Below are 57,671 nucleotides of genomic sequence, written 5' to 3'. Positions count from 1 at the left end.
AAAGCCAAATTATTGACTATCCTAGTTTTATTTTTAAGTATAACTAGTTTTGCACAAGAGCATAATCACGACCATGAACATGAGCATCAGCACGATGACGCGAAAACAGAGGAATCACATTCAGGTCATATACGAGTAAAGCCTACTCAAAAACAATTAGATTCGGTGTTGAAGTCTTTTACCGTTACCAAAGAACATGCAGCAAAATTTGGAAGATTGATTATCCAGGATGCTGGCGGTAGAATGAAACCTATTAATACTTTTTCATCAGAATTGTTGCGAAAAGTTAGTCATTCAGATACTTACAATGGAATGAATTCTGATCAGGTATTTTTGTCAATGACACAAAGTGCCCAATTATGGATTGAGATTCCTTTGATTTATATCAAATCAGGAAATGATAGTATTCGTAAAATAATTGGAATTGATGCTAAAGATAAATTTGCTCCTTTTATTGCTTTTTTTGATGAAAAAGGAAATTATAAATTATCGCCATATTTGGATGCCGCTTACAAAGCTGCCAACCCAAATCAGTTTGAAAAGGATTTTGTCGAAACTGATAAAAAAGTAAACTTGATGGAATCAGCCTTAAGCGGAAGCATTTTGAGGATTTTTCCAATACCAAATGATCCAGGCAATAAATGGATATCCTATTTAGAATTGGAACATGCAGGTTTAAAAGGAATGGATTCTACTTATACTAAAAGTATTCTGCCACTTTATTTTGGAACTTTAGGAAATGCTATTCAAACTAAAAATTATAAAACTGCCGATCAATTACTAGAAAGCATCAATGGTTTTCAAAAGAAATTTGGCAGCAAAGTAAGGCCAACTGAAGATAAAATTGATTTGGAAATCACTTATAACAAATATGATTTGCTACAGAAATTGCCTTATTGGTATCTTTTTGCTGCAATTTTGATGTTTGTTTTTACGATTATTCAAATTTTTAAAGATTCTAAATTTATACGTATTTCGGTAAACACAATGCATGTGATAATTGCGGTTCTTTTTCTATTGCATACAGTTACGTTAATTGCTCGTTGGTATATTTCCGGACATGCACCTTGGAGTAATGCTTATGAAGCGATTGTTTACGTAGCTTGGGCGACAATGTTTTTTGGTTTGGCATTTGATGTAAAATCAAAGTTAACGGTAGCTTCAGCAGCTTTTGTAACTTCAATGATCCTTTCGGCTGCATATATGAATTGGATTGATCCTGAGATTGCCAACCTACAGCCGGTTCTTAATTCGTATTGGCTTATGATTCACGTAGCGGTTATTGTTGCAAGTTATGGGCCAACTGCATTGGGAATGATGTTAGGTTTTGTTTCATTGCTTTTAATCTTTTGTACTAACGAAAAAAACAAAGCCAAAATGGAATTGAATATAAAGGAGCTTACAATTATAAACGAGATGTCATTAACCATTGGTTTGATAATGTTGACCATCGGAAACTTCCTTGGAGGGCAGTGGGCCAATGAAAGCTGGGGTCGTTACTGGGGATGGGATCCAAAAGAAACTTGGGCATTAATTAGTATAATGGTGTATGCGTTTGTGATTCATGCTCGTTTTGTACCAGCTTTGCGAGGAAAATGGATTTTTAACCTAATGAGCATGTTTGCCTTTATATCTATTTTATTTACTTATTATGGAGTAAATTTCCACTTAGTTGGATTACATTCTTACGCAAGTGGTGAGGCACATTCTTTAAGCTGGATATGGTATTCATTTGGAACAATTTCTTTTATTGGCGCTGTAACTTATCCAAAATATAAAAAGTTTTATAAGAAGATTAAATAAATCAAATTTGCAATGCAAAAAGGGCAATTTTAATATTGGCCTTTTTTTTGTCACAAATTAATTTTTTTTATTTTTTTGGAAATAAATAACAGTACATAACTTATAATATATTGAATAACTGCGTTTTAATCCATTTTTTGTGTCATTTGGACGTTTGTGGCACGGTATTTGAAAATCATATTATAGATAATGATGGTTGTGATCTTGAGTTAGTAAGTTATTTTCATAGTTTAGTTTACAATTAGTTAGTTAAAAATAAAGATTACACCAAAATTATCGGTTTTTATTTGGTTCAAAAGATGCTCTTTTTAAAGGGCATCTTTTTTTTATCTTCCCCAATTTCTTCTAGCTTTCAATATATAATAACAATCCAAAAAGATATAATACTCTTATATATTTTATATTTTTATGTATTTTGTCGAAAAAATATGCATTTTGTGGATAAAGTATAAAATATTTTTTTTATCTTTGGCATATCTATTCAAATAAAGATAGTTATTTAGATTTGTAATTTATTAAATTTTTTAAATTAGTAGGTTAGGTTTAGGAAAAAAATTACATGGGGGAATCTGATGGACTTATCAAATTATTGACAATAAAAATGCTCTATTTTGGAGCATTTTTTTTTTGCTTAATTTTCTCTGAACAATCTCACTTTTATTTTTGCTAGCAAATGATTTAATTTATTGAAAGTTCTTTAAACCAATCTAAATTTTAAATAGAGAGGCTTTTTTTAAAAAATTAAGTCATTAATTTTATTAAATAATAATTCTTATTAAAAAAAGAAAACTATGCATTTAATCGATTTTATTTACTTTTAATAGATTTTTATTAAAAAATAGTATTACATTTGCGATATCTATTCAACAAGATAATTATTTGGATTTGTAGTTTTATTAAAAATTTTAAATTTAGTAGGTTAGGTTTAGGAAAAAAATTGCATGGGGGAATCCGATGAAATTATCAAATTATGATTAAAAAATGCTTCTAATTGGGAGCATTTTTTTTTGCTTTATTATTTCTAGGTTATCCAGTTTCATTTAAAATTATTTAGCAAAAATGTAATTTGATTAATGTTAAATTTGTAAAATTATGTATTTCATCGATTTTATTTACTTTTAATAGAATTTATTAAAAAATAAAATTACATTTGTCATATCTATTCAATAAGATAATTATTTGGATTTGTAATTTTATTAAAATTTTAAATTTAGTAGGTTAGGTTTAGGAGAAAATTGCATGGGGGAATCCGATGAAATTATCAAATTATAACTAAAAAATGCTTCTAATTGGGAGCATTTTTTTTTGGATAGTCATATGTCAAAATCTTCTTTTAGGATCCTTCATTAACTTTATTTTTATTCTAGTTTTGCTAGATTACAGATAATTGTTCTAATTTTATATAAAAATTATATCATGAAAAAATTAGTAATCGCTATCTGCGCAATGTTCTTGTTTAATATTCAAATTCAAGCACAAGTGAAACAAACCATCTATCAATTTAAAGTACAAGATTTATACGGAGAAACTTTTGATTTTGCTTCGCTAAAGGGCAAAAAAGTAATGATTGTTAATACTGCTTCAAAATGTGGATTAACACCTCAGTATAAAGATTTAGAAGCTTTGTACAAAGAGTATGCTTCAAAAGGATTTGTAATCGTTGGTTTTCCGGCAAATAATTTTGCATCACAGGAACCAGGAACTAATGAAGAAATAGCTACTTTTTGCAAATTAAATTATGGGGTTACTTTTCCTATGATGGATAAAGTTTCTGTAAAAGGAGATGATATGTCTCCAGTTTATCAATTTTTGACTCAAAAATCAAAAAATGGTTTGCAAGATTCTGAAGTACAATGGAATTTCCAAAAATATTTAATCAATAAAAAAGGAGAACTAGAAAAAGTAATTGCTCCTAAAACGTTGCCAACAGATCCGGAAGTGGTAAATTGGATTAAAGCGTAGTAATAAAATATTTAGAAAAGTCAATTAAGAGATAATATACAATTTATTCTTAATTGACTTTTTTAAAAATATAAAAATCATTTTTTACGATTCATCTTTTGTTGTACGTACCAAACTGATACCAGAAGTAAAAAACACAATTCCTAGAATTCCGTAAATAATTAAGGATTTGATGTCTCTTGTTTGGCCTGATGTATCTGCAAAAATAACTGCCGCATAAATAAGTCCTGCTATTCCTAAAATGGTAAGCACAGCTCCGAATAATCTTTTTAGGTTCATGATATTTGTTTTTAAGTTGAAACAAATTTATTTGCATTTATGTTTTTTGCTATTACATATTTGCGTTTAAAACTTATAAGATTATGATCTTGAATAGATTACTTTTCCTGTGCAATAACTTCCTTAACAGTTGCCTCGTAATTTCGAATGCTTTTGGATTTTTTAATGTTCTTATGAACTTTGTGTGGATTCGAAAAAATCACCGAAAAATATTCCCATAAGTGATGCATTTTCAATAAAATATGAGTTTGTCCCGACAATGATTCACTATAACCTTCGTATAAAGTATCGTGAAAAGCACTGAATAACTCCATTTTGTTTTTAGGATATTCAACGCTATTATTTTTTATCATGCTTGGCAAAAAAGGATCAGCAATCAAACCTCTTCCAATCATCCAGTGATCTATGGATGGAAAACGTTGTTGCATTTCGTGGAATTTGGCTACTGTTGTGATATCGCCATTATAATATAATTTATGTTTAGTGTTATCAATACATTGCTGAAAAGCATCCAAATGCACACCTCCTTTATATAATTGTTTTCCGATTCTGGCATGAATCGCAATATTTTTGATTGGATATTTATCTAAAATTGGTAAAACATCCAGAATTTCTTCGGTAGTATCGTAGCCCAAACGCATTTTCATAGAAACAATAATATCAGTTTCCGAATGTACTCTGTCCAGTATATGATTTATTTTTTCGGTATTACTAATCAAACCACTGCCCATTCCGGATTTCGTCACCATTGGATAAGGACAACCTAGATTCCAATTCAATTCTTTATAACCTAATTCTCTAACATATTTGGCGACAAATAAAAATTCTTCGGCATCGTTGGTAATTACTTGCGGAATTACTTCTAACGTATCATTGTTTTCGGGAAGTAAATCACGATGATACGAGTTTTTGATTTCCAATTTTCCGTTCAATCGAATGTATGGGGAATAAAAAGTATCAATTCCTCCGAAATATTTATTTTGAGCATTTCTAAAACGAAAATCGGTAAAACCTTGTAAAGGTGATGAGAGCAATGTAAAATCCATAATAATTGTAAAACCGCAAAGATACTATTCTTTATTGGGTTGTGTTTTGAGACTTACTTTTATTATAGATAAACATTTGTTAGGAATTCAGTTTTATTATTTTGCTTGCCAATAGCAACGTTTTGGCGAAAAAATAGATTCTTCCTTTTTTAGTTGATCCATTGCCTTATCTACGACTTTGCGTTCAAGACCTGTTAATTCTACAACTTTACCAGCATTTAAAGGAGTGCCGTCCTTTTTCATTGCATTTAGAACTTGTTCTTTAGCATCCATAATTATTTTTTTTAAATTTTAAATAGTATTATTTGATTTTTCTTTTCTTACGAATAGGTTTCAGAACAAACTCTTTCAAATACTATTCAAAAATCAATTGCATGAACACTGAATGCAACCAACGATCAAATTTATAACCTGATTCTTTAATAATTCCAACGGTTTTAAAACCAAATTTCTCATGAAAACCAACACTGCTTTGATTCTCGGCATCGATTACAGCAATCATCGTATGAAGGTTTTGTTTTTTGGCAAGTTGAATTAATTCGGCTAATAAAAGTTTTCCAATTCCTTTTCCATGGTAATCGTTGCTTACATAAACCGAATGTTCGACAGTAAATTTATAAGCTTCTTTAAATCTAAATTCGCCATACATACCAAAACCAACCACTTTTCCATCATATTCGGCGACAATTACAGGGAAGTTTTTGCTGATTTTGTCTTCCAATATAGTCTTTTGCTGTTCGTAGCTTCGAGTATTGTAATCGTATAAAGATGTTGAATTTAGAATATTGTAATTTATAATATCTAATATTCCTTGAGTATCTTTAGTTTGGTATGGTCTTTGAATGATTTTCATCGAATTAAAATTTGTTTTCAAAATTAAGAAAACTATTTTAGATTACTGAAAAACCCTTACAACTTAGTATATTTGTTACTTTGAAAATTATACAATGACGTATCCCAAAATACCTTTAGCACAAAGCATTCTTCAAATATTTTTAGCCAAAGAAATTACCAACATTATCATATCTCCGGGTTCTCGAAATGCGCCTCTAACGATAGGTTTTGCAAGCAATCCAGCTTTCAAATGTTACAGTATAGCAGATGAACGTGTTGCAGCATTTTTTGCGTTGGGAATTGCACAGCAAACCCGAAAACCAACTGTTATTGTCTGTACTTCAGGTTCGGCTTTGCTGAATTATTATCCGGCGCTTTCAGAAGCATTTTATAGCGAGATTCCGCTTATTGTGGTTTCGGCAGACAGGCCTCAGAGCAAGATTGATATTGGTGATGGACAAACTATTCGTCAGCAGAATGTTTTTGAAAATCATTCTCTATACAACGCTAATTTAACCGAAGAAGCTTCAGAGGAAAATGATATAAAAATCAACGAGGCAATAAATACTGCAATTGATAAAAAAGGACCTGTTCATATTAATGCACCTTTTGAAGAGCCTTTGTACGAAACCATCTCGGAGTTAAGTGTAAAAAGTAAAGTTTTCGCTTCCGCAAATGAGCTGCAGACCATTGATAGTGCAGCTTTATTAGAATCTGCAAATATTTGGAACACAGCAACTCGAAAATTGATTCTTACAGGTGTAAATGAACCAAATTCGATTGACCAAAAAACAATTGATGCTTTCGCAATTGATGAATCGGTGGTGGTAATGACCGAAACGACCTCAAATATTCATCACCCAAGTTTTATAAATAGTATTGATACTATCATCACACCATTTACAGCGGATGATTTTGAAGCATTTCGTCCTGAAATTCTGGTGACTTTTGGTGGAATGGTAGTTTCGAAACGTATAAAAGCATTTTTAAGAAAATACAAACCTAAACATCATTGGCACATAGATTCGTTGAGAGCTTATGATACTTTTGGTAGTTTGAGTAAGCATTTCGAAATAGATCCTAATACTTTCTTCAATGCTTTTTTACCATTAACAGCAAAAATTGAAAGTGATTATTTCAGCCGAATGGATTCGGTTAAAACTTTACGAAATGAAAAACATGAAATCTATCTTTCTAAAATTCCTTTTTCAGATTTAAAAGTTTTTGAGAAAGTGATAAAAGGTCTGCCAAAAAACAGTCAATTGCAAATAAGCAATAGCTCGGCGATTCGATACGCACAATTAATTTCAATCGATAACTCAATCGAAGTGTACTGCAATAGAGGAACCAGCGGAATTGATGGAAGCACTTCCACAGCAATTGGAGCAGCGGTTGGCAATCCAAAGCAAACGGTTTTTATAACTGGAGATATTGGATTTTTATACGACAGTAATGCACTTTGGAATAATTACATTCCGAAAAATTTCAAAATTATTTTGATTAATAATGGAGGAGGTGGAATTTTTAGAATCTTGCCAGGACATGAGGAAACACCTGTTTTTAATACTTTCTTTGAAACCACGCATAAATTAACAGCCGAGCATTTGGCTAAAATGTACAACTTAAATTATAATGTTGCCAATGATGAAACTAGCTTAATTCAAGGATTGGATACTTTATATGCACAAAATGATAAACCAGGAATTTTGGAAGTTTTCACACCAACATTGGAGAATAATGCTATTTTATTGCAATATTTTAAAGAGTTGGTTTAAAATTATATCATTATTATTATATAAAAAAAGCGTCTTAGTTGACGCTTTTTTTGTGTTTGATAATTTATCGAATTGGCTTAGGGAAAACCGCCAAGCTACAATGCCCCAATTCATCAACTGCTTGAACTGCAAAAAAGTAATTGTCTTTTGAGTAGGGGATTTGTACTTGAGTATCTTTGACAAAAATTGTTTTTTGCCATTGCGCTTCTGAGGTGCTTCTAATTAAAATTTGATATCCGAAAGGCGCTTTTTCTTTGGGAGCTTCCCATACCAGTTTTGAAAAATTAGTCAATTCTTTAACTTCAATCCCCACATTTTTAGGAGCTTTCGGTGACCAGGCTAAATTGGCTAAACTAGCTAAATTGGCAGCAGTTGTTTTACGCAAATAATCGAAATCCATAAATTCCGGTAAGTCACCATATTTTACACCATTTTCTGTTCTTAAATCTTGATGTTGGTGATCATAGTTTTCATTCATTTCGCATATACGGACTGCTGTAAAGCCATTTTGGCTAAACGGAGTATGGTCTCCACCGCGCAAAAACCGGTCATTTCTATAGACTAATTCTACTTCCAGTTGCGGGACATATTGCTCAGTTGCAGTTTTGATATATCGGGCTAATTGTCTCGAAGGGCTATCGTTGTCACTATTTATAGCTTTTCGCATTTTAGCTTCCTCTTCAGTTTCTAAATAAGGAATGGTTTCGCTAAACACGCGAACTTTTGTATTATCACTCAATCGTGTACCATTTGATAAACTATTGCCAATCATGTCATTATTAAGCATTGCCAAAATATTCCAATTTTCAGCTTTGGCTATTTCAGCAAGATGTCTTGCTCCATAGAGCCCTTGCTCTTCACCGGTTACAGCGACAAATATAATAGTACATGGAAATGAACGTTTACTCATAATTTTCGCAAGTTCCATCATTGCAGCTACACCAGACCCATCATCATTTGCTCCTGGGGCATCTGCAGTAATATTCATAACATCCGAAACACGTGAGTCCAAATGACCGCTGATGATCAGTATTCTGTCATCTTGTGGGTCGGTTCCTTTTAATGTTGCCATTACGTTTCCTAACTGACTATCAACGGGAATTCGCTTTCCATCTGCTTTTACAGTAAAATAATCAATTTTTGACGTAAGTCTTCCATTTGATTCTAAGGCATATTTATCAAATTCTGATTTTACCCACGCCTGAGCTGCGCCAATACCGCGAGTTTTACTTTTAGTGTCACTCAAGGTGTGTCTGGTACCAAAAGAAACCAGTTTTTTTATGGTGATTTCTAAATTTTCAGCTTTAACTTCAGTAACCATCTTGTTTATTTCAGGATCGTTTAAAACGGTTTGTGAAGATAAAATAGAAGTAAAAAAGACTAAAGGGATGGAATAAATGATGGATTTTAGGCTCATAATTCATTGTTTTGGTTCGAATCAAATTTACTGAAAATAATAAACGGAATTAGTTACTATACATTGAATCAAAAAAGAAAATACAAGTGTTACAATTCACGTTTTTGGCAAATCCAGAAAATGCAATGGAAGGTAAATAAAAATCTGCAATAGAACAGTTTTTTTGAAACTACAGTCGGATTATAAAATATCAGTTATTGTAAGTATAATTCTGGTTTTTATATAATGAAAAATCCACGCCTTTCAGTAAAATCTTTGATGATAAAGTAGTACTAAGGCTTAAATATATTGTAAGAGTAATTTTTAATATAAAATTTTATTTAAATTTTAAAAATGATATTTTCATGAAAAAATAATAACTAAAAATCGCACACATAAATAATAAATCATTAAATTTGAGCTAGTTATGAAAACGAAACAAACTTAATTTTATAGTTATGGGGGCAAAAGATAAATTAATTGTGAAGTATGCAACGGACTTGAAAGAAAAATGTGGAATTAATCCAGATATGGAATTATTGACAAAAGTGACTATAGGTTGTGGTCCGTCTATTTACAATCCTGATTCTTCAATTATTGCTGGCACACAACAATCAGAAATTGTAACTGTAAAGAAAAATTTTCTAATTAAGAAATTGGGTCTGCCCGATAGTCCGGAACTAAAAGCAGGAATCGATACTGTCCTAAAACAGTATGGTGAAACTAATAAAAACAAATATCGTGCAGTAGTTTATTATTTGTTGACACTGCATTTTGGAAAGGAAAGTGCTTATAATTAAAAATCAACATTCTATGAGAAGCGTCTATTAAGGCGCTTTTTTAGTTTATATACTTTAGAATTATTTATTAAAAAATATATTCAGGACAGAGCAGGATGATTTTGATTAATATGGATCTTAATTTTAGCATTCAGCAATAGAAAAAATTATGACGAATCTCCTCAAAAATTTCCTTACCCTTCTTTTATTTATTTTTCCAATAATAATAAGCGCTCAATTCAAAAATATTAAGAATGATATTTTTTGGGATACTCAAAACCGAACGCCAATCTACAGTCAGGGAGGTGGAATTTTCAGATTTCAAGATCCAACATCGGGAACTGAAAAATATTATTGGTATGGCGTGCAATATAAAGAAGCAGCTATTTACAGAAAAAATCCTTCTGTAACTTTAAAAAATGCCACTTTCGAATCAGTTACTTGTTACAGTTCTACAGATCTTGTGAATTGGACTTTTGAGCAAAATGTTTTAACCGAACAAACGGCATTTCCTGATGGAAAACCAACTTGGGTAGGACGTTTGGGTGTAGCTTTTATCTCAGAGTTAAAAAAATATGCAATGTTTGTACAACATGGATCAGAAGTATTAATTGCTTTGGCTGATTCTCCGACTGGAAATTTTTCGATGCATCAAAAAATTAATATGGAACCGTTAATTGGAACTACAAACACAGGCGATCAAACGGTATTTACCGATGACGATGGGAAATCCTATCTTGTTTATTCGTATGGAAAAGGACGTAATAAAATCTACGTCTCGGAAATTGGTATCAAAGAAGGAAAAGTAAACTTATTGGATTGTACAAAAGTATTTCAAGGACAAAGTCGCGAAGGAAATTGCATGTTCAAATACAAAAACAAGTATTATATGGTTGCTTCCAATATTTATGGCTGGGATTCTTCGTTTGCATATTATTTGGTTTCAGACAACATTAGAGGACCTTATTTGCCCACAAATGATATGCAAATTATGAAGGGAAGTGAAGAAGACTATGCGCATGTCACTCAAACTGGATTTTTTTATACAATAAAAGGAAGCAAACAAGAAACAGTATTGTATTGTGGTGACCGATGGGCAGATTTTGCTGGAAACGGGTTGGGCTACAATCAATGGTTTCCACTTTCGTTTGATGGCGATATACCTTATTTCAATTCGCTTAGTTCTTGGAATTTAAATGAAAAAACAGGAGAATGGACAGTGGGAGCTGATAATAATTTTGTAAAAAACGGTAGTTTTGAAGCTGATCGAAATAAAATTCCAAGTAATTTTAAACCAATACAAGAACAACTTTTAGGTTGGAAAACAGAGATTATAAAAGGAAATAAAATAAGTACTACCGACGAAAGTTCGCCTACTTTAAATTTTTTCAATACAGAAGAAGATAGAAAAGAAGTCATAGGAGAGAAAAGCTTGCAGATTAGTGATAAAGTTGATTTTAGCCGAAAAATTTCCCAAGTAATTTCATCAACGCCTTATGTTGCTTTAAGTGATGGCGTTTATACATTGACTGCCAAGATAAAAAATACCAAAAGTTTTGAAGAACTGACAATGTATGCCAAAAGCAATAACAAAACTTTTCGGTTGAATATAACTGATGTTAATCCTGCTTGGAAAACAATTTCAATTTCAAATGTTACTATAAAAAACAACAAAGTCGAAATTGGTTTTTTAGCCTCTGCCAAAGCAAATTCCTTTTGTGTAATTGATGATATTACTTTAGTAAAAAATAAATTCTGAGTTACCTAGCATGGATAATTTACTTGTAAGTTTTAAAGCCTTTTCAACTCAATAAAATTTAAGTTAGTTATAAATTTTACCTAACATTTCATAGTTTAATCTTTGTACCTTTGCGCTTTATAAAATAGTCGAAAAGGGCAAGAATCTCAAGAAAATGATTGAAATAGGAAAATATAATACGCTAACAATACTGCGTGATACCAAAGTGGGTTTGTTTTTAGGAAATCCAGAAAAAGATCCTAAAGGAAAACACGATATACTTTTACCAAATAAATATGTTCCAAAAGAATTTGAAATAGGTGAGGAGCTTATTGTTTTTGCTTATTTGGACCATGAGCAACGTCCAGTTGCCACTACCTTAGAACCTTATATTTTCCTGAATGAGTTTGCTCTTTTGAGAGTGAATTATATTAACCAAATCGGTGCATTTATGGATTGGGGAATGGAAAAGGATATCCTAGTTCCGTTCAAAGAGCAGGCACGCCCTATGGAGAAAGGGAAACGTTATTTGGTTTATCTTTTTTTAGACGAAAAAACCAATCGTTTAGTAGCTTCTAGTAAATTAAACCAATTTTTAAAAAACGATCATCTTACTGTCGAAAAAGGAGAAGAGGTTGACTTAATTGTTTCGCATATTACAGAATTAGGAATCAACGTTATCATCAATGAAAAACATAAAGGATTGTTGTACAAAGATGAAGTCTATGATGATTCCATCCGCACAGGAGATCGTTTGCGAGGGTATATAAAAAATATCAGACCTGATAATAAAATTGATGTTTCTTTACAAATGCAAGGTTATCAAAGTATAGAGCCAAATGCAGAGAAAATTCTAGATGAATTAAGAGCCAGCAGAGGCTTTTTGCGTTTAACTGATAATTCACATCCCGAAGACATCAAAACAGTATTGAAGATGAGCAAGAAAACCTTCAAAAAGGCAATTGGGGCTTTGTATAAGGAAAAACTAATTGAGATAAAAGAAGACGGAATTTATTTAGTTAAAGAATAAAAAAAAAGAAAGACTAGTCAATATTGATTAGTCTTTCTCTTTTTATTTTTGTTTGTAGCCTCAAAGATATAAACAAAAATAAAACTCTGTTTGTCATTCTTTAAAGTATCTTCTAGTGCATTAATCCTAAATGTATATGTATACTAGTATTACGCCAAATCAGGTACTTTATCAAATGGTTGTCTATAAATCAAGTATTGTTATCATAGACAAAGGCTAAATTTTACATTACGACCATTGGTTATCAATACATTTAAAGTTTACCTTCTTTAGACAATTTCTTATGTTCTAACATAAAATTATTGGATTGTAAATCTTTTTCTTAACCCTAGGTGTTACTTTTTATCAATTGCTATTCTAACAAATGCTTTATTTATTGCTTTGTATTTTAAAATGATTTTTGAATAAATTATATAATTTAAAACCATAAAAATAAAAGCGACAACGATTGTAAACTCACTCAAAAGAACATTTTTAAAGGTTAGTAAATTAGTGAACATTCAGTGCTAATCTGAATTATAATTAACATGGTTTTTTATTGTAAAGCATTGATTAGCAGTATTAAAAGTAATAATAATTTTTTTTCACTACTAGTAAAAACCAAATTATTTTCAAATTTTAACGATAAAATTTAAATTAATTTTTTAATGAAAGAATCAGTTTAATAAAATGATTATCAATAGGTTAAAAAATCTTATGAATTAAAATTGCATATTGAAATTTACTCCCCAAACCGGTCTACGTGCTCCTTGATCAAAGCCAACTGGCGCAACATTCATTTGTGTTTTTACTCTTTCTTTATAACCAAAACTGTCCAATAAAGTATTAAATGGATCCATAAGAGCTAATGAAGTGTAACCCAAAAATTTTGATTTTAGAACACGATGATCATTTCTTAAAATACTTTTTTTAGCATAAAAGAAACCTTCCCCAACAACCGATCCTAATACAGGAGTAATGATAAGGTCTTGCTTAGATGGAATTTCAGCAAAAGCTTCGATTCCGTATTCCCAGAAAAAAGTTGACATGAAGGCTGAATAAAGAAAAGATTCAAAAATGTTAAAACCACTACTTCTGGCTGTCATGTAATAAATACCTCCACAATAAGGATGTGTTATGTAATTAAGAACCCAGTCATCTTCATCCCAAACTGGGCCCGCTTTTACATTTTCTTTCCATTTATGAAAAATTCCATTTTCTTTCATGTCTTCTTTGTCCCAATTGGTCACACTTTCCGGCATTGCATATAGTATTCCAAAAGCCGCAATTGCAGCACCAACATACATTGCACTATCATATCCTAATCTTCTGTAATCCCTATGAGTAGGAGGGTAAGTAGTGCCGTTTTTTAGCATCACTGTAGTATCACCAACGGTTAACATATTATAATAGTTAACTTTTTCTAATTGCGCATCAGAATATGCTAAAGAGTTTTGGGTAAGAAATTCAAGTAATTGATTTGATGTAATAATTGGTTTTTCTACTTGCTGCCCAAAGCTAATGCTGATAGCAAATAAAAATATAATTGATTGTGAAATAGTTTTAAAAGGATTCATTTTTTGAATTAAATGCGGTTAAAAATTGAACCAAGTATATTGGAACTCAAAAATAATTATTTTTTAATGTTTAATTATAACTATTCCAGATTGATTCGAATAGTTTTAAGATTCGGCAAATATAAATAATTAATTAAGAAAGATAAGGCTTTTTTCACAGTTTACTTTTACGTAAAGTAATGACGCTATTAATAAATTAGGGTGCTAAAATCATTGTTCAGTTTTTTTTTAATCAATTCAGACCAAAGCGTTTAAGGGTGGTTTAAAAAATAATGGATTTAATCATTTGATTAAAATTGTTGTTTAAATATAAAATATTTTCTTTATTTTTGTACAGAATAAAACTAGATGTCATGTCTAAAATAGCTAATACAAATTCACAATCTACCGAAGAAAAAATTAAAGAAGCCGCACGCAAAGTTTTTATGCGTAAAGGATTTTCGGCTACTCGGACTCGGGATATTGCCGAAGAAGCAGGCATTAATCTTGCTTTGTTGAATTATTATTTTCGAAGTAAAAAGAAACTGTTTGACGAAATCATGCAGGAAAAATTTAAAAAACTCTTTGGCGTTATAATTCCAATTTTAAATGATAATGCAACTTCGCTTGAAACAAAAATTGAATTGGTTGTTTCGGGTTATATAGAAGTTCTTTTGAAAAATCCTGATCTGCCGATTTTTGTATTAAATGAAATTAGAAAAGAAAACACAACTATCGTTCAGAATATTTCTTTTGATAAAGTCATTTTTCAATCTTCATTTATGAATCAATTAAAAGAAAAAAGAAATGATTTAAACCCAGCTCACTTTTTGATAAGTATTTTAGGAATGACAATCTTTCCATTTGTAGCAAAACCAATGATGTTATTTTCTGGTTTGACCAATGAAGATGCATTTACAGTACTGATGAATGAAAGAAAAGAATTAATTCCGATTTGGACAAAAGCAATGTTGGAATCAAATGTTCAGAATATCTAATCAATACCATAAATCAAAATGCATGTAAAAATGAATAAAATAGTACTCATGCTTTTGTTTTTCTGCCCCTTTTTCTATGGCTATTCCCAATTAAAAATAGAATCGTGTCAGGAAAAAGCAAAAGCCAATTATCCGCTGATCAAAGAATACGACCTGATTTCAAAATCCCTTGAATACACGATTTCCAACGCAAACAAAGCTTGGCTTCCTCAATTGAGCGTTACGGGTATAGCTGGTTATCTTATCAAAGGACTTCCCGAATTGCCTGGGGCTGGTGATAAAAAAGATTATATTTTTGTTGGTATTGCTCAAGTTAATCAAACTATTTATGATGGAGGAGCAATAAAAGCCAATAAAAACATAGCCAAAGCCAGCGCCGAAGTGGATAAGGCAAATGTTGATGTGGCTTTTAACAATATTAAGGAACGCGTAAATCAATTGTACTTTGGGATTTTGGTGATTGATGAACAATTGAAGCAATTGAATTTACTTAATGATAATTTGCTTCGTAACTTAAACAGCGCCAAACTTTCTAAAGACAACGGATTGGGATATCAATCAGATGTCGATGAAGTTCAAGCTGAAATTTTATCTCTTGAACAAAGAAAAATCGAATACAATTATACAAGAAAAGGGTATGTCGAAATGCTTTCTTATATGATTGGAGAATCGCTCAACGAAAACGTTCAACTCGAAATCCCATTAACTGTAGAAAATTATGCCTTAATGGAAAATAACAGAGCCGAACTTAATTTGTTTGCTAGTCAATTAAAACTTAATGAAGCATCACATGCTTTTGATAAAGTTTCTCTTTTGCCAAAAGTTGGTGTTCTTGCTGCTGGTATCGGTATAACTCCCAGTATGAGTTTGGGTGCTTCTGAAGTGTCTTCGCTTGCACTTGTTGGATTAAGCACGTCATGGGATATCTCTGGACTTTATAAATCATCAAACAATAAACAATTAGAGAAAATTCAAAAAGACCGTATCGTTGTACAACAAGAAGCATTTTTATTTACTAATAATCTGCAATTGAAACAAGCCGAAAGTGATATTGAAAAACAGAAAGCAATCCTTGCCAAAGACGATCAAATAGTAGCGATCAAAGAAAAAATTAAAAATGCATATCAACTAAAAAAGGATAATGCTTTGGTTTCAATGAACGATTTAATTACCTCAATGAACAAAGAAAGTGAGGCGCGAAGCAATAAAGCACTTCATAATGTGCAACTGCTCTTGAGCTTATACAATTATAAAACTATAAAAGGAAATTAGAACGATATGCGATATGCGATTTACAACTTACGAAATGCGATTTCTGAATTTTGATTCATCAATGGCGAATTCAGTTTAGGAGATTTAAACTCTTGAACAATATTAAATTCTTAAACCATTTTGAACTTTCAGATCATTAAACAATATTAAACTTCTTGAAATATGAAATATAAAACACTACCATTCGCAGCCTTGACTTTATTTTTATTTTCCTGTAAAAATACTGATAATGATTATGATGCTTCGGGAACTTTTGAAGCTACAGAGGTGATCGTTTCAGCAGAAGCTAACGGTCAGATTTTGGCATTTAATGTTAACGAGGGAGATGTACTAAAAGAAAATCAGCTCGTGGGTTCTATTGATAGTACTCAATTGCATTTTAATAAGATGCAATTATCGCAAAGTAAAAAAGCTATCTTGTCAGGAAGACCTGATGTTGAAGTTCAGATTGCTTCGTTGGTAGAGGAACTCAAAAATGCCATAACCGACAAAAAACGTATTGCCAATTTGGTGGCTGGAGATGTTGCTTCTCAAAAGCAATTGGATGATGCCAATACTCGTATTGCTATTTTGAAATCAAAAATGGAAGCGTTAAAAAACAGTTTGAACACAACAACCTCATCTCTTAATGAGCAAGGAACTACCGTTAATGCTCAGGTGGCACAAATTAATGACCAATTAAAAAAATGTAAAATCATTAATCCTATAAACGGAACTGTTCTTGTTAAATATTCGAATGCCTTTGAAATGACAATGATTGGGCGTCCGCTTTATAAAATTGCAGATGTTAAAAACATGATTTTGAGAGCGTATGTAACGTCAAGCCAGCTTTCGCAAATAAAACTCAATCAAAAGGTTAAGGTTTTTGTCGATTTTGGTAAAGATGCAAAGAAAGAATATGCAGGAACAATCAGCTGGATATCCGACAAATCCGAATTCACTCCCAAAACCATTCAGACAAAGGATGAAAGAGCCAACTCGGTTTATGCAGTTAAAATCGCTGTTCCAAATGACGGTTTTCTGAAGATTGGAATGTATGGGGAAATTAAGATTTAGTAGTCAGTAATCAGTTTTCAGTGATCAGTCTAGTTCATAGTCCATAGTCTTTCTTAATTCAAACTTAGAAACTCAGTAGCTCAGTAACTCAGAAACTCAAAAAAAAATGAATGTCGTTTCGGTAAAACAAATCAATAAAAGTTATGCCAAGCATAAAGCCTTAGATAATATTTCTTTTGAGGTAAAATCTGGTGAACTCTTTGGTATCATTGGACCAGATGGAGCAGGGAAAACCACGCTGTTTCGAATTCTGACTACGCTTTTATTACCTGACAGCGGAGAAGTTTCTGTCGTTGGCTTAGATGTTGTCAAAAATTTCAGAGAGATCCGAAATCATGTTGGCTATATGCCTGGTCGATTTTCATTGTATCAGGATTTGACCGTTGAGGAAAATCTTAATTTTTTTGCAACGGTCTTTAATACCACTATTGAAGAAAATTACCATTTGATAGAAGATATTTACAAACAAATTGAACCATTTAAAGATAGATGTGCCGGTGCTTTATCGGGTGGAATGAAACAAAAACTGGCGTTGAGTTGCGCTTTGATTCATAAACCATCTGTTTTATTTCTGGATGAACCAACTACTGGAGTTGACCCTGTTTCAAGGAAAGAATTTTGGGAAATGCTCAAAAGACTTCAAAAACAAGGAATTGCAATTTTAGTTTCGACTCCTTATATGGACGAAGCCACATTGTGTGACCGAATTGCACTTATCACCGAAGGGAAAATCCTGAAAATTGAAACTCCCGAAAATATAATCAAGCAGTTTGACAACATTTTATGGGCGGTTCAAAGTAATGATATGCATACACTTTTGAATGATGTCCGATCAAATAAAAACGTGCTGACTTGTTTTGCATTTGGAGAAAGCCTTCATGTTACCATTTCGAATGAAAATTATTCAATGAATGAATTGAAGAAGTTTCTAGAAGAAAAAGGGCACAAGGAAATTTATATTGAGGCAATTGAAGCCACTATTGAAGACTGTTTTATGGATTTGGGAAACGATAGTAATAAAACTATGAAGGCATGAAAGTAATTGAAGTAAATAATCTTGTAAAACGATTTGGGGCATTTACCGCCGTGAATAAAATTTCGTTAGAAGTAGAACAAGGCGAAATATTTGGTTTTCTGGGAGCGAATGGAGCAGGAAAAACTACTGCAATGCGAATGTTATGCGGATTAAGCATTCCAACCGAAGGCAGCGGCATAGTAGCAGGTTTTGATATTAAAAAAAAGCCTGAAATGATTAAGAAAAACATCGGTTACATGAGTCAGAAGTTTTCTTTGTATAATGATTTAAAGGTTTGGGAAAACATTCGATTGTTTGGAGGGATTTATGGAATGGACGAAAAAAGTATTGCCGACAAAACGGATGCATTATTAAAAACATTAAATTTTGAAAGCGAACGCAATACAATGGTAAAAGATTTGCCATTAGGCTGGAAACAGAAATTAGCCTTTTCGGTTTCCATTTTTCATAATCCTAAAATTGTTTTTTTAGATGAACCAACAGGAGGTGTTGACCCGTTTACACGCAGGCAATTTTGGGAATTAATTTATAAAGCTGCCGCAGATGGAATTACCATTTTTGTAACGACACACTATATGGATGAAGCCGAATATTGCGACAGGGTTTCTATCATGGTGGATGGAAAAATTGAAGCCCTAGATACCCCCAAAAACCTGAAGAAACAGTTTGATGCTAAAAGTATGGATGAAGTTTTTCAGAAATTAGCAAGAAAAGCAACCCGTCAAGCGGATTAATGAATTAGTCCTTAGTAAATAGAAACTCGTAATTCGCAATCGTAATTCGTAATTCGTAAATCAAAATGAAACAATTTATAACATTTGTCAGAAAGGAATTTTATCATATTTTTCGGGATGTACGTACGATGATGATACTGCTGTTAATGCCGATTATCCAGATTATACTTTTCGGATTTGCTATTACGACTGAAGTTAAAAATTCCAAAATTGCAATTTACGACCCTTCCAAAGATATTTCGTCGCAACGAATAATTGAACGTATAAAAGCTAGTGAGTACTTTGAATCATCAAGATATTTAACTAATTCATCCGAATTAAAAGATGTTTTTAAGGATGGAAAAGTAGGTTTGGTTATAGTTTTTAGTGAGAATTTTAATGAAACGTTGATGCATACAGGTAAAGCACAAGTGCAATTACTCGCCGATGCAACTGATCCAAATACAGCCACTACTTTGACTAATTATGCCTCGGCAATTATAGGCAGTTATCAGCGTGATTTGGTAATGCAAAAGAATGTTCCTTTTCAAATTGTGCCAGAAATAAAATTGCTTTACAACCCACAAATGAAAAGTGCATACAACTTTGTTCCGGGAGTTTTAGGAATGATATTGATGCTAATTTGTGCCATGATGACTTCTATTTCGATTGTTCGGGAAAAAGAGTTAGGAACTATGGAAATATTGCTCGCTTCACCAATGAAACCCATCTTTATTATTTTGGCAAAAGCAGTGCCGTATTTTTTTATATCCTGTGTAAATCTGGCAACTGTATTACTTTTATCCGTTTATGTTCTGGGTGTACCCATTGCCGGGAGCTTATTTTGGCTAATTATTGTATGCTTGTTATTTATCCTGGTGTCTCTTTCTTTAGGGCTTTTGGTTTCAACGATTACCGATTCGCAACTGGCCGCAATGCTAATTTCAGGGATGGTTTTTATGATGCCAGTAATGTTACTTTCTGGAATGATGTTCCCGACGGAAAATATGCCCATTGCGTTACAGTGGATTTCGAATATAATTCCTGCAAAATGGTTTATCATTATTGTAAAAGACATTATGATAAAAGGAGTTGGAATCGCTTCGGTTTGGAAAGAAGTCTCAGTACTTTGCATTATGGCATTGGTACTGATTATTGTCAGTTTGAAAAATTTTAAAATTAGATTGGAGTAGTTATGCTGAAGTTTTTATTAGAAAAAGAATTCAAACAGATTATCAGAAATTCATTCATTCCAAGAATGATTATAGGCTATCCTTTAATGGCTATTTTGGTATTCCCATTGGCAGCCAATTTTGAGGTAAAGAATATCAATTTGTGTGTGATTGATAACGATCACAGCAGTTATTCAAGACAAATGATTCAAAAGATTAGTTCTGGGGGATATTTTAAATTGACCGAAGTAGCCGCCAATTATAATCAAGGATTAAAAAGCATAGAAACCGATAAATCTGATATAATCCTGGAGATACCTGCAAATTTTGAAAAGGATTTAGTTCGTGATCAAAATGCGAAAGTGATGATTTCGGCAAATACAGTTAACGGTACTAAAGGAGGGCTTGGGAGCGCTTATTTATCAAGCGTTATTGCTGATTATTCAAATCAAATTCGTAGCCAATGGATTGGTCCTCAAATGACTTCTTCTCTCAGTCCGATTATTGAAATAGTGCCACACAACCAATTTAATCCACATCTTAGTTACAAAATTTTTATAGTTCCCGCTTTGATGGTAATGATACTTACACTGTTATGCGGTTTTCTTCCTGCATTGAATATTGTTGGGGAAAAAGAAAGCGGTACGATGGAACAAATAAACGTAACGCCTATCACCAAAGGAATGTTCATTTTTGCTAAACTAATTCCGTATTGGATTATTGGATTCATAGTATTAACCATCAGCTTTGCAGTCGCATATTTCGCTTATGGTTTAATTCCAGCAGGAAATATGGCTACAATTTACTTATTTGCAACAATATATATACTAGGGGTTTCAGGTTTAGGATTAGTAATATCCAACTATTCGAATACGATGCAACAGGCAATGTTTGTAATTTTTTTCTTCATGCTCATTCTAATATTACTCAGTGGATTATTCACCCCGGTTGAAAGTATGCCACAATGGGCTCAATATGTCACGACCTTAAACCCCCTTAAATATTTCATGCAGGTAATGCGTCTTGTTTATTTAAAAGGAAGCAGTATTTCCGAATTGGGTTCGCAACTTATAGCACTCGTGACTTTTGCAATTGTTTTTAATACCCTCGCTATCTTAAGTTATAAGAAGACCAATTAGTCACGGATAATACCTGTTTATGTATCCGAGCGAGAGTTATTTCACAGAGATTCACAGAGTAAAGCGTAAAGATTCGCAAAGATTATTTCCAAATCTCTGCGAATCTCTGTGAAACCTCGTGTATCTCTGTGTAATTACTATGTGAGAATCGGTGACTATTAGGCCATTATTTCTTTACATAAGAAACTAATTTATCAAATGTGTTTAGTTCTTGTTCTTTAGCGCATGAAGAAAGTATTGTAGTTTCTAAATGATTAGTTGGTTTAGATACTAATAAATATTGAGTTCCGTCATCAACATTTTTTACATAATCTTTTGGATTGTATTTGATTGCAGCACCAACTTCGATACTTTCTGCAGCAACATCTTCTGGGTGTAATCCCCAAACTGCGATATAATTGGCACCTTTATCTGATTTGAAATCTTTGAAATAATTTACTCCGGTAACAAATTGCACTTTTGTTTTGCTTAAACAAATAGCTTCCACTTTAGCTTCTCTTTTTCCTGAAAATACCGTTACACGAATTAGAATATCAACTTTTCCTCCTTTGTATGGCACTCCTTTAGAAATCATTTCCATCCAAGAAGTGTTATCTGTTTTTCCCACACGAGCCAAACGATTAGAAACAGGATTCAGTGGCACTACTTTTTCGCCGTCCCAAAGTTTTACCCCTCCAAGTCCAACAGTATTAGCAACTTTATAATAATCAGCTCCCCAAACCCCTTTTTGTTGTTCTGGAGTTGGATACCAACTTGCTCCTTTTAATTCTAATCCTGGTTTTTGTTTTGAATACACATCAATAGCCACTTTTTCGCTAAAATAAATTCGTAATGCCATCCATTCGTTTTCAATTGCAGGTCCATGATGTCCAATTGTTTTGTATAAATCTCCTGATTCTGAACCTATATCTGTTAGATATGTAATCTTATCCGATTTCATATACAAACTTGTATCTGTATTGTTTTGACCAAAACAAATACCACAAAAAAGCAAAAAGGCAACAAATGATATTTTCATAACTATTATGATTATTTATTAAAATTAATTTTCACAAAGCTAAGTAAAATAAGGGTTTGTTTGAAATTTTAAAAATAAAAATGAGGTAAAATTTTGTTTTGATGTAGTCAGTTTTTCTGTTGGCAAAACCATATTAAAGGCAAAAGATTTTCTAACGATAGAACTTCTGCACAAACTGATACGTATTATCTCCCATTACGCGGTTTACAATTTCTTCTGGATCAATGCGATTGTGTGGTTGAGTTAGATTATTGGGAAATTCTTTGATGTAATTGTGAGCTTGCATCAAAAGATAATCTGAAAGTGTAGGGTAGTTTTCTGCTGTCCAAAATCCGTTTAGGGGATTTATCATTCCGTCAAAATCGCTTCCAAGACTTTGAATTCCCCAGGCAAAAAGACCTTTGGAGTCTAATAATTCGGCAATATGCTGAATTTGTCTCCAAATTAAAACGGAAGAATGGAACAGCACTTTTCGTCTTTCCAGACCATGAGTTTTTTTTAATTCATTATCTCCAGCAGCCACGATGCGTCTTTCATCAAGCTGGATGCCAAATAAACCACTGGTTTCTGCAATTTTGATTATTTCATCATCATAAAAATTAATATCATCTTTCAGAAAAAAATGCTTGTCTTTTTCATTACCAATTACTGCGCCATGACTTACAATTACTGGAATTTCTTCATCTTTATATTTTGTTTCCAATAGATTAAAATATTCCAATCTTGATTTGCGGCTCATGTGTTTAATGTCGATTAAAATTCTTTTATTATTAGAATTGTCCAGCAATTTTTCTAGGACCATAAGGCCTAATGGAGTGAATCCTTCGTTCATACCATAACTTTGATCTGTAGCTTTTTTTACAATGCCTGTCAGACTTTGGGCATGACCACACAACTCATTATAGAAATGATGCGCAAGGGTAATAAATACCGGACGATGTTCCCAGTTTTTAACTCTATCCACGTTCGCAAGTACCAACTCTGGGTTTGCTGGATTCGTTTTTGGACTTATTCCTGTTCCAAAGGCATGACCGCCTTCAAACGTGACAAATACAGCTATTGAGTTTATCTTTTTATCTTCAGTTGTATCTTGATTTAGAATTATATCCAGATCTGTGGCATTTTTTGCAAGTATGTATTGATAGTTCGCACGATCCGCAAGTGTAACTTTTTTTCCATCTAATTGTTTAAGATAATTATATTCATTTTCGAGATCAGAAAAATAATCAGTAATAGACTGAATAAAATCAATCCTTTTTTTACCAACCGAAGTTATAAAATTCAGAAGCATGTCGTTGAAGTCTCCAGTCTTGAGTTTATTATCAAAAAAGCTTCGTTCGATTGGATAAAGAGAGGCAAATACAATTCCGGTATTACCAAAACCCATAGCCGAAAAACTACTCTGTCGGTATTTAACGATTCCACCTAAAAGGTCAATAAGTTTTTCAAGAAAGTTGGGCGGATCATAATACCAAATGGAACTATTGGTAAGTGGACTTTTGCTGTTTTCTTTTGATGGAAAGCTATGTCCATAAGATTTCATAGTTGGGTGAACGTGAATGTCTGCAAAGTATTTCATAGTTCGGCTATTTAAGAATTTATCTATTGACGTTTTTACATTTTAATTATTAAGGTTTTATAAAAAAGAAGTACTAGCAATAGTCATTTACTTTAGAATTGATTTTTATTGTAAAGTATTGAAAACTAAAATATTGACTATTAAAATTAGAACTTATTTTTGGATTAAACATCAATTTTAGAATATATCTTAATGAACCAAAAACGTTGAAAAAAAATTTATGTCGATTAGGTAGTTTTCTAATATGAAAAAAGCCCACAGTATAATTACCGCAGGCATTTGTTATTAGTTAAGAATAAAAATAGTTTTAAAAACTTTGCAGCTCGGCTATTAAGAAGCTAAGCAACTCTTTAATCAACTTTCTGGTAGTTCTTTTTCTTCAATATATCAGAAGCAGTTTGATAAAAAGAAACTGTTTCATTAACCAAATCAGTTCTTTCTTTTTTCAAAGGAACTTGATTGTAATAAATTTGAAATTCAGGAGCCACTTTTTGATCTGGTTTTAATGTCAGCTGAAACTGTTTTACAGTTTGTTTTGGAGAAAGAATCGTTAAAACATTGTCTTTTATCAATCCCAAATCCTGATATGTCGCGATTAAAGCTCTTGGTTTATAATCAGATTTTAAAACATCTTGTCCGTAAAATTTAGTTTGGTAATTGAAATGCAATAAACCAAAAAGTGTAGGCATCACATCAATTTGTGACATCACATTCGAATATTTTTGAGGTTGAACAAAACCGGGACTATAAATCATAGCTGGAATTCTGTATTTATCCACAGGAAGTTCAGTTTTGCCAGCACTAGAAGCGCAATGATCTGCAAGAATCACAAATACAGTATTTTTGAACCAAGGCTGTTTCCTTGCCAACTCAAAGAATTTTCTCAAAGCATAATCAGTATATTTTACACCTCCATCTCGAGATTTTGCATCGCCAGGAATATCGATTTTCCCATTAGGATACGTAAAAGGGCGGTGATTACTGACTGTCATCCAATGATTAAAAAAGGGTTTGCCTTCTGTGGCTTCTTTATTCATGACTTTTATAGCTTTCTCTGCCATGTCTTCATCACAAACTCCCCAAATATTGGCAAAAGTAACTTCCTCTGAAGTAAGTGATTTTTTATCCACTATATCATAACCATTTCCGGAAAAAAAGTCTTCCATGTTGTCAAAAAAAGCATCTCCACCATAAAGAAACTTAACGTTATAACCTTTCTCTTTAAAAATAGAACCTGTAGAAAATTTGTCTTTATTGTCTTTTCTTTTCACCACACTTTCGCCGGCGGTGGGAGGAAAACATAAAGTTACAGCTTCTAAACCACGTACTGTTCTGTTACCAACCGCATATAAATTTGTAAACAACAAACTTTTTTGTGCAAGTTCATCAAGGAATGGGGTAATGTTTTTATCATTACCATACGCTTTCATGAATTCGGCACTGTAACTTTCAATGGTGATTAGAACGACATTTTTGGGAGTATTTGCACTATCACTTTTAATAGTTCTCAGCGTCGAAACACCAGTGATAGTTGGAATTTGTTTTTCTAGTAAAGCAAAAGCTTCATTTTCAGGTAAAGTTTTGTAAAATTTAAAATAATCCAACTCACTATTCATAAAAGCTAAATAAAAACGGTACATTCCATTGGCTTGCAGCTCGTTAGTGAAAACATTTTGTGAATTTTCTTTTTTAGCTAATGAAGGAACAGCATATAAAGCAATACCAAACAAAGCAAGATAAATTACTGATATTTTTAATTTCTCTGTAAAAGTTGGAATTTCATCAATATAGTTTCTGGTTCTTTTGATGATAAAATAAGTAACAATTCCCGCTATTAAAAATAATGCTGAAAATAAAGGAACCACAGGATATGACTCCATAATGTTTCCGATTACTTCATTTGTGTAAACCAAATAATTTACTGCGATAAAATTGTATTTAACTCCAAATTCATTCCAAAAAAAGTATTCGCTTATAGCATTTTGGAGAATAAGTACAACGTATAAAAACATCACAAAAGCGAATAACCAGAATCTGATTTTGCTTCTGTATTTTGGTAAAAAAAGTAAAAGTCCGAATAATAATGTTTTGAGTCCAACGAAAATCAGACCGATTTTTGGCAAAGCGCCACCATATTCGTTTAAGATAGTTTTACCAGATGCGACGTAAAAAAATAATGCTACAAATAAACCGAAAATGATATAACCGTACGGTTTGTAATATTTTGAATTGGATATAAAAATAAGATATAACCACAAGAATGCTGCAGCAATCACAAAAACAAATAAATCTGAAACAAGTCCAATTGTAAATATTTTTAAACTATCTATAAATACAAATGAGCTTTGTGTTATAGGATGAAACATCAAAATAATTCGGAGAAGGAAACTTACAATAATATAGAAAAGAGCAAGATTATAAAAAGGAGAAAACTTTTTTAAAAGATTCATAGGGCTTAATTTTTCGGCAAAAATACAAATAGAATAATGTTTTATATGCTAAATATTTAATTTTAATTTGATTTTATATATTTTTTTAACAATTTTTAGGCAGTAAATATCCTAAAAACAGTCATGATTTCTAAAGTTTCTATTATCTTTGAATCCTAACCTATTAATTAATATTATGAAAAAAACTACAATTGCATTATTGCTGTTTTTGCTGAGTTATGTTGGATTTGCTCAGCGCAATGCAGACGAAATTTTAAAAATGAATTCAAAAATCGATGATCTTATCCAAAATCCAATTACAGGAATTATTGTAATAAAAGAAGGTACCGTGGTCAGAGGAATTGATCCAAATACCAAAGCCGAAATTTGGAATTTCGACGCCAATGTTGCAATTAAAGCTACTTCTTTAGAATCAATTGAAGCTTTAAATAGTGCAAAGATAGACACTGAAACCTTATTTAAAAGTAAGCGAATTTTAAAAAATATTGATGGTACTCCATACGTAGAAGGATTTGTAAATTATAAAACCATTTTAATTAATACTATGGATGGTAAAGTAGTTTATAATTCGGCAAACTATAAATATCTTGTGTACAACAGTCAGTTTTTATACGGACAAAATGAATATTTAGTAAAAGGGGTTGAAGATGGAAAAGTTATTGCTTCTTTAATTGACTTAAATACTGGAGATGTAAAATGGAAAACTATTCAAGGAGAGGCTAAAAGTATGTTTTCTGCAATGTTTACTTTTAAAGCAAATATGTCCAATGAAGCAGTAATAAGTGATACGATGATTTATTCTCTTTATTTTGGAAAATTATCCGCACTTGACAGAGCTACAGGAAATTTGAAATGGGTAGGTGATATTGAATATACTAAAGTTTTTCCAACTCAAAATAATAAAAATTTAGTTGTTATAAATAGTAAAGGAATGTTGTCTGCAAAGCAATATCTAAATGTTTTAGATGTTGAAACCGGCAAAGCAATTTGGGAAGATGCTATAAAAACAAATTATATTGTTTACTTAGAAGATTGGGGAGATAAAATTTTAGTAGCTCATTATAGTGGTTTTAACTTCTTTAATTTGAAAGACGGAAGCAAACTTTGGAAAAAAGATGCCCGTGGTGACGGATTGAAAAAAGTAATTCCAATAGATGGTGATTATCTTTATGTAGCCGAAAATGAAATGATGTTGATTGATAAAGATGGTCAAAAGAAATGGAAAAATTTTATCGAAATATCTGATGATAAAGAAGATGCTATTAATTACTTAGGTAAAGTTGATGATAAAGTAATGTATTTAACGGCTACTTATGGTAACATGGTTGATTACAAAACAGGTAAAAAATTGTGGAAAGGTAATTTGAAGTTTAATGCAAAACGCCCTTTATTAAATGTTTATGACGAAGAAAATGACTCTTTTTTAGTTTATAATGACGAGGAACTTTTTAAATTTAATACTAAAATAACTGATAAGCCAGATTCTTTTGCTAAAGTAAATATCAAAAAAGAAAAAGAATTAAATGCAATTGAATTGTTTCCATGGGGAGTTTGTCTTTCAGGTCCAACTGAAGTAATGGGAGTGAGTAAAGATGGGAAAGTTATATATCATAATGTTTATACTCAGCCTGGTGATGGTGGTAGAGCTTGGGGACAAGCACTTTCTACAGCTGGTTCTATTGGTTTTGGGATTGCTTCTGGAGTGAATGGTGTAATGGGTTCTGAGTGGACGATGACAACAATTGATCCAGCTACAGGAAAAGAAGTTAAATCTGTGGTAAAAGCCAAAAACGAATCACAATTAAAGCTTGCTGATCGTCAAAATGTTAGCTCAGCTGAATTAGCTAAGATTGCAAATAGATTTAGTCAACGTTTTGAAGCGATGAAACAAAATCATGATTTCTCATATATTTTTGCAAGAGATGAAGCTTCCGATAATAAAGTTTTAGTAAAAATAAGAAAAGATGATGGTAAAGAAGTAGATAAAATAATGTTTGGAAATATTCGTCCTGTCTATGAAATTGACCCTGCTACACAATCTATTTATTATATTTTAGATAAGGAATTAAAAATTTTCAAAAAGATATAATCCAAAATTTAACTCATAGATACTACCAAAAAAAGCTTCCAATTCGGAAGCTTTTTCTGTTATTTTACCTATTATTCAATCTGGCTTTTTCTTTAATAATATCACTTATTTTTCGATTTTCAATTTTGCTTTCGAGCCAAGAAATGATGTCTAAATATAAAAAAGCTCTTTTTTCATAAGTATCTTTTTCTAATTCAATAAAGCGCTCTCTCATTTTGATAAATTCTTTTTTAATATCACTAGGGTATAAGCTGCTTAAGTTTTTTAAGAAACGAATAATCTCTTTTTGAACCTTATGGAGGTCATTCATCTTGATTAAAAATTTATAAGTACTTAACAGCTGACTTTCTAAATTGAAATCTTTGCCAGATTCATAATGTGCGATTAAACACAGCAAACGCGCAAAACAAGCTAAATCTTCACGAACATAAAGATTTTTGTTATTGATAATTTTCTCTAGATAAACAATGCATTCCTGATATTTTTCAATTCCAAAATAAATGGAAGCAATTTTGTAATAAAACAACATTTCGTGATGCTCATCCAAATGTTCATTGTGGATTTTTATCTTGTTTAGGATTTCAGGAATCAAATATTCGCTTTCGGCAAAAGTTCCTTCAAGAATATGATAGTTTAACTTATTATTGTACAAATAAAGAAAAGACAAAGAAGCAACATTGTCATTGACAGGAAATCTTGGATCACTTATGGTTTCTTCTAAAAGATTTAAATATTTTTTGAAATTGGTTTTGTATTTTAACATGAATAATGACTCCAATAAATAATGATTTCCTTTTAAGAAAAACACCGGATTTAGGAAAACCATATTGGTATTGTCATAAAATAAGGTTACCCATTTCATTGCATATTTGTAACAGGAAAGAAAATCCTGAACTAGGAAACTACGCCATAAATTAGCATTATAAAACCAATATTTCTCTCTAAAACCAAATTTTGATTGATTGAGATGTGCCGTATGTTTAACAAAATAATCATCTATATATTTGTATTCTTCATCACTTTTTACATAGCCCGTTTTGAGCATAATGCCATATAATTGTAGCGATAAATTTGATAATTTACTTGAAATCGTATTTTTATAATTTAATTCCTTGGCCTGAATTACTAATTCGTCAGCACGTCCTTGAATACTTCTGGTAATGTATTGTGATTCAATGAGTTTTTCAAATTCAACAATTTCAAAAGCCATGTATTTTTCATCATTTTCAATAGCTTGTTGTTTGGTTTTGTCTAATATTTTCAAACTTTGTTTATAAAGACCTTTATTGTAAAGGATTACGGCAAAATCAATTTGTTCCCGAAGTTGATATCTAATATTCTGGCTGGGAATATTCAAGCGAATACTAACCAAAATTTGTTTGTAGAGGTAGGATTTTAAATTAGACAATTGTACTTTTTTGATAGTTCCGCTTTTTAAGATGGCTTTTTCATCATAAACTTCGGACTTATCCAGAATATTAAATAATTCAATAAACTTAGTATTTGAACTAGTCTCCAAACGACTTGCAAATATTTTAAATTGTCTTTTTTCAGATTTAGAGAGGGATTTTATTAAGACAAATAAAAAATCTTTTTGATTGTTAGCCATTGTATTATAAAAGTATTTAACTAATTGATTTTTAGTAAGTTGAGTTGTTATTTTTCGCTTTATAAATAGTATATTTACTTAAAAGTAGGTTTGTTTTTGAGTAAATGAAAAGTAAATTTGTTTCAAGATGTGAAATTACATTAAATAAATTAAAATGAATAGAGAGAAAGTCCAAATTTTTGATACCACTTTAAGAGACGGTGAGCAGGTCCCTGGCTGTAAATTAGACACCAAGCAAAAACTCGTTATAGCCAATCGCCTTGACGAAATGGGGGTAGACATCATTGAAGCTGGATTTCCCGTTTCTAGTCCAGGTGATTTTTTATCGGTTACTGAAATTTGTAAAATTGTAAAAAACGCTACAGTTTGTGGTTTGACCAGAGCTGTAGAAAATGACATCAATGTAGCAGCTGAAGCTTTGAAGTATGCAGCTAGACCGAGAATTCATACTGGTATTGGGACTTCTGATTCACATATTTATCACAAATTACAAACTACTCCTGAAGATATAATTGCAAGAGCCAAACATGCTGTCGCACATGCAAAAAAATATGTTGAAGATGTAGAATTTTATGCTGAAGATGCTGGTAGAACAGATAATGCTTTTTTGGCAAGAGTATGTGAAGAAGTAATCAAATCGGGAGCTACAGTTCTTAACATTCCTGATACAACAGGATATTGTTTACCAGAAGAATATGGAGCTAAAATAAAATATCTTAAAGAGAATGTAAAAGGTATAGAAAATGTAACTATTTCTTGTCATTGTCATAATGATTTAGGAATGGCTACTGCAAATTCTATTTCTGGTGCAATAAATGGAGCTCGTCAAATAGAATGTACAATAAATGGAATAGGTGAGAGAGCTGGAAATACTGCTTTAGAAGAAGTAGTGATGGTTTTTAAGCAGCATCCATATTTAAATTTATATACAGATATTGACAGTAAACAATTGAACGAAATGAGTCGATTGGTTTCTGATAGTATGGGAATGATTGTGCAGCCAAACAAAGCGATTGTTGGTGCTAATGCTTTTGCACACAGTTCTGGAATTCATCAAGATGGCGTGATAAAAAATAGAGCGACGTATGAAATCATGGATCCTTTGGATGTTGGTGTTAATGAGTCGTCAATTATTCTAACTGCTAGAAGTGGAAGAGCAGCTTTGGCTTATAGAGCTAAAAAAGTAGGTTATGAATTAACCAAAACACAGTTGGATATTGTATATATCGAGTTTTTAAAATTTGCTGATGTCAAAAAAGAAGTTTTAGATAATGATATTCATCAAATTATTGAAGCTAGTAAAATATACGTTAATAACTTTTAATGATTAAAAACTACTTTAAAAATAAATAAAAATGAACTTAAAAATAGCAGTACTTTCAGGTGATGGAATAGGTCCAGAGGTAATCTTACAGGCTAAAAAAGCTTTGTACGCTATTAGTGTTGCCTATGATCATGAGTTTATTTTTGAAGATGCTTTAATTGGAGCTGTTGCCATCGAAAAAACAAGAAATCCTTTGCCAGAACAAACTTTAAATCTTTGTTTAAACACAGATGCTGTATTGTTTGGTGCTATCGGAAATCCCAAATATGATAACAATCCAGAGTCTAAAGTTCGCCCCGAGCAGGGATTATTAAAACTTAGACAAGAATTAGGTTTATATGCCAATATTAGACCAATAAAGCCATTTAAAAATCTTTTAGATGCTTCTCCGATAAAAAAAGAGGTAATTGAAAATGTAGATTTTGTAATTTATAGAGAGTTAACTGGCGGATCTTATTATGGTGAAAAAACGATGAATGAAGAAGGAACATTTGCTTCTGACATTTGTGAATATTCAGAAAATGAAATAAATCGTATTACGCATCAAGCTTTTAAAGCAGCACGAAACAGAAGAAAAAAAGTAACATTGGTAGATAAATCAAATGTACTCGAAACTTCCAGATTGTGGAGAAAATTGGTTAAAGAAATTGCCAAACAATATCCAGATGTAAAATTGGAATGCCAATATATCGATAATGTTGCGATGCAAATAATTACTGATCCAAAACAATATGACGTAATATTAACCGAAAATTTATTTGGTGATATTCTATCAGATGAAGCTTGTGCAATTATGGGATCTATAGGGTTAATGGCATCAGCGTCAGTTGGAGATAATAAAGCGTTATTTGAACCTATTCATGGTTCATATCCTCAGGCAAAAAAGAAAAATATTGCAAATCCGATTGCTTCAATTTTATCAGCAGCAATGTTATTAGAACATTTTGGATTACAAACTGAAGCCAGAAAAGTTTATGAAGCAGTTGAAAAAGCAATTGAATATAAAGTAGTTACCGTTGATTTAAATCCTGATTCAAGATTTGGTACAAATGATGTTGGGGATTTTATTTCAAATGTAATATTAAGCAAAGATGACTTATATTTTAAAAACGATAATGTTCAGATTGGACAGTCAACTATCGTTTAGTTAATAAAAGTCATAAAATATTGATTTATATCACTAAAAACTGTTAGTTTGTTGATAAAAAGTTTTTTGTTTTAGATTTTTTTTATACTTTTGCAAAGTCAAAAAAAAAGAAAATGAAACGCATTATCAACGTCCTTTTAGTCGTAAGTGTCATTGTGATCATCACATATGAAAAGGGATTGTTATAAATATATATGAAAACATATTTAAAACCTCCCAATAATTTGGGAGGTTTTTTTTTAAATAAAACATAAATTAATGGAGTTAAATAAATACAGCAAGACAATTACTCAGGATGTCACTCAACCAGCTGCGCAAGCAATGTTGTACGGAATTGGTTTGACAGAAGAAGATCTAAAAAAAGCTCAGGTCGGAATTGTGAGTATGGGGTATGAAGGTAATACTTGCAACATGCATTTAAATGATTTAGCTAAAGATGTGAAGCAAGGAGTTTGGAATGCTGATCTTGTTGGATTAATATTTAATACTGTTGGTGTTAGTGATGGAATTTCAAATGGAACTGAGGGAATGCGTTATTCATTGGTTTCGCGTGATGTAATTGCTGATTCCATTGAGACAGTAATGGGAGCGCAATGGTATGATGGATTGATTGCAATTCCTGGTTGTGACAAAAATATGCCAGGAGCATTAATTGCAATGGGAAGAGTAAATCGCCCATCAATTATGGTATATGGAGGAACAATTCACTCAGGCAATTGGAAAGGAGAAAAACTTAATATTGTTTCTGCTTTTGAAGCATTGGGGAAAAAATTCCAAAAAACAATTTCAGATGAAGATTTTAATGGTGTAATTAAAAATTCTTGTCCTGGTCCAGGAGCTTGTGGCGGAATGTATACTGCCAACACAATGTCTTCAGCTATTGAAGCTTTAGGGATGAGTTTGCCTTATAGTTCTTCTAATCCAGCTTTGAGCGAGGAAAAGAAAAAAGAATGTGACGATGCTGGAAAAGCAATTAGAATATTATTAGAAAAAGACATTAAGCCTAGAGATATTATGACTCGTAAGGCTTTCGAAAACGCTATTACTATTGTAGCTGTTTTAGGTGGTTCAACAAATGCTGTTATGCACTTAATCGCTATGGCACATTCTGTTGATATTGAGATTACCTTGGATGATTTTCAAGCAATAAATGACAGAACACCAGTTCTTGCAGATTTGAAACCTAGTGGTAAATATATGATGGAGGATTTGCACGCTGTGGGTGGAGTTCCAGCTGTAATGAAATATTTATTGAAAGAAGGTTTAATTCACGGTGATTGTTTAACAGTAACAGGAAAAATAATTTCAGAGAATTTAGCAAACGTTCCTGATTTACAAGATGGTCAAGAAGTTGTATTTGAAATTCAAAAAGCATTAAAATCTACAGGAAATATACAAGTTTTATATGGCAACCTTGCAGAAGAAGGTGCTGTAGCTAAAATTAGTGGTAAAGAAGGAGAATATTTTGAAGGAACAGCAGTTGTATTCGAAAGTGAATTTGAAGTTATTCCCGGAATCGAAAAAGGATTAGTAAAACCTGGAAATGTAGTCGTCATCAGGTATTGTGGACCAAAAGGTGGGCCAGGGATGCCTGAAATGCTAAAACCAACATCTGCAATTATTGGTGCTGGATTAGGAAGCAGTGTCGCACTGATTACAGATGGTAGATTCTCTGGTGGTTCACATGGTTTCGTGGTAGGTCACGTTACACCTGAAGCTTATGATGGTGGTGGAATTGCCTTCGTTGAAAATGGTGATATAATTACTATAGATGCAGTCAAAAATACTATCGATCTTAAAATTAGTGAAGAAGAATTTGCAAAAAGACGTGCCAATTGGGTACAACCGCCTTTAAAAGCAACAAAAGGTGTTCTTTTAAAATATGCAAGATCTGTGTCAAGCGCATCTACAGGATGTGTTACCGATAAATAATAACAATCCGCTTCGTGTGGACACAATTAAGTTACAAAGCTTTAGCAGAATATAAAATGCAAAAAGCTAAAAAATAATAAAATGGAAAATAATAAAATATCAGGGGCAGAAGCCGTTATCAGATGTTTATTGGCAGAAGGAGTTGACTTGGTTTATGGATATCCAGGTGGGGCGATCATGCCAGTTTATGACGAATTATATAAATTTCAGGATCAATTGCATCATGTTTTGGTGCGTCACGAACAAGGTGCAGCTCACGCTGCGCAAGGTTACGCAAGAGCAACTGGTAAAGTTGGTGTTGCTATTGCAACTTCAGGGCCAGGAGCTACAAATTTAGTAACTGGAATTGCTGATGCACAAATTGATTCTACGCCTTTAGTTTGTATTACAGGACAAGTTGGAAAGCATTTATTAGGCTCTGATGCTTTTCAGGAAACAGATATTATTGGAATTTCAACTCCAGTTACAAAGTGGAATTACCAAGTTACAGAAGCTCATGAAATTCCAGAAATTATTGCAAAAGCATTTTTTATAGCAAGATCAGGTCGTCCAGGTCCGGTTTTGATTGATATTACTAAAAATGCTCAATTTGACGAATTGGATTTTAGTTATAAAAAATGTACTTCGATTAGAAGTTATCATCCAAGACCGGTTTTAAATCTTAAAAAAGTTGCAGAAGCTGCTGATTTAATTAATAATGCCAAAAAACCGTACATTATTTTTGGTCAAGGTATTATATTAAGTGAGGCGGAGGAACAATTAAAAAGATTTATTGAAAAATCTGGAATTCCAGCTGCCTGGACAATTTTAGGACTTTCAGCTTTACCAACGGATCATCCTTTAAATGTTGGAATGGTAGGTATGCATGGTAATTATGGTCCAAATTTATTGACCAACGAATGTGATGTCTTAATTGCGTTAGGAATGCGTTTTGATGACCGTGTTACTGGAAATTTAGCCACTTATGCTAAACAGGCTAAAGTAATTCATTTTGAAATTGATCATGCAGAAATTGATAAAAACGTAAAAACTGATATCGCAATTTTAGCAGATGTTAAAGAAGCATTGACAGCTTTGATTCCGTTAATAGATAAAAATGCTCATGATGCATGGCATAACGAATTTAAAGAAAAATATAAAGTTGAATTTGATGCAGTTATCAACGAAGAGCTGAAGCCGAATGAAGGAAAAGGAATTTCTATGGGTGAAACTATGGAAATGATTAACAAACATTCAAAAGGAGATGCAATTATTGTTTCAGACGTGGGACAACATCAAATGTTTGCTTGTCGTTATGCTAAATTTAATTCGACCAAAAGTAATATTACATCTGGTGGTTTAGGAACGATGGGCTTTGCTTTACCAGCGGCAATTGGTGCCAAAATGGGTAAACCAGATCGTGAAGTTGTTGCTATAATTGGAGACGGTGGTTTCCAAATGAATATTCAGGAATTGGGAACTATTTTTCAATCACAAGTTCCTGTGAAAATTGTGGTTTTGAACAATGAATTTTTAGGGATGGTTCGTCAATGGCAAGAATTATTCTTTGATAATCGTTATGCATCAACCAAAATGATTAATCCAAATTTTACTGCGATTGCCGAAGGATATCATATCAAATCCAAAAAAGTAATCAACAGAGAAGATTTGGATGGAGCTGTAGCAGAAATGATGGCTTCAAAGGACTCCTATTTCCTAGAAGTTATGATAGAGAAAGAAAACAACGTATTCCCAATGATTCCAACAGGAGCTTCAGTTTCCGATATGAGATTAAGTTAAAAAATTATGGAAAATAAAATGTTCACCATTTCTGTTTATTCAGAAAATAACGTTGGCTTACTTAATAGAATATCTGGTATATTCTTAAAACGCCACATAAATATTTTAAGTCTAAATGTTTCAGAATCTGAAATTGAAAATGTTTCAAGATTTATAATCGTTGTTAATACCACTGAAAAGTGGGTAAAAAACATTGTAGGCCAAATAGAAAAACAAATTGAGGTTATCAAAGCATTTTATCATGTAGATGAAGAAACTATCTTTTTGGAAAGTGCAATCTTTAAAATAGAATCCAGTTTGCTTTTTGACGAAAGACAAATTCAGAATATTATAAAAGACAGTAAATCTGAAATTGTTACTGTTTCAAGAGATTTTTTTGTGATTTCAAAATCAGGAAAACGTTCAGAGATTGAAGATCTGTATGCAAAATTGAAACCGTTTGGGATTATGCAATTTGCACGCTCAGGAAGAATATCAATTTCAAAGCAAAAAATGGAAATTTCAGCATTATTAGAAGCTTTGTAAAAAGATAACATATTAAAATTTAGATAATTACAATACAAATATTAAATTTACATTCATTAAATATTAAAAAAAAATGGCAAATTATTTCAATTCATTACCACTTAGATTACAATTAGAACAATTAGGAGTTTGCGAATTCATGGATCAATCAGAATTTGCAAATGGAATAGAGGCTTTAGCAGGAAAAAAAGTAGTCATTGTTGGTTGTGGAGCTCAAGGTTTGAACCAAGGTTTAAACATGAGAGATTCAGGTTTAGATATTTCATATGCGCTACGTGCTGATGCTATTGCTGAAAAAAGAGCTTCTTTTAAAAATGCGACAGATAATGGTTTTAAAGTAGGTACTTATGAAGAATTAATTCCAACCGCTGATTTAGTTTGTAACCTTACACCAGATAAACAACATACGGCTGTTGTTACAGCTATCATGCCATTGATGAAACAAGGAGCTACTTTGGCTTATTCTCATGGTTTTAATATTGTAGAAGAAGGGATGCAAATCCGTAAAGACTTAACAGTTATTATGTGTGCTCCTAAATGTCCAGGATCTGAAGTTCGTGAAGAATATAAAAGAGGTTTTGGTGTACCAACTCTTATCGCTGTTCACCCAGAAAATGATCCTAATAGTTTAGGTTTGGATCAGGCCAAAGCTTATGCAGTTGCAACTGGGGGTCATAGAGCAGGAGTTTTGAGATCTTCTTTCGTTGCCGAAGTGAAATCTGATTTAATGGGCGAGCAAACTATCCTTTGTGGTTTATTGCAAACTGGTTCTATATTATGTTTTGACAAGATGGTTGCTGAAGGTGTTGATGCTGGATATGCATCGAAATTGATTCAATACGGATGGGAAACTATCACTGAAGCTTTAAAACATGGTGGTATTACTAACATGATGGATAGATTGTCAAATCCAGCCAAAATTGAAGCATTTAAAGTTTCTGAAGAATTGAAAGATATTATGCGTCCATTATTCCAAAAACACATGGATGATATTATTTCTGGTCATTTTTCTAAAACAATGATGGAAGACTGGGCTAACGATGATAAAAATTTATTAACTTGGAGAGCTGCAACAGGCGAAACTAATTTCGAAAAAACTCCAGCTGGAAATGTTGAAATTTCTGAGCAAGAATATTTTGATAATGGAGTATTAATGGTTGCAATGGTTAGAGCTGGTGTTGAGTTGGCTTTTGAAGCTATGACAGATTCAGGTATCATTGAAGAATCTGCTTACTATGAGTCATTACACGAAACTCCATTAATCGCTAATACAATTGCAAGAAAAAAATTGTTCGAAATGAACCGTGTAATTTCTGATACTGCTGAGTACGGATGTTATTTATTTGATCACGCTTGTAAGCCATTAATTGCTGATTATGTAAAAAATGCTCCAAGTAACTTAATTGGTCGTCCATTCAATAATGGAAATAATGGAGTTGATAATAAAGAATTAATTGAAGTAAATTCAATTATCAGAAATCATCCTGTAGAAGAAGTAGGGGCTTGGTTGAGAGAATCAATGACTGCAATGAAAAAAATTGTATAAAAAAATTAATTAATACACATTTATTGTGTGCGGGGATATGCATATATCAAAAAGGTTTAAATATTTTGAATTAGTAAGCACTTATTTGATAATTGGATGATATTTATGCATAATTACATTCACTTAACTTCGATTTTACTGTAAGTTAAGTGAAGTAATCCCTGATTGTTTTAAATATTCTTTTCTTTTTATAAAAGAATAAAATTGTTATTAAAGAGATATTTTATAAAAGGGCATTTTAGTTTCTATTTTGCCCTTTTCTTGTGTTTAATTAGTTGATAAATCCAAAACGTTATAGAAAAGACATTAAATTCCATTCAAGTATGAATTTTATTCTTTTTTTTTAACATTTTGCAAATTAATAGTTTTGAAAATCGAACAGATTTAATACTTTTATAAAAAAATTAAAAAAGATGAGTTATTTTAAAATTGATAATCTAGAACAATACTTTAAACATTATAATAAGTCGATACGTGAACCTCGAAAATTTTGGGGAAAAATAGCAGAAGAAAATTTTACATGGTATCAATACTGGGACAAGGTTGTCGATTTTAATATGGCCGATGCCGAAGTAAAATGGTTTGTTGATGCAAAAGTTAATATTACAAAAAACTGTATTGATAGACATTTAGCCAAAAAAGGAGAAAAAACGGCAATCATTTTTGAACCTAATGATCCTTCAGAGGAAGCGTTACATATAAGTTATAATGAACTTTATGAGCGTGTTTCTAAAATGGCCAATGTTTTAAGAGAGCAAGGTATTACTAAAGGTGACCGTGTATGTATTTATTTACCAATGATACCGGAATTAGCAATTTCTGTTTTGGCGTGTGCGAGAATAGGTGCTATACATTCAGTTATATTTGCTGGTTTCTCTGCATCGGCAGTTGCTTCAAGAATAAATGATAGTCAATGTAAAATGGTAATTACTTCTGATGGTGGTTATCGCGGAAATAAAACCATTGATTTAAAAGGAATAATAGATGACGCTTTGCAAAATTGTCCAAGCGTTACCTCAGTATTGGTTGCTAAAAGAACAAATGCTGAAATCAACATGAAAGCTGACCGTGACCAATGGTTGCAACCTTTACTAGACAACGCTATGAATAGTAGTGTTGCTGAAATCATGGATGCCGAAGATCCTTTGTTTATATTATATACTTCAGGATCAACAGGTAAACCTAAAGGTATGGTTCATACAACTGCAGGGTATATGGTTTATACAGCCTATACTTTCAAGAATGTCTTCAACTACGAAGAAAATGATATATTCTGGTGTACTGCAGATATTGGTTGGATTACCGGACATTCCTATATTTTATACGGTCCATTATTGAATGGAGCAACAACTGTAATTTATGAAGGAATTCCTTCTTATCCTGATTTTAGCCGTTTTTGGGAAATTATTGAAAAGCATAGAGTAACTCAATTCTATACTGCTCCAACAGCAATTCGTGCATTAGCCAAAGAAAATTTATCTTATATTCAAAAATTTCCATTAAAATCTCTTAAAGTAATTGGTTCTGTTGGTGAGCCTATTAATGAGGAAGCTTGGCATTGGTACAATGATCACGTAGGAGGGAAGCGTTGTCCGGTTGTAGACACTTGGTGGCAAACCGAAACAGGTGGAATTATGATTGCTCCATTAGCATTTACAACGCCAACTAAACCTACGTATGCTACTTTACCTTTACCTGGAATTCAACCCGTTTTGATGGATGATAAAAATAATGAAATAGAAGGCAATCAAGTAGATGGTAGTTTATGTATAAAATTCCCATGGCCTGGTATTGCAAGAACTATTTGGGGAGATCATAAAAGATATATAGAGACTTATTTTTCTGCTTTTCCTGGTAAATATTTTACAGGTGATGGTGCTTTACGTGACGAAGTTGGATATTACAGAATCACAGGACGTGTTGATGACGTCGTTATTGTTTCTGGTCATAATTTAGGAACTGCTCCAATTGAGGATGCTATCAATGAGCACCCAGCTGTTGCTGAATCAGCAATTGTCGGTTTCCCTCATGATATCAAAGGAAATGCTTTGTATGGATATGTTATTCTAAAAGAATCTGGTGAATATAGAGATAGAGATAACTTGACAAGAGAGATTAATCAATTTATTGCAGATCATATTGGACCAATTGCTAAATTAGATAAAATACAATATGTTACTGGTTTACCAAAAACAAGATCTGGAAAAATTATGCGACGTATTTTAAGAAAGATTGCTGAAGGTGATAATTCTAATTTTGGTGATATCACAACCCTTTTAAATCCTGAAATTGTAGATGAAATTGTTAAAGGTAAAATTGCCTAACAAAACTTAACATAAAAACTGAAACTGCTTCAATATTGAAGCAGTTTTTTTTTGGCTTAAATTTAATTTTTCATTTATGTTAAATTTTTCTAAAACTAGTAACATTGTTGTTGATATCCAGTCTATTAGGTAAAGTAAAAGATTCCAAAGACAATATTTAAGCATTTTATTTTTTGTTAAATCGAAAATTGAATTACTGATTTATTCAGTAAAACAGATTTAAAAGTTAATTAAAAGTTAAAATTAAGTACTTTGTAATACACAATACCTTTTTAAAGATATATATTTGCATAGGATATTATTATATAAAACAATTTATTATCATCAATCAAAAATTAATCATTATGAAAAAACCAATCATTTATTTAGGAGTTGCATTATTGGCAACAGCAAATGTTTTATTTGCATCAAATGTTCAATCCTTATCAACTGCTTCTCAGAATATTGAGATCGGTCCATTAGTAACACCTTTAGGAACAGCTATCCTTAAAGGGGATTTGGAAACTGTAAAAAAGTTTGTAGAGTATGGGGCTGATGTAAACGAAAAGTCAAATGGAATGACTTTGTTAATGATAGCTGCCCGTTACAATAAAACAGAAATAATTAAATTTTTGTTATCTAAAGGGGCTAATGTTAGTGAAAAAGATGAAAACGGCTTTACAGCATTAAAACATGCTGAATTATCAAATGCTCAAGAAGCTATTCAACTTTTGAAACAATAACAAAAAAACAGTTTTGAGACATCATATTTTATGATGTCTCATTTAAAAAAAATCATCAAAATCAAAAATCAATCAAAAATCAATCAATCATGAAAAATTCAATTTTAATCTTAGGTATTGCATTAATATCATTTTCTGGTAATGCAAAAAATACAGTAAATAATAGATTTTGTCCACTTCAAAATACTACTTATACAGAAAATAATTGTGGCGATCCAAATAAAGCGACAAAATTTGAAAAACCTTCTTTATTAGAAGATTCAGAAATTTTTAATCCAGAAACAGTAATTGCTTATAATCCTAAAACAGTAGAGGATATTATCAAAGAAGGGGATAAAATTGTTGAAAAATCAAATTCTGCTAATGAAGAATATGAACTTTATGAAGAATCAATGAAAGCTTTAATTGCTCAAAATGATTTAATTATTGAAAATACTATTTCAAATGAAACTCGTCCTCTTTATATTGAAAGAACTATTGAAGATAAAATTGCTGAATTGGAATTAATCATTGAAAGCACTGAAACCAACGAAGTTCAGCCTTTGGATTTTAATGTTATTAATGGTAATTCTGTATTAAAAAATTCATTCAATGCTGAAAAATTTATCGGAATGAATTAAGTATAAATAACGCTTAGAGGTTTTAAAAAGAAAGCATCATTATAAAGGCTAATGTTGCTTTTTTTTATTTATAAATTAAACTGTTTTTTCAATTGGTGATCATGTACTTTTGATAAAGTTACTAAAGCAGTAATAGCTCCAATAGTTGCAAACAACATATCAGATTGTGTATCCCAAACATATCCCTGAGTTCCCAAAAAAGCATCGCCACCGTCTCCTGTAGCGATAGAAACAAACCATTCGATCCATTCATAAGCGGCACTAATGGCCAAACAAATGCAAACAATTATAAAGTTGAAAAAATTTTGATTGGCTATTACATTTTTTCTAATAAATAATTCTCTTATAATCATCGCAGGTACAAACCCTTGAGCAAAATGACCGATTTTATCATAATTGTTTCGGCTTTGATGAAAGGCTTCTTTGATATAGTCAAAAAAAGGAACTTCAGCATAGGTGTAATGGCCACCAATAAAAAGTATAATACAATGAATCAGAATCAATGTATACGTGAAGTTGGTAAATCTGAATTTTTTGAAAGTAAATATTAAAATTAAAAGTCCAATTATTGCCGGAATAATTTCCAGGAAACAGGTAAATCCTTCTTTCGGATTGATAATGGACCAAAGAAATACTGCCGCAAAGACTGTTAATAAAACATAAATGTATTTCATAAGATGGGGGCTAAAGTTTATCTTTATTTAATAGCTAGTATCGTCAAGTTTTACTTTTCCATTAAATGTTCTGTATAAAAAGAAGAAGTATGTTGCTAATAAAGGTGCACCAATAACAACTATAGTCAACATAATACCTAATGATTTTTGTGAAGAAGCTGCATTGTAAATAGTTACATTGTATTTCGGATCAATAGTTGAAATTAAAAGTGTGGGATACAATTGCAAGGCGACAAGAATTAGTAAAAAAGCCATTGTCAATGACGAAAAAATCAATGCCATCATATATTGTTTTTTTGAAACCAGTCGCGGTACATTGGCGACAGCCAAAAATGAAATAACAGGAACGATAAAATAAACTGGGTGAGTCCTAAAATTTGCGGTAACCTCTGGAATGAATATCAAGGTGTACATTGTAGTAATTCCAAAACTAATGATGAAAAAAATCATTCCTTTTTGGAGCAGGAAAGTTAGTCTTTCGTGTAACCTTCCTTCTGTTTTTAATAAAAGATAAATCGCCCCTTGTGTCATAAATATAGATAAAGTTGTAAACCCTACCATGATTGCATAAGGATTTAGAAAATAAAAGAAGACACCTCCATGATAAGTGAAATTAGGACCTAAAGCAAAACCTAGTAAAATATTGCCTAAAACAACTCCGAGTAAAAAGGCGATCGAAATACTGGAAACACTGTAAATGATATCCCAACTTCGTCTCCACCACAACATTTCTTCGACACTTCTGAATTTTATAGCTGCAGCACGGAGCACATTTAGCATTAAAAAAAGCATAAATGGAACATACATTGCCGAAAGCATAGCGGCATACATAACCGGAAATCCTGCAAATAATGCACCACCGCCAATTATTAACCAAACTTGATTAGCATCCCAAACAGGGGCAATGGCGTTTATGGCAATTCTTCGGCTCAAATCTTTTCTCAAAAATAAATGCCATGCTCCGGCACCAAAATCAAAACCTTCTAAAATGGCATAACCCGAAAAAAGTAATCCGATTACCAAATACCATAATGTTGGATAGTCAATTCCTAAAAATGTTTCCATACTATTAAAATGATTTGAAAGTTATAGGATTTGTTGATTCGTCATACGGTCCGTGTTTTATTTTTTTGTCGACAGCGTATAGAAATAAGACAAGCAATAAAGAATATACAACTGTAAACATTATCAATGAAAACACAATTTGATTGGCCGAAACTTCTTGAGAAAATGCTTCGCTGGTTCTTAAATGTCCATATACTACCCAAGGTTGTCTACCCATTTCGGCAGTAAACCAACCCACTTGATTAGCTATCTGAGGTAAAATAACCGAAAATGAGAAAACCCACATAAGCCATTTGGTTTCAAACAATTTTCCTCTCCACCACAAAAAGCTGGCATATAATGAAATTAAAATTAACGTTAGTCCAATAGCAATCATAATGTGATAAAATTGAAAAACAGCATTTATTTGACTTGGTCTATCTTCGACAGGAAAATTATTTAATCCTTTTATTGGGGCATTAAAATCTTGATGAACCAAAAATGATAATCCACCAGGAATTCCAATTCCAGTTACTTTTTGTTTTTCTTTATCAACCCAGCCGAAAAGATATAAGTCGGCAGGTTTGTCTTTTTCAAAATGACCTTCCATTGTTGCTAGTTTTGCAGGTTGATTGACAGCAACTCCATCAGCAGAACTGTGACCTGAAACTAATTGCATCAGAGAAACCAAAGTCGCAACAACCAAGGCTATTTTGAATGCTTTTTTAGATATTTCGATAAAACGACCTTTTCTAATATAATAAGCATGCACACTTAAAACAAGAAAAGCGCCTGCTAAAATTGCACCTTGCCAAGTATGGATAATTCTGTCAACACTTGAAGGATTGAAGACCATTGCCCAAAAATCAGTCACTTCGGCGCGGGCATGCAATCCTTCACCAACAATATGATAACCTGCAGGGGTTTGTTGCCACGAATTAGCTACCACAATCCATACGGCTGAAAACATAGAGCCTAAAAACACTCCTAAAGTTGAAACAAAATGAGCCCAAGGTTTAACCCGATTCCATCCAAACAGCAATATTCCAAGAAATGTACTTTCCAATCCAAAAGCGAATAATCCTTCGGCGGCTAATGCACTGCCAAAAATATCGCCGACATAACGTGAATATACAGCCCAGTTTGTCCCAAATTCAAACTCCATAATGATTCCTGTAGCCACACCGATTCCAAAAGTTACAGCAAATATTTTGATCCAAAAACGAGTCAAGATTTCATAATCTTTATTTCCGGTTTTGAGATAAAGACCTTCCAGAATAACCAGTATCAGACCAATACCAATACTTAACGGTGGATAGATATAATGAAATGCAATTGTAAAAGCAAACTGTATGCGGGCAAGTATTTCAACATCCATGGCAAAGTTTTTTGTTAAATATTTATATAAAAAAAAGCATCACTATAAAATGATGCTCTTTAGATTATTTATTTAAAATAGGAAAAGGTCTCGTTATTTTCAATTTTCAAAAGTGTTTCATAAATCAATTTGATTACATTTTCGACATCATCACGATGAACCATTTCGACCGTTGTATGCATATATCGTAAAGGTAGCGAAATTAAAGCCGACGCCACACCACCATTGCTATATGCAAAAGCATCAGTATCTGTACCAGTAACTCTTGACGAAGCCAAACGCTGGAACGGAATGTTTTTCTCGACAGCAGTGTTTAGAATCAATTCTCTCAAATTATTTTGAACAGCAGGAGCGTAAGTCACAACAGGACCTTTTCCAATTTTAGTTTCACCTTCAATTTTTTTATCAATCATTGGCGTTGTTGAATCGTGGCAAACATCCGTCACAATAGCAACATTTGGTTTGATAGTTTGTGTGATCATTTCGGCACCTCTTAAACCAACTTCTTCTTGGACTGCATTCGTAATATATAAACCAAAAGGCAATTTTATATTATTTTCATGAAGTAAACGGGCTACTTGAGCAATCATAAAACCTCCCATTCGGTTATCGATAGCACGACAAACAAATTTATTCTCGTTCATAATCATAAATTCATCTGGATAAGTAATAATGCATCCTACATGAACTCCCAATTTTTCAACCTGTTCTTTGTTTTCGCAACCTAAGTCGATAAAAATATTGCTAATCTTAGGGTTTTCTTCTTTATCTCTGTTTCTTGTATGAATGGCTGGCCAACCAAAAACACCTTTTACAATTCCATTTTTAGTATGAATGTTTACACGTTTTGAAGGAGCAATTTGATGATCAGAACCACCATTTCGAATTACATATACCAAACCATCTTCGGTGATATAATTTACGTACCAGGCAATTTCATCGGCATGACCTTCGATGACAACTTTGTAAGGGGCATCAGGATTAATAACTCCGACAGCGGTTCCATAAGTATCGGTAATAAATGTGTCAACATAAGGTTTTAAATAATCCATCCATATTTTTTGTCCTTCACTTTCAAATCCGGTAGGAGAGGCATTATTCAGGTATTTTTCTAAAAAGTCTATAGACGATGTATTCAGTATTGATTCAGTACTCATATAAATTATTTTTTTGCTAAATTAGAAATTTGTCTTTATAGTTCTATATTTAATGTATAGTTTTGTGTTAAAAATATTTCTTCATGAAGCCCTATATAATTTTATTTTTTTGCTTTTTTTCATTCCTTTCTGTTCATGCTCAAGACCCGAAAAATGACAATACTCCAATGGGTTATGTACTGACAGAAGCAGATAGTATATTTGGAGATACAATTGTATTACCAGAATTGCTTATTGAAAGACACAAAATGAGTGAAGAAGATAAAAAGCAATTTTTATTACTACAAAGAAGAGTTTATGCCACTTATCCCTATGCGAGAATTGCATCTGAGAGATTGACAGCATTAAATAGAGGTATGGAAAAATTCACTAATAATAGAGATAAAAAGAAATACTTCAAGATTGTCGAGGATTATTTAAGTAACGAATTTGAGGCACGATTAAAAAAACTTTCCAGAAAACAAGGTCAAATCCTAGTCAAATTAATTGATAGACAAACAGGCGTGACAACTTATGATTTGATTAAGAATCTCAAAAGTGGATGGAAAGCATTTTGGTCAAATACAACCGCAAATATGTTTAACATTGATTTAAAAAAGAAATATCAACCTTTTGAAGACAATGAAGATTATTTAATTGAAACCATATTAGTCCGTGCATTTGAATCAGGGAGATTAAGGAAGCAGGAAGCTGCAGTTCCAATCGATTACGAAAAACTTGACGAAGCTTGGTCTAAAAAATGATAATACTAATCAAACAAAACTATTAGCTTTTAAAATATTTTAAATAGGTAACTATTCTCAGAATGGTTGCCTATTTTTTTTTAATATATGTTTTGTTATGCATTCAATTAATCGAAAATGGAGAAGATTGTGATTTTATTTTATGCATTAAATTGGAATCATGAGAAGATATTTTTTTAATGTTTTTAAGTTGTTAAGCATGAATGAATTACAAATTTGATATTCCTCTCTTTTACAAATCAAATTGTTTTTGTATTAATTTAACAATTTACGCGTATTTTTTTAAAAATAAAACAATATTTTTCATACGTTTTTATCAATAATGTTTTTCTTAATGGTTGTTTGTTAAAAATTTATTTTGTAACATATTCATTATTAATTAATTAGTAGCTTTACTGTATTGATTGTTTAATTAAATAAGAAAGTACAGATGAGAAAAAAATTACTCGGTTTTATTTTGATACTTTTTGCCATTTCAGGATGGTCGCAAAATGTAAATCAAAATGACTATACAATTTCAATCAACGGAAATAGTATAATTACGACCCCAAATTTTAAGCAACAAGTTGAAGGACTGAAACAAAACACTAGTAAACAAAGTCCGAAAACAGAATACACGGTGCTTCAATTCAACAAAATTCCATCTTTAGCCGAACAACAAAAGCTAAAAGAACAGGGCGTGACTTTATTAAACTATTTGTCTGCGAATGCTTATTATGCCGCAGTAAATACTCAGTTTTATTCCAGAGGCGCGGTTTCTGATAATATTAGAACACAAATAACAGTAAATCCATCATTTAAATTGGATCCTGTTATCGCAGAAGGAACAATTCCAGATTATGCCTTGGGAGTAAATAACACAATAAAAGTTGTGGTTAGCTATTTTAAAGGTGTAGACAGCAAGACTCTTACACAAGATTTGGCTAATTTGTCTGTCAAAAACATAAAAAACAATCCTCTTTTTGATGAAGTTTATATTGAAACTTCGAAAGAAAAATTACAACAAATAGCTACACTAAATTGGGTTCAGAATATCGAATTAATTCCTGCACCTGTTGAAAGCGATAATTTACCCGGAAGAACTTCTCACAAAGCCAATGTGCTTAATTCTGAAATTCCAGGATTAGGTTACAGTTTGACTGGGAAAGGAGTAAAAGTCGGTGTATGGGATGGTAATATCGAAAATCATAAAGATTTCACAGGGAGAGTTATCAATAGAGAATATGAAACTAATTCTTCTCATGGTGAACATACTGCAGGTACTATTGGTGGGGCGGGTTTACTAGATCCAAGAGCAAAAGGAATGGCGCCTGAGGTTTTTATATATGGTTGGAATTTTAATACTCAGTCTAATGGATTACCAGTTTATGCAGAGAGAGAGTTGGCTGCAAAAAATGATGGGGTAGAACTTACTTCAAACTCCTATGGAATAAACCTAGCCACTGGTTATAACAGATTTAGATATGATGCTGGTGATCGTGGTGATGATAATGTTACAGTAAAATATACTTATCTTCTAAATGTTTATTCTAATGGAAATGCACAATCTGCATATGCAGGAGGATTTAATACTTCAACAAAAAACTCCAAAAATGCATTGCATGTTGCAGCTAATGATCCTAATGATGTTATAAGTAGTTATAGCAGTTTTGGACCAACAATTGATGGAAGGCTGGTGCCTCAAATTGCTGCTGTTGGTACCAATGTTTATTCATTAGATTATAGTAACGGATATCAGGTTATGAGCGGAACATCAATGGCAACTCCTGGAGTTTCAGGAACTGTGGCGTTGCTTTATGAAAGATATAAAAACACTTATAACACAAAACCATTAGCTTCTTTGATGAAAGCGCTAGTGACAAATACAGCGCACGATGCTGGAAATCCTGGGCCTGATTATAAATATGGATTCGGAAATATAAATGGATTAAGAGCTGTAAAAGCCTTAGACAATAAAACGTTTTATACAGCATCGGTTGCAAATGGCGAAGTTTATGAAAAAGAAATTGTAGTCCCATCTGGATTAGTGTCATTAAAAGTAATGCTTGCTTATTCAGATCCGGGCACAACACCAGGTGTTTCAACCATTCAGGTGAATGATTTAGATATTAAAATTGTAAAAAATGGAGTAACGACTCTCCCATGGGTTTTAAATCCTACTTTACCAAATGCAAATGCTACAAGGGGAGTTGATAAATTGAATAATATAGAACAAATTACTTTGGACAATCCCGAAGCAGGTTCTTATAAAATTATTGTAACGGGAACTAAGGTTCCTTTAGATAGTCAGGAGTTTTCAGTAGTTTATGATTATGTTGCTCCGGAATTGATTTTGACTTACCCGATTGGTCGCGAAAAATTTAATACAGATTCAACAGAATATATTCGTTGGGATTATGAAGGAGAGCCAAAACCATTTACACTAGAATATTCTGAAGATGGTGGAGTAAATTATAAGATAATAGCAAAAGACATTCCATCATCAGCTAGAAATTTTCTTTGGAAAGTACCAGCAGGTATAGCCGCAAATGCCAAAATTCGTGTTAGCGCCGGAAGCAAAGTAGATGTTTCCAGAGAGGTTTTTACAATTATGACAGAACCTAAAAATTTGACGATAGAACCTGCAGTATGTGGAGTATCATCTTTTAAATTGGATTGGGAACCTATTGCCGGAGCAAAATATGAAGTTTTGAAAATGAATGGCTATAAATTTGATGTTGTAGCTACAGTTACCGATCCGACCTATACTTTTGAAAATCTGACAGTCAGTGAAGATAACTGGTTTTCTGTCCGCGCGATTGATATTGCTACAGGCATAACATCAGAAAGAGTAAAAGCTGTAAATGTAGATCCTGTTTCTGCGCCAGTTCTCAATGCATCAAATTTGCCATTTAAAGAGGATTTCAATGATAGAAAAGCAACAAATTATGTTTTTTATAAAGGAAAAACAGGCGTTGTAAAATACGAATTTATAGACCCCGTTTTGCTCGATGGAGCAAAAATGGCGGGTTCAGGAGATCCAGGAGCTGCACCGTGGGTTCCAAGCACAGTTGTGAATGCTTTTCCTGCTAATCCTGATTATATAAAGGGAGTTGCATTCTGTGATATTGATGGGACAAATTTGGCTGGTAAGGCAATCCGCTTAAAATTTAATTTGCTCTGGAATACTGTTGGTCAGGTAAATACAAACTTTTTTAGAGTGGTAGTTAATGGTACTGTATTAAAAAGTAACGAAAATATTAGTATTTACGGCGGCACGACTTTATCAGGAAATAAAGTTTTGACGTATGATTTGTCGGCTTATGCGGGAACTAAATTCAGCGTGAAATTAGAATCTGTAATCAATAATGATTTCATAGTAGTCAATAATGAAAATGTTTATAGTTCCGTTTCTGTTGATAATGTAGAAATATTTGAAGCTACAGCTACCGATTTAAAATTATCTGCGTTAATTCCAAATACCGGACTTACCGCCTCAGAAACGGTAACTGTAAAAGTGTTCAATAATTCACCTGTTGCTATAAGTAATATTCCGGTTTCTTATAAAATAAACGACGGAGCAGCAGTGGTAGAGAATATTCCTGGACCAATTAACCCATTGACTGAAATAACTTATAGTTTTACTCAAAAAGCAAATTTTTCTGCACCAGGATTTTATACTGTAATTGCCAGTGTAAATTATCCAGACGACGTAGTTCCAGAAAATAATAGTATTACCAAAAATGTTTTAAACATAGGCAATGATGTTTTGAGTGGTTCGGCAGCTGTAACAACCTGTTCGGCAGCATTCACAGATAGTGGAACACGTTTTGGAAATTATGCTGACAATCTTAGTCAAATTACAACTTTCAAGCCTGGTACGGTAGGAAGCAGTATCAAGGTTGATTTTACAGCTTTTGATCTAGAAGAGGGGTATGATTATTTGTATGTTTTTAATGGACCAACCACAAACGACCCATTATTAGGCGCTTTTACAGGAGCTACTCTACCGCCATCTTTAAGCTCTACAGCTGCTAATGGGGAATTGACATTTGCATTTGTATCAGATGAAGCTGTGAATACAGCAGGATGGATTGCTAATATCAGTTGTGTTGAAAAACCAACTGTAAATGATGCAGGGGTTGTTTCAATTATTAGTCCTGAAATTCTTGGTAAAAAGACAAGTACAGAAGATATAACTATTGAAGTAAGCAACTTCGGCCCCGTAGCTTTGACAAATCTTCCGGTATATTATCAAATAAACGACGGTGTAAAAGTTACAGATGTTGTACCAACGATTGATGCCTATTCTACAGTTGCTTTTACTTTTGCAACAAAAGCAGATTTATCTACAGTTGGTGCTACTTATAAAATCAAAAGTGGTGTCGATGTAGCGGATGATAATCCTGAAAATGATGCTGTTGAAAAAGAGGTGCTCAATAAAAATGATTTGCCTTTGCATGACAATGTTAATGGTTTTGCAATTTCAAAATTAAAATTCAAAGATGTTATAAATACTTCTGGAATCTCAGGTTATACCGATTTTAAAAATATAAAAATCCCTGTATATGCAGGATTTACTTATCAACCGGAGGTTACAATTACCAAACCAGAAGCTCCTCTTACCAGAGATATAACTGGATCGGCTGGTGTTTTTACAATGATCGTGATTGATTTGAATGGAGATGGTAATTTAACAGACGAGTTTTATGCCGGTAATTTTTGGGTAAATACTACTGCAACTTCTGCTGCTCCAGCAATTCCATCAACAACGAGTACACATTATTTTAGACATTATTTTACTCTTGCACCAGCTTTGACAATACCTGCTAATACAACAGCTGGTGAAAAATTAATGCGCATTGTTCATATGTTTCGCGCACCAGGTGAAGATTATAATGTAAATCTTGGACCAACTACTGACGGGCTCACTAGTTCTAGTCCAGATTTTGAAGTAGAGGAATATACTATAAATGTGTTGCCTTTTACAGCTGCAGATGCTAGTGTAGATGCAATCACATCTCCTATAAAACCTGGACTAAAACCAGTGACAGTAAAAGCAGTTATACGTAATTATTCAGAAGGCGATATTTCCAATTTTCCAGTTGCCTATAAAATCAATGGCGGACCAGAAGTGGTTGAAACTTTTACAGGAACTATTCCAAAAGGAACCACAGCTTCATATACATTTACAGCAAAAGCTGATGTAAGTGCGGTGGGTGATTATTCTATCGATGTTTATACCAAATTAGAAGGAGATACCGATCCTACAAATGATCTAAAAACAGTGACTTTTACTCATGTGGCTAATTATCCAGTAAATGTTGCAGCAACTTTTGATGGAGTAAATGATTATGTAAAAACAGATATCACTCCGCCATTAGCATTGAGCAATAACTATACCTTTGAAGCTTGGGTTAATCAAAAGCAACCATCAGTCTTTGGAAGAATTTTGGATAAAAGTACCGTATTAGCATTCATACACAACAATAACAACCTTGTCACTTATAAAGAAAACAGTTTGGTACTTTCTATCACAACTGCCTCTGGTTCTTATGTTCTAAATACAGGATTGAATTCAATTCAGCAAAATAAATGGCATCATGTCGCCTTCTCTGTAAGTGCTACAAATGTTTATACAATTTACATTGATGGTGTTTCCGTTCCTTATACATCAACAGGCACAGCTGCTCCTGCAAATAATAATGCAAATGCTGCGGCTTTCATCGGAAATAATGCTGGTTTGGCCCGCGGTTTAATTGGGAATATAGATGAAGTCAGAATTTGGTCAGGTGTTCGTGATCAGGCAACAATTGCTGCCAATACAATGACAAAATATATTGGAAATGAACCTGGTTTATTGGCTTACTACCCATTCAATGAAGGAAACAAACAGTTTGTTTTTGATTACTCACCAAATGATAATACTGCTGTTGTAACAAATGCCAATACAGATCAAATTGGAGAAGGAAAGTTTTGGAATATTCCAGTTTTATTACAACAATTAGAATTTCCAAATCAGCTTTCGTCTTCATATGATGCCGCTTCAAAAACCTATACTATTTTATTGAATGATGGAGCTGATGTCAAAAACCTAGTGGCAAATTTTTCAGTAGGAATGAACAGTTTGGTAAAAATAAATGATGTCCCTCAAATAAGTGGTGTAACTGTAAATGACTATACAAACCCTGTTACTTTGACTGTAGTTGGCGTAGGTTTTAATACCGGTATTATTGAAAATTATACTGTAAAAATCCTTTCAGGCTTAAGTAATGAAAGTAAATTAATTAGCTATACTTTCAAACCAGAAGATAATCCAGGATTGCCTCAGGAAATAGTTACGACTATTGTTGGTAACAACGTTGTGGCCGATGTTCCTTACGGGTATAATTTATCTAATTTAAAGGCAAGTTTTCAGGTTTCACCAGGGGCAGAGCTTTATATTGATAATGTAAAACAAACGGGTTTCAAAACAACACCATTAGATTACTCCATACAACGAATCGTTTCCGTTATTTCCGAGAATAAGCTTTCGCAAACAAATTATGTGATTACGCTGAATGTAGGTGAAAACAGCGAAGCCAATTTTATTAGCTATTCGGTACAAAATCAAGTAGGTACTAGCCAAATTGATGTTGCTGCAAAAACAATAAAATTATACGTCAACAACAATGCAACTTTATCTTCATTATTGCCGGTATTTCAGGTTTCAGATTTTGCAACAGTTACTTTGGGCACCATTGTACAAAGCAGCGGAATAACACCTCTAAATTATACTTCGCCATTTGTATATAAAGTTACCGCTGAAAACGGCACAACAGTAAACTGGACCGTTACAATCGAAAGAGCAAAACCAGTAATCACGCTTTTGGGCGATGCAGTTGTTACCCTCAATCGAGGATGCGTTTACACTGAACCTGGCTTTGTTGCCACAGATAATTTGGGCACAGATATTACCGCTTCGGTGGTGGTTTCTGGAATAGTTGATGTCGAAAAATCGGGTCAATACATTCTTACGTACACAGCCAAAGATGCTTTAAATAACGAATCATCAATAACTCGTACGGTAAATGTTACTGGTATTGAATGTACTTTAGGTGTCGATACCAATGTTGTCAAAGGTGTTGCTATTTTTCCAAATCCAGTAACAGATCATAAATTAAATATTGTTACTCCATCCAATAGCACCAAAAAAATACAATTGACTGATGTCTCCGGAAAAAATGTATTTTCGTTACAAACTGCAAATAACATATTGAATCTGCCTTATTTGCCAAAAGGAATTTACGTAATCAAAGTAGAACAAGACGATAAATTAACCACCCAAAAATTAATCATAGAATAATAGTTTTGAAGTTTATTACAAATGCCTGGAGTTTTTCTTCAGGCATTTTTTTATTATAATTAATCGTTGTCAAAAAAGGCATCTTTCGCTTTTTAAATATTATAAACCCAGTTTGCGCATTTGGCAACGGATTATACTGATCTACGGATTCGAACCCGATTGAACATCAAAATTTAGGTTCTCTGTAAGTGTAAAAATAAGTGTAAATCAGTTGTATCCGTAATGTCCGTGGCTAATTTAAGTTTAAAAGTAATTATGATTTTAATGCGGAATTTGGGATAAAAATAAGGACCTCTACAAAGATTGGTACTTTTAATTGCTAGGATCCCTACGGGATGACAAACTGTGTGTTTTGTGTGGTACTTAGAAGTTTTTTAGCAGCCACTAAGTATATAAAATACAGTAAAGCCTTTTTGTTGTGACAAAAAGGCTTTACTGTTTTAATTTTTAACCTAAATCAAATAATTCTATTTTTCAAGTACGATTTGTTTGCCAGTAATTAGGAATCGACCAATTTTTGTATCTTTTGATTCATCTGGCAATTTCCCTCCAACAGAAACCGTAAACCAACCCGGTTCCACAACACGCAGGTCTTTTTTATTAATCATTGATAATTGTCTTGGAGTAATTTTGAAACTAACAGTTTTAGTTTCTCCTTTTTTAAGGCTGATACGTTCGAAACCTTCTAACTGCCAAATAGGGCGTGGGGTAGAGGCTTTTTCATCTTTCAAATATAATTCTGTTACTTCTTCTCCGTCACGGTCGCCAATATTAGTCACATCAACAAGTATTTCCAACTCTTTGTCCGAGTCACTAGTCGCTGGAAGCTGAAGTTTGTTGTATTTAAATTTAGTATAACTCAAACCAAACCCAAAAGGATAAAGTGGTTTTTGTGTAAAATAGCGATAAGTGCGGCCTTCCATATTATAATTTTCAAAAGCCGGAAGTTGATCTACAGATTTGTAATAAGTAACAGGTAATCGACCAGCTGGGTTATAATCTCCAAAAAGTACATCGGCAATAGCATTGCCACCTTGTTGACCAGGATATCCTGCGGTGATAATGGCTGGAACGTGATCATTGGCCCAATTTATCGAGAGTGCACTTCCATTTATCAAAACAACAATCACAGGTTTTCCTGTCGCTACCATAGCCTGCATTAATTCTTGTTGATTCGCTGGTAAGTCAAGACTAGTTCGGTCTCCACCTTCAAAACCTGCAGCTTCTACTTTCATTTCTTCGCCTTCCAAACGTTCATTCAATCCCAAAACCAAGATTACAGCATCAGCTTGATTAGCAACTTCGGTAGCTTTCTGCAACATGTTTTCTTCTGGTTCTGCCCACAACAGTTGCGCTATGGCATCACCATAGAAATTTTGGTATTTCACTTCTATTTTATATTTTTTTCCAGCTTCTAATTCGATTTTTTGTGAGCGAATGCGTGGATGGTGATTATTCTTCCCGCCAGATGCCTCTTTTGCTTCGATTTGAACAGTCATAAAAGGTTTCGACCATTCAGAAATATCGTAGGTTCCTGTTTTTGGTGGTACAATATAGCCAGTCCATCGAACGCTATAATTTCCTATTTTCATGCGGGGATCTGGCGTATTGATATCCCAATGAAAATCAATATTATCATCAACACGAGTAAAAAGCGGCTTTCCTTTCCAATCTACATTGTCAAAATATTCAGCAGTTAATCCTTGCGTACCATTTTCGTTTTGAAGGTAAATTGACGGAATAGGGTTCATTTCCGGAACTCCTTTTGCAAGATCTGTTCCTTTAGCATACAGTATTTTTGCATTTGGTTCCAGTTTATTTTTGATCCCTTTTAAAACCGTTACAGGATTACTTGGAACGCCACTGTAATTTCCCCATAATGATTGTACATCATTAGCATTTGGTCCAATTACGGCAATAGTTTTTATGTTTTTTGAAAGTGGGAGTGTCTGATTCTGATTTTTCAAAAGAACAATACTTTTTTGTGAAGCAACGCGTGCTAAATAATCATGAGCAGAATTATTATTAACTGAATATGGAATTTGAGCGTAAGGTACAATTTCGTCAGGGTCAAACATTCCAAGTTTAAATCGCGCTGTAAACAAACGTTTTACGGCAACATCAAGATCTTTTTCGGTAATCAATTTGCGATCTAGTGCTTCTTTTAATGATTTGAAATCAGTTCCGCATTCCAAGTCCAAACCATCTTTTACTGCTAATGCCGAAGCTGAAGCAGCGTCATTGGTAATTTTATGATATTTCCAAATATCGGTTACAGCACCACAATCGGATACAATGTAGCCATTAAAGCCCCAAACATTTCTCAGGATATTAAACAAAAATGGACTCGCACTAGCTGATTCTCCTCGAAAACGGTTATAAGCGCCCATTATTGAGTACACATGTCCTTCTTTTACCAATGCGCGAAATGCAGGCAGATATGTTTCATACAAATCCACATCACTAGTTTCGGCGTTGAAGTGATGGCGCGATGGCTCAGGACCAGAATGCACAGCAAAATGCTTGGCGGTAGCGATCACTTTGAGGTATTTTGGATCATTTCCCTGAAGCCCTTTTACGTAATTAAGTCCCAATTGGCTGGTAAGAAATGGATCTTCTCCGTAAGTTTCATGCCCACGACCCCAGCGCGGATCACGAAAAATGTTAATATTTGGAGACCAAAAAGTTAATCCTTCATACATACCGTGTTGTCCTCGTCTTAGATATTCGTGATGTTTGGCACGCGCCTCATCAGAAATAACATTGGCAACATCAAAAATTAATTGACGATCCCATGACGAAGCAATCGAGATAGATTGCGGAAAAACCGTTGCATATCCAGCACGCGCAACACCATGCAATGATTCGTTCCACCAATTGTATTCCGGAACATCAAGGCGTTCAATAGCTGGAGCCGAATCCATCAATTGATTGATTTTTTCTTCTACAGTCATTCTTGAAACCAAATCATTTACACGCTGTTCTATAGGTAAGTCGGTGTTTTTATAAGGTAATTTTGTTTGTGCAAAGGCGTTTAATGCGAGCAAATTCAATACAAACGCGAGATAATGTATTTTTTTCATTGAGCTTTAATGGTTTTTTGGTTAAAGTGTTTTTAGGTTAT

40 protein-coding genes (1 of these 40 running past the window's edge) are annotated in these 57,671 nt (G+C 32.7%); 25 read left to right on the top strand and 15 right to left on the bottom strand.

Annotation, left to right across the window (positions count from 1 at the left end):
• Nucleotides 1-1,803 carry part of the coding region annotated (locus VLC96_RS10915) for a cytochrome c biogenesis protein (RefSeq protein ID WP_325262905.1) on the top strand (this coding region is incomplete at its 5' end). Its footprint begins 66 nt before the window's first position, so 1,803 of the 1,869 annotated nt are shown.
• Between the two features lie 1,416 nt (nucleotides 1,804-3,219).
• The gene (locus VLC96_RS10910) at nucleotides 3,220-3,765 is read left to right on the top strand and encodes a glutathione peroxidase (protein ID WP_325262903.1); all 546 of its coding nucleotides are present in this window, start codon (nucleotides 3,220-3,222) and stop codon (nucleotides 3,763-3,765) included.
• 84 nt (nucleotides 3,766-3,849) lie between these two features.
• On the opposite strand, the gene VLC96_RS10905 is transcribed toward VLC96_RS10910, so the two are convergent.
• The 4 genes from VLC96_RS10905 to VLC96_RS10890 all read right to left on the bottom strand — a co-directional run bounded on the left by VLC96_RS10905 (nucleotide 3,850) and on the right by VLC96_RS10890 (nucleotide 5,943).
• Nucleotides 3,850-4,044, bottom strand: a complete 195-nt coding sequence (locus VLC96_RS10905) for a hypothetical protein (RefSeq protein ID WP_325262901.1) — start codon at nucleotides 4,042-4,044, stop codon at nucleotides 3,850-3,852.
• Nucleotides 4,045-4,142: 98 nt separating this feature from the next.
• Entirely contained in the window at nucleotides 4,143-5,090 is a 948-nt protein-coding gene (locus tag VLC96_RS10900) for a tRNA dihydrouridine synthase (protein WP_325262899.1), read from the bottom strand.
• Nucleotides 5,091-5,186: 96 nt separating this feature from the next.
• Nucleotides 5,187-5,363 (bottom strand): hypothetical protein, encoded by a 177-nt coding sequence (locus VLC96_RS10895; RefSeq protein WP_325262897.1) that lies wholly within the window; start codon nucleotides 5,361-5,363, stop codon nucleotides 5,187-5,189.
• Nucleotides 5,364-5,445: 82 nt separating this feature from the next.
• The gene (locus VLC96_RS10890) at nucleotides 5,446-5,943 is read right to left on the bottom strand and encodes a GNAT family N-acetyltransferase (RefSeq protein ID WP_325262895.1); all 498 of its coding nucleotides are present in this window, start codon (nucleotides 5,941-5,943) and stop codon (nucleotides 5,446-5,448) included.
• Nucleotides 5,944-6,037: 94 nt separating this feature from the next.
• Here VLC96_RS10890 and menD point away from each other — a divergent pair, with 94 nt between their 5' ends.
• Nucleotides 6,038-7,699: a 2-succinyl-5-enolpyruvyl-6-hydroxy-3-cyclohexene-1-carboxylic-acid synthase gene (gene menD, locus VLC96_RS10885; protein ID WP_325262892.1), complete on the top strand. Its 1,662-nt coding sequence runs from the start codon at nucleotides 6,038-6,040 to the stop codon at nucleotides 7,697-7,699.
• Between the two features lie 64 nt (nucleotides 7,700-7,763).
• Here menD and VLC96_RS10880 read toward each other — a convergent pair whose 3' ends face one another.
• Nucleotides 7,764-9,116 carry a M28 family metallopeptidase gene (locus VLC96_RS10880; RefSeq protein ID WP_325262890.1) on the bottom strand — a complete coding sequence of 451 codons (1,353 nt, stop codon included), beginning with the start codon at nucleotides 9,114-9,116 and terminating at the stop codon, nucleotides 7,764-7,766.
• A gap of 437 nt (nucleotides 9,117-9,553) precedes the next feature.
• Here VLC96_RS10880 and VLC96_RS10875 point away from each other — a divergent pair, with 437 nt between their 5' ends.
• From VLC96_RS10875 to VLC96_RS10865, 3 genes are all read left to right on the top strand, one after another.
• Nucleotides 9,554-9,895 carry a DUF2853 family protein gene (locus VLC96_RS10875; protein WP_325262888.1) on the top strand — a complete coding sequence of 114 codons (342 nt, stop codon included), beginning with the start codon at nucleotides 9,554-9,556 and terminating at the stop codon, nucleotides 9,893-9,895.
• Nucleotides 9,896-10,043: 148 nt separating this feature from the next.
• Nucleotides 10,044-11,633, top strand: coding sequence for a family 43 glycosylhydrolase (locus VLC96_RS10870; RefSeq protein WP_325262886.1), 1,590 nt, complete (start codon nucleotides 10,044-10,046; stop codon nucleotides 11,631-11,633).
• 154 nt (nucleotides 11,634-11,787) lie between these two features.
• Nucleotides 11,788-12,642: a CvfB family protein gene (locus VLC96_RS10865; RefSeq protein ID WP_325262883.1), complete on the top strand. Its 855-nt coding sequence runs from the start codon at nucleotides 11,788-11,790 to the stop codon at nucleotides 12,640-12,642.
• Nucleotides 12,643-13,343: 701 nt separating this feature from the next.
• Here the strand turns inward: VLC96_RS10865 and VLC96_RS10860 are convergent.
• A complete protein-coding gene (locus VLC96_RS10860) occupies nucleotides 13,344-14,198 on the bottom strand; it encodes a DUF3943 domain-containing protein (protein ID WP_325262880.1) in 855 nt (284 codons plus the stop codon).
• Between the two features lie 353 nt (nucleotides 14,199-14,551).
• On the opposite strand from VLC96_RS10860, the gene VLC96_RS10855 reads away from it, so the two are divergent.
• The 7 genes from VLC96_RS10855 to VLC96_RS10825 all read left to right on the top strand — a co-directional run bounded on the left by VLC96_RS10855 (nucleotide 14,552) and on the right by VLC96_RS10825 (nucleotide 21,563).
• Nucleotides 14,552-15,175 (top strand): TetR/AcrR family transcriptional regulator, encoded by a 624-nt coding sequence (locus VLC96_RS10855; protein WP_325262878.1) that lies wholly within the window; start codon nucleotides 14,552-14,554, stop codon nucleotides 15,173-15,175.
• Nucleotides 15,176-15,205: 30 nt separating this feature from the next.
• Nucleotides 15,206-16,447, top strand: a complete 1,242-nt coding sequence (locus tag VLC96_RS10850) for a TolC family protein (RefSeq protein WP_325262876.1) — start codon at nucleotides 15,206-15,208, stop codon at nucleotides 16,445-16,447.
• A gap of 162 nt (nucleotides 16,448-16,609) precedes the next feature.
• The gene (locus VLC96_RS10845; protein WP_325262874.1) at nucleotides 16,610-17,503 is read left to right on the top strand and encodes an HlyD family secretion protein; all 894 of its coding nucleotides are present in this window, start codon (nucleotides 16,610-16,612) and stop codon (nucleotides 17,501-17,503) included.
• A gap of 106 nt (nucleotides 17,504-17,609) precedes the next feature.
• Nucleotides 17,610-18,539 carry an ABC transporter ATP-binding protein gene (locus VLC96_RS10840; RefSeq protein WP_325262872.1) on the top strand — a complete coding sequence of 310 codons (930 nt, stop codon included), beginning with the start codon at nucleotides 17,610-17,612 and terminating at the stop codon, nucleotides 18,537-18,539.
• The gene (locus VLC96_RS10835) at nucleotides 18,536-19,273 is read left to right on the top strand and encodes an ABC transporter ATP-binding protein (protein WP_325262870.1); all 738 of its coding nucleotides are present in this window, start codon (nucleotides 18,536-18,538) and stop codon (nucleotides 19,271-19,273) included. The genes VLC96_RS10840 and VLC96_RS10835 overlap by 4 nt, the downstream gene beginning before the upstream one ends.
• A 65-nt stretch (nucleotides 19,274-19,338) precedes the next feature.
• Nucleotides 19,339-20,445 carry an ABC transporter permease gene (locus VLC96_RS10830; RefSeq protein ID WP_325262868.1) on the top strand — a complete coding sequence of 369 codons (1,107 nt, stop codon included), beginning with the start codon at nucleotides 19,339-19,341 and terminating at the stop codon, nucleotides 20,443-20,445.
• A 2-nt stretch (nucleotides 20,446-20,447) separates the two neighbouring features.
• Nucleotides 20,448-21,563: an ABC transporter permease gene (locus tag VLC96_RS10825; protein ID WP_325262866.1), complete on the top strand. Its 1,116-nt coding sequence runs from the start codon at nucleotides 20,448-20,450 to the stop codon at nucleotides 21,561-21,563.
• Between the two features lie 166 nt (nucleotides 21,564-21,729).
• Here VLC96_RS10825 and VLC96_RS10820 read toward each other — a convergent pair whose 3' ends face one another.
• From VLC96_RS10820 to VLC96_RS10810, 3 genes are all read right to left on the bottom strand, one after another.
• Nucleotides 21,730-22,581: a DUF4861 family protein gene (locus VLC96_RS10820; protein WP_325262864.1), complete on the bottom strand. Its 852-nt coding sequence runs from the start codon at nucleotides 22,579-22,581 to the stop codon at nucleotides 21,730-21,732.
• 151 nt (nucleotides 22,582-22,732) lie between these two features.
• Complete coding sequence (locus VLC96_RS10815; RefSeq protein ID WP_325262862.1) at nucleotides 22,733-24,160, bottom strand: membrane dipeptidase; 1,428 nt, start codon at nucleotides 24,158-24,160, stop codon at nucleotides 22,733-22,735.
• A 350-nt stretch (nucleotides 24,161-24,510) separates the two neighbouring features.
• The gene (locus tag VLC96_RS10810) at nucleotides 24,511-26,610 is read right to left on the bottom strand and encodes an LTA synthase family protein (protein ID WP_325262860.1); all 2,100 of its coding nucleotides are present in this window, start codon (nucleotides 26,608-26,610) and stop codon (nucleotides 24,511-24,513) included.
• Between the two features lie 175 nt (nucleotides 26,611-26,785).
• Between VLC96_RS10810 and VLC96_RS10805 the strand changes: the two genes are divergently transcribed.
• Nucleotides 26,786-28,699 carry an outer membrane protein assembly factor BamB family protein gene (locus tag VLC96_RS10805; RefSeq protein ID WP_325262858.1) on the top strand — a complete coding sequence of 638 codons (1,914 nt, stop codon included), beginning with the start codon at nucleotides 26,786-26,788 and terminating at the stop codon, nucleotides 28,697-28,699.
• A 64-nt stretch (nucleotides 28,700-28,763) separates the two neighbouring features.
• On the opposite strand, the gene VLC96_RS10800 is transcribed toward VLC96_RS10805, so the two are convergent.
• Nucleotides 28,764-30,308 carry a hypothetical protein gene (locus VLC96_RS10800; protein ID WP_325262856.1) on the bottom strand — a complete coding sequence of 515 codons (1,545 nt, stop codon included), beginning with the start codon at nucleotides 30,306-30,308 and terminating at the stop codon, nucleotides 28,764-28,766.
• A gap of 154 nt (nucleotides 30,309-30,462) precedes the next feature.
• Here VLC96_RS10800 and VLC96_RS10795 point away from each other — a divergent pair, with 154 nt between their 5' ends.
• The 9 genes from VLC96_RS10795 (at nucleotide 30,463) to VLC96_RS10755 (ending at nucleotide 42,227) form a co-directional block, all read left to right on the top strand.
• Nucleotides 30,463-31,632 (top strand): 2-isopropylmalate synthase, encoded by a 1,170-nt coding sequence (locus tag VLC96_RS10795; protein WP_325262854.1) that lies wholly within the window; start codon nucleotides 30,463-30,465, stop codon nucleotides 31,630-31,632.
• A gap of 31 nt (nucleotides 31,633-31,663) precedes the next feature.
• Nucleotides 31,664-32,779, top strand: a complete 1,116-nt coding sequence (gene leuB / locus VLC96_RS10790; protein WP_325262852.1) for a 3-isopropylmalate dehydrogenase — start codon at nucleotides 31,664-31,666, stop codon at nucleotides 32,777-32,779.
• A gap of 258 nt (nucleotides 32,780-33,037) precedes the next feature.
• Nucleotides 33,038-34,711, top strand: coding sequence for a dihydroxy-acid dehydratase (gene ilvD, locus VLC96_RS10785; RefSeq protein ID WP_325262850.1), 1,674 nt, complete (start codon nucleotides 33,038-33,040; stop codon nucleotides 34,709-34,711).
• 81 nt (nucleotides 34,712-34,792) lie between these two features.
• Nucleotides 34,793-36,490, top strand: a complete 1,698-nt coding sequence (gene ilvB / locus VLC96_RS10780; protein ID WP_325262848.1) for a biosynthetic-type acetolactate synthase large subunit — start codon at nucleotides 34,793-34,795, stop codon at nucleotides 36,488-36,490.
• A 6-nt stretch (nucleotides 36,491-36,496) separates the two neighbouring features.
• Nucleotides 36,497-37,015, top strand: a complete 519-nt coding sequence (ilvN, locus tag VLC96_RS10775; protein WP_325262846.1) for an acetolactate synthase small subunit — start codon at nucleotides 36,497-36,499, stop codon at nucleotides 37,013-37,015.
• A gap of 73 nt (nucleotides 37,016-37,088) precedes the next feature.
• Nucleotides 37,089-38,561 (top strand): ketol-acid reductoisomerase, encoded by a 1,473-nt coding sequence (gene ilvC / locus VLC96_RS10770; protein ID WP_325262844.1) that lies wholly within the window; start codon nucleotides 37,089-37,091, stop codon nucleotides 38,559-38,561.
• A 413-nt stretch (nucleotides 38,562-38,974) separates the two neighbouring features.
• A complete protein-coding gene (gene acs / locus VLC96_RS10765) occupies nucleotides 38,975-40,885 on the top strand; it encodes an acetate--CoA ligase (RefSeq protein ID WP_325262842.1) in 1,911 nt (636 codons plus the stop codon).
• 344 nt (nucleotides 40,886-41,229) lie between these two features.
• Entirely contained in the window at nucleotides 41,230-41,607 is a 378-nt protein-coding gene (locus VLC96_RS10760; RefSeq protein ID WP_325262840.1) for an ankyrin repeat domain-containing protein, read from the top strand.
• 89 nt (nucleotides 41,608-41,696) lie between these two features.
• Nucleotides 41,697-42,227, top strand: a complete 531-nt coding sequence (locus VLC96_RS10755) for a hypothetical protein (RefSeq protein ID WP_325262838.1) — start codon at nucleotides 41,697-41,699, stop codon at nucleotides 42,225-42,227.
• A gap of 68 nt (nucleotides 42,228-42,295) precedes the next feature.
• On the opposite strand, the gene VLC96_RS10750 is transcribed toward VLC96_RS10755, so the two are convergent.
• From VLC96_RS10750 to VLC96_RS10735, 4 genes are all read right to left on the bottom strand, one after another.
• Nucleotides 42,296-42,901 (bottom strand): DUF2238 domain-containing protein, encoded by a 606-nt coding sequence (locus tag VLC96_RS10750; RefSeq protein WP_325262837.1) that lies wholly within the window; start codon nucleotides 42,899-42,901, stop codon nucleotides 42,296-42,298.
• 27 nt (nucleotides 42,902-42,928) lie between these two features.
• On the bottom strand, nucleotides 42,929-43,966 hold the full coding sequence (gene cydB / locus VLC96_RS10745) for a cytochrome d ubiquinol oxidase subunit II (RefSeq protein WP_325262836.1): 1,038 nt from the start codon (nucleotides 43,964-43,966) through the stop codon (nucleotides 42,929-42,931).
• Nucleotides 43,967-43,970: 4 nt separating this feature from the next.
• On the bottom strand, nucleotides 43,971-45,323 hold the full coding sequence (locus tag VLC96_RS10740) for a cytochrome ubiquinol oxidase subunit I (RefSeq protein WP_325262835.1): 1,353 nt from the start codon (nucleotides 45,321-45,323) through the stop codon (nucleotides 43,971-43,973).
• A gap of 68 nt (nucleotides 45,324-45,391) precedes the next feature.
• The gene (locus tag VLC96_RS10735; RefSeq protein WP_325262834.1) at nucleotides 45,392-46,480 is read right to left on the bottom strand and encodes a M42 family metallopeptidase; all 1,089 of its coding nucleotides are present in this window, start codon (nucleotides 46,478-46,480) and stop codon (nucleotides 45,392-45,394) included.
• Between the two features lie 83 nt (nucleotides 46,481-46,563).
• On the opposite strand from VLC96_RS10735, the gene VLC96_RS10730 reads away from it, so the two are divergent.
• Entirely contained in the window at nucleotides 46,564-47,223 is a 660-nt protein-coding gene (locus tag VLC96_RS10730) for a DUF4294 domain-containing protein (RefSeq protein WP_325262833.1), read from the top strand.
• 430 nt (nucleotides 47,224-47,653) lie between these two features.
• On the top strand, nucleotides 47,654-54,547 hold the full coding sequence (locus VLC96_RS10725) for a S8 family serine peptidase (protein ID WP_325262831.1): 6,894 nt from the start codon (nucleotides 47,654-47,656) through the stop codon (nucleotides 54,545-54,547).
• Between the two features lie 467 nt (nucleotides 54,548-55,014).
• On the opposite strand, the gene VLC96_RS10720 is transcribed toward VLC96_RS10725, so the two are convergent.
• On the bottom strand, nucleotides 55,015-57,630 hold the full coding sequence (locus VLC96_RS10720) for a beta-glucosidase (RefSeq protein WP_325262830.1): 2,616 nt from the start codon (nucleotides 57,628-57,630) through the stop codon (nucleotides 55,015-55,017).
• Between the last annotated feature and the right edge of the window lie 41 nt (nucleotides 57,631-57,671).

The organism is Flavobacterium sp. (assembly GCF_035456085.1).
In the GTDB taxonomy this organism is placed as follows: domain Bacteria; phylum Bacteroidota; class Bacteroidia; order Flavobacteriales; family Flavobacteriaceae; genus Flavobacterium.
The sequence above is the reverse complement of the archived record's forward strand: the minus strand, read 5'-3'. Positions and strand labels throughout refer to the sequence as shown.

What these genes read in the sequence shown, in the direction of transcription:
- VLC96_RS10795 (WP_325262854.1), top strand. Translation starts at nt 30,463, where the DNA reads ATGAATAGAGAGAAAGTCCAAATTTTTGATACCACTTTAAGAGACGGT.
- VLC96_RS10875 (WP_325262888.1), top strand. Translation starts at nt 9,554, where the DNA reads ATGGGGGCAAAAGATAAATTAATTGTGAAGTATGCAACGGACTTGAAA.
- VLC96_RS10830 (WP_325262868.1), top strand. Translation starts at nt 19,339, where the DNA reads ATGAAACAATTTATAACATTTGTCAGAAAGGAATTTTATCATATTTTT.
- cydB (WP_325262836.1), bottom strand. Translation starts at nt 43,966, where the DNA reads ATGGAAACATTTTTAGGAATTGACTATCCAACATTATGGTATTTGGTA.
- acs (WP_325262842.1), top strand. Translation starts at nt 38,975, where the DNA reads ATGAGTTATTTTAAAATTGATAATCTAGAACAATACTTTAAACATTAT.
- VLC96_RS10730 (WP_325262833.1), top strand. Translation starts at nt 46,564, where the DNA reads ATGAAGCCCTATATAATTTTATTTTTTTGCTTTTTTTCATTCCTTTCT.
- VLC96_RS10910 (WP_325262903.1), top strand. Translation starts at nt 3,220, where the DNA reads ATGAAAAAATTAGTAATCGCTATCTGCGCAATGTTCTTGTTTAATATT.
- VLC96_RS10890 (WP_325262895.1), bottom strand. Translation starts at nt 5,943, where the DNA reads ATGAAAATCATTCAAAGACCATACCAAACTAAAGATACTCAAGGAATA.
- menD (WP_325262892.1), top strand. Translation starts at nt 6,038, where the DNA reads ATGACGTATCCCAAAATACCTTTAGCACAAAGCATTCTTCAAATATTT.
- VLC96_RS10750 (WP_325262837.1), bottom strand. Translation starts at nt 42,901, where the DNA reads ATGAAATACATTTATGTTTTATTAACAGTCTTTGCGGCAGTATTTCTT.
- VLC96_RS10740 (WP_325262835.1), bottom strand. Translation starts at nt 45,323, where the DNA reads ATGGATGTTGAAATACTTGCCCGCATACAGTTTGCTTTTACAATTGCA.
- VLC96_RS10850 (WP_325262876.1), top strand. Translation starts at nt 15,206, where the DNA reads ATGAATAAAATAGTACTCATGCTTTTGTTTTTCTGCCCCTTTTTCTAT.
- VLC96_RS10895 (WP_325262897.1), bottom strand. Translation starts at nt 5,363, where the DNA reads ATGGATGCTAAAGAACAAGTTCTAAATGCAATGAAAAAGGACGGCACT.
- VLC96_RS10825 (WP_325262866.1), top strand. Translation starts at nt 20,448, where the DNA reads ATGCTGAAGTTTTTATTAGAAAAAGAATTCAAACAGATTATCAGAAAT.
- ilvB (WP_325262848.1), top strand. Translation starts at nt 34,793, where the DNA reads ATGGAAAATAATAAAATATCAGGGGCAGAAGCCGTTATCAGATGTTTA.
- ilvN (WP_325262846.1), top strand. Translation starts at nt 36,497, where the DNA reads ATGGAAAATAAAATGTTCACCATTTCTGTTTATTCAGAAAATAACGTT.
- VLC96_RS10805 (WP_325262858.1), top strand. Translation starts at nt 26,786, where the DNA reads ATGAAAAAAACTACAATTGCATTATTGCTGTTTTTGCTGAGTTATGTT.
- VLC96_RS10815 (WP_325262862.1), bottom strand. Translation starts at nt 24,160, where the DNA reads ATGAAATACTTTGCAGACATTCACGTTCACCCAACTATGAAATCTTAT.
- VLC96_RS10735 (WP_325262834.1), bottom strand. Translation starts at nt 46,480, where the DNA reads ATGAGTACTGAATCAATACTGAATACATCGTCTATAGACTTTTTAGAA.
- VLC96_RS10900 (WP_325262899.1), bottom strand. Translation starts at nt 5,090, where the DNA reads ATGGATTTTACATTGCTCTCATCACCTTTACAAGGTTTTACCGATTTT.
- ilvC (WP_325262844.1), top strand. Translation starts at nt 37,089, where the DNA reads ATGGCAAATTATTTCAATTCATTACCACTTAGATTACAATTAGAACAA.
- VLC96_RS10870 (WP_325262886.1), top strand. Translation starts at nt 10,044, where the DNA reads ATGACGAATCTCCTCAAAAATTTCCTTACCCTTCTTTTATTTATTTTT.
- VLC96_RS10760 (WP_325262840.1), top strand. Translation starts at nt 41,230, where the DNA reads ATGAAAAAACCAATCATTTATTTAGGAGTTGCATTATTGGCAACAGCA.
- leuB (WP_325262852.1), top strand. Translation starts at nt 31,664, where the DNA reads ATGAACTTAAAAATAGCAGTACTTTCAGGTGATGGAATAGGTCCAGAG.
- VLC96_RS10855 (WP_325262878.1), top strand. Translation starts at nt 14,552, where the DNA reads ATGTCTAAAATAGCTAATACAAATTCACAATCTACCGAAGAAAAAATT.
- VLC96_RS10720 (WP_325262830.1), bottom strand. Translation starts at nt 57,630, where the DNA reads ATGAAAAAAATACATTATCTCGCGTTTGTATTGAATTTGCTCGCATTA.
- VLC96_RS10755 (WP_325262838.1), top strand. Translation starts at nt 41,697, where the DNA reads ATGAAAAATTCAATTTTAATCTTAGGTATTGCATTAATATCATTTTCT.
- VLC96_RS10835 (WP_325262870.1), top strand. Translation starts at nt 18,536, where the DNA reads ATGAAAGTAATTGAAGTAAATAATCTTGTAAAACGATTTGGGGCATTT.
- VLC96_RS10810 (WP_325262860.1), bottom strand. Translation starts at nt 26,610, where the DNA reads ATGAATCTTTTAAAAAAGTTTTCTCCTTTTTATAATCTTGCTCTTTTC.
- VLC96_RS10725 (WP_325262831.1), top strand. Translation starts at nt 47,654, where the DNA reads ATGAGAAAAAAATTACTCGGTTTTATTTTGATACTTTTTGCCATTTCA.
- VLC96_RS10845 (WP_325262874.1), top strand. Translation starts at nt 16,610, where the DNA reads ATGAAATATAAAACACTACCATTCGCAGCCTTGACTTTATTTTTATTT.
- VLC96_RS10840 (WP_325262872.1), top strand. Translation starts at nt 17,610, where the DNA reads ATGAATGTCGTTTCGGTAAAACAAATCAATAAAAGTTATGCCAAGCAT.
- VLC96_RS10820 (WP_325262864.1), bottom strand. Translation starts at nt 22,581, where the DNA reads ATGAAAATATCATTTGTTGCCTTTTTGCTTTTTTGTGGTATTTGTTTT.
- VLC96_RS10860 (WP_325262880.1), bottom strand. Translation starts at nt 14,198, where the DNA reads ATGAATCCTTTTAAAACTATTTCACAATCAATTATATTTTTATTTGCT.
- VLC96_RS10865 (WP_325262883.1), top strand. Translation starts at nt 11,788, where the DNA reads ATGATTGAAATAGGAAAATATAATACGCTAACAATACTGCGTGATACC.
- ilvD (WP_325262850.1), top strand. Translation starts at nt 33,038, where the DNA reads ATGGAGTTAAATAAATACAGCAAGACAATTACTCAGGATGTCACTCAA.
- VLC96_RS10905 (WP_325262901.1), bottom strand. Translation starts at nt 4,044, where the DNA reads ATGAACCTAAAAAGATTATTCGGAGCTGTGCTTACCATTTTAGGAATA.
- VLC96_RS10880 (WP_325262890.1), bottom strand. Translation starts at nt 9,116, where the DNA reads ATGAGCCTAAAATCCATCATTTATTCCATCCCTTTAGTCTTTTTTACT.
- VLC96_RS10800 (WP_325262856.1), bottom strand. Translation starts at nt 30,308, where the DNA reads ATGGCTAACAATCAAAAAGATTTTTTATTTGTCTTAATAAAATCCCTC.